Source organism: Actinomadura sp. NPDC000600, assembly GCF_040492135.1.
GTDB lineage: Bacteria > Actinomycetota > Actinomycetes > Streptosporangiales > Streptosporangiaceae > Spirillospora.
The window spans coordinates 1-56,033 of record NZ_JBEUPD010000025.1; the positions used below are offsets into that span (position 1 = coordinate 1).

Consider the following 56,033-nt stretch of genomic DNA (forward strand, 5'->3'; position numbering starts at 1 on the left):
GGCGCGCGCCGGGGCGGCCGTGGCGACCGGCGCCGGCTCGGGCGCTTCCTCCGGGGCGGGCGCGGGCGCCGCCTCGGCGGCGGGAGCCTGCTTCGCCTCGGCAGGAGCCGGCTCCGGCTCGGCGGCGGGTTCCGCCGCGGGCTCGGGGCGGGCGCCGCCGGCCGGGGCGATCACCGCGATCGGGGCGCCGATCGCGGCGGTCTCGCCCTCGGCGACCAGGATCTTCTCCAGCACGCCGGCCTCGTAGGCCTCGTACTCCATGACCGCCTTGTCGGTCTCGATGTCGACGATGACGTCGCCGACCGCGACCTCGTCTCCCGGCTGCTTCTGCCAGGAGCTGATGACGCCCTCCTCCATCGTGTCGGAGAGGCGGGGCATGAGGATCTCGGTCATCGCACGGGCTCCAGAGCGGGTCGCGGGGACGTGGCGTCCGCCCCCGGCGCGGTGCGGCCGGTCGCGCGGAGCGTGGCGCGGACGGCGGTGAGCAGGGACTCGGCGGACGGCAGCGCCGCCGTCTCCAGGGACTTGGCGTAGGGGAGGGGCACCTCGGCCATCGCGACGCGCCGGACGGGGGCGTCGAGCCAGTCGAACGCGCCCTCCTGGATCGTCGCGGCGATCTCGGCGCCGATGCCGTAGGTGAGCCAGTCGTCCTCGGCCACGACGGCGCAGCCGGTCTTGCGGACGGAGTCCACGACCGTCTGCCGGTCGAGCGGGCGCAGGCTGCGCAGGTCGACCACCTCGGCGGAGACGCCCTCGGCGGCGAGGGTCTCGGCGACCTCGGAGGCGACGCGGGCCATCCGGGAGTAGCCGATGATCGTGATGTCGGTGCCCGGACGGGTCACGGCGGCGCGCCCGATCTCGGCGGGCTCGATGTCCTCGACCGCGGCGGGCAGCTCGCCCTTGGTGTTGTAGAGGGCGAGGTTCTCCAGGAACAGCACCGGGTCGTCGTCGCGGATCGCGGCCTTCAGCATCGCCGACGCCTCGGCGGGCGTGCTCGGCGCGACGACCTTCAGTCCGGGGATGAACGAGTAGAACAGCTCGACGTTCTGCGAGTGGGTGGCGCCGAGCTGCTGCCCGCCGCCGCCCGGCGTGCGGATCACCATCGGCACGCTGGCCTGCCCGCCGAACATGCCGTAGATCTTCGCGGCGTGGTTGACGATCTGGTCCAGCGCCAGCAGCGAGAAGTTGATCGTCATGATCTCCACGACCGGGCGCAGGCCGAGCATCGCGGCGCCGATCGCGGCGCCGACGAAGCCCTCCTCGGCGATCGGGGTGTCGCGGACGCGGCGCGGCCCGAACTCCTTCAGCAGCCCCTCGGTGATCTTGTAGGAGCCCTCGAAGAGCCCGATCTCCTCGCCCATCAGGAAGACGTTCTCGTCGCGGAGCATCTCGGCGCGGAGCGTGTCCCGGAGGGCCTGGCGGTAGGTCACGGTTGCCATGGGGTGCCTCTCAGGAGCCGAATACGGGGTCGGCGGGGAGCCGGCGCAGCTCGCCCGGGACGGGGGTGGCGTAGGTGTAGTCGAACAGCGTGGACACCTCGGGCGCCGGGCTCTCGTCGGCGAACGCGGCGGCGGCGTCGACCTCGGCCTTCACCTCGGCGTCGAGCCGGTCGCGCTCGTCGGCGGACAGGACCCCGGCCTCCTCCAGCTCCAGCGCCATCCGGGCGAGGGGGTCGGCGGCCTTCAGGGCCTCCTTCTCCTCCTTGGACCGGTAGCGGGCCGGGTCGACGACCGAGTGGCCCTTCAGCCGGGGGCTGACGGTCTCCAGCAGGTAGGGCTTGCTCTCGGCGCGGGCGCGCTCGACGGCGGCGCGCGCGGCGTCCCGCACCGCGAGCACGTCGGTGCCGTCCACCCGCAGGCTCTCCATCCGGTACGCGGCGCCGCGCCGGTACAGCTCCGGCTCGGCCGCCGAGTTCTCCACGGTGGTGCCCATGCCGAGCCCGTTGTTGATCACGACGAAGACGACCGGGAGGTCCCAGAGGGCGGCGATGTTCAGCGACTCGTGGAACGCGCCGATCGCGGTCGTCCCGTCGCCCATGTGGCACATCACGACCTCGTCGCCGCCCTTGTAGGAGACGGCGAGCGCCGCGCCGGCCGCGAGGGGCACCTGCCCGCCGACGATCCCGTACCCGCCGAGCAGCCGGGCCTCGGCGTCGAACAGGTGCATCGACCCGCCCCAGCCCTTGGACACGCCCGTCGAGCGCCCGTACAGCTCGGCCATGACGCGGTCCGCGCCGATGCCCTTGGCGAGTGCGTAGCCGTGCTCGCGGTAGTTGGTGAACAGGTAGTCGGTGGGGCGCAGCGCGGCCATCAGCCCGACGACCGTCGCCTCCTCGCCGAGGTTCAGGTGGCAGTAGCCGCCGATCTTGGCCTCGGTGTAGGCGCGGGCGGCCCGCTCCTCGAACCGCCTGACCAGCAGCATCTGCCGGTAGTAGCCGACGAGCGTGGCGGCGTCGGCCGCCGGGGGAGCCGCCGGCGTCGCGCCGGTCCTCGGCCGGGGGGCCTTGGCGGCGCGCGCCCGGCGGCTCCGCGCCGGGGCGGCCCTGTCGGCCGACTGAACGGTCTCAGCCATCGGCGACCTTCCTCTGTCCGGGGCAGCGCCGTAGGATCGCCACAACGCTACCGATCATCATTGATCTATGATCGATCATATTCTACCCGCTGGAACCCGCCCCCCTGTCAAGAGGCACTTACCGGCCGTGGCGCTACCATCCAGTTCTGTGAAGACCTCCGACCAGCTGCTGCTCCGCACCGGGCTCGCCGACCAGATCCGCGAGTTCATCGTGGAGGGCATCAGCTCCGGGCGGTGGGAACCGGGCGAGCGCGTCGTCGAGCGCCGCATCGCCGCCGAGCTGGGCGTGAGCCAGGGGCCGGTCCGGGAGGCGCTCCGCCAGCTGGAGGCGCAGCGGCTGATCGAGACGCTGCCGAACCGGGGCGCCCGGGTCCGCGACTTCACCGAGCAGGACCTGGCCGAGATCTTCCCCGTCCGCGCCGGGCTGGAGCGGACGGCCGTGGAGCTGGCCCTGCCCCGGCTGTCCGGCTGCCTGGAGGCGCTGGAGGAGCACAACCGCCGGCTCGGCGAGGCCGCGCGGGAGGGCGACCTGCACGAGCAGATGCGGCTCAGCATCGCCTTCCACCGCGAGATCGTCGAGACGGCCGGGAACCGGCTGCTCGTCTCGGTGTGGGAGAGCCTCGGCATCGAGCTGTGGACGACCCTGTCCCTGCGGCTGCACCACACGGAGATCTACTCCAAGTCGGCCGAGCACGCCGAGCTGATCGAGGCGTTCCGCCGCGCCGACCCGGCCGCGCCGCAGCTCCTGCACGACCACGTCATGAACTACGCCCCGTAACCGCGCCTTCTGCCGGGCCTTCCGACGGGCCGTCTAGTGGGCCTCGGAGCGGGCCTTCTCGCGATAGGCCGCGGTGAGCTGGGCCTCCGCGTCGTCGAGGTAGGAGCGCAGTTCCCGCTCGGCCTCCGCGAGCCCGCCGCGCGCCATCAGGTCGTGGATCCGCCGGTTGCGGGTGAGGTAGGGCTCGTGGAACTCGCGCGGCGAGCCCATCTCGTGGAAGACCAGCCGCATCTCGGCCAGCAGGTGCTGGATCATCTCGTCCACCCGCGGACTGCCCACCAGCGCGGCGATGGCCTGGTGGAAGCGGATGTCGGCGGTGCCGACGTCCGGCCATCGACCGGCGGCGGCGGCGCTCTCGCCGTCCAGGACGGCCGCCTCCACGCGGCCGAGCGTCCCGGCCGGGGCCTCCCGCGCGCACCGCACGCCCTCGCACTCCAGGATCCGCCGCACCCGGTAGAGGTCGGCGAGGCCGTCGGCGGTGACCCGGCGCACGAACACGCCGCGGTTGAACTCGTGGACGAGCAGGCGCTCCATGGCGAGCAGCCGGAACGCCTCGCGCACGGTGTTGCGCGACACCTTCAGGGCCTCGCCCAGCTCCTCCTCGCGCAGCCGCTCCCCGGGGGCGAGCCGCCCGTCGGTGATCTGCTCGCGCAGCAGGTCGGCGATCCGCGCGGCGGTGCTGCTCCGGGACAGTTCGTGCCGGGCGGCCGCGATGTCGGACAGCCACGAGCCCTGCGCCGGCACGGGCATCGACCACCTTCCGGGGGCAGGCGCGGGACGCCGCGCACGAAGATCCGGGGAGGCCAGCCTATCCCCGGCGACCGCAGAATGCATCAACAGGTCTCTTGATGGATTGTTGAACAATCCCTACGCTTGCGGAAAGTCGAACCCCCGGAAGGGCCCCCGCCATGACGGACCCAGCGACCCTCGACACGACCACGGCCCCCACCTCCCGCTCCCGCCGCGCCGCCCTCACCGGCGCCATGTTCCTGATGGCCACCAGCGCCATCGGACCCGGCTTCATCACCCAGACCACCGTGTTCACCGCCAAGCTCGGCGCCGCGTTCGCTTTCGCGATCCTCGTGTCCGTGCTGGTGGACATCGCGATCCAGCTGAACGTGTGGCGCGTCGTCGGCGTCTCCGGCATGCGCGCCCAGGAACTCGGCAACCGCGTCCTGCCCGGCGCCGGGTACGGCCTCGCCGCGCTCGACGTGTTCGGCGGCCTGATCTTCAACATCGGCAACGTCGCCGGTACCGCGCTCGGCCTGAACGCGCTGCTCGGCCTGGACGTCAAGATCGGCGGCGCGGTCTCCGCGCTGGCCGCGATCGCGATCTTCCTGGTCCGGCGGGCCGGCGTCGCCATGGACCGGATCGTCGTCGTGCTCGGCGGCGTGATGATCCTGTTGACCCTTTACGTGGCGGTGGTGTCCGAACCGCCCCTCGGCGACGCGCTCCGGCAGAGCATCGCGCCGGAGACCGTCGACTTCCTGGTCATCACCACGCTGATCGGCGGGACGGTCGGCGGCTACATCACCTACGCGGGCGCGCACCGCATGATCGAGTCCGGGCTGACCGGGCCGGAGCACGTCCGGGAGATCAACCGCAGCGCGGTCACCGGCATCCTCGTCACCGCCCTGATGCGCGTGCTGCTGTTCCTCGCGGTCCTCGGCGTCGTCGCGGGCGGGGTGACCCTCGCCAAGGAGAACGCCCCCGCCTCGGCCTTCGAGCACGCGGCGGGCCAGGCCGGGCTGCGCGTCTTCGGCCTGATCATGTGGTCGGCCGCGATCACCTCGGTCATCGGGGCGTCCTACACCTCGGTGTCGTTCCTGGTGTCGTTCTCCTCCTTCGTCGAGCGGCACCGCAACCGGCTGGTCGTCGCGTTCATCCTCGTCTCCGCCGCCATCTACCTCGCGGTCGGCACCACCCCCGCGAAGCTGCTCGTCCTCGCGGGCGCGCTGAACGGGCTGATCCTGCCGTTCGGGCTCGCCGTGCTGCTCTGGGCGGCCGCCCGCCGCCGCGACCTGCTCGGCGGCCACCGGTACCCGGTCTGGCTCCTCGCCATCGGCGTGGCGGCCTGGGTCCTGTCGCTCTACCTCGGCTGGAACAGCCTGTCCGGGCTCGACGACCTGTGGAAGTGAGGGCGGGGTGCGGATCCTCCCGAGCGGCGACGCGGCGCTGCTGGTCGAACTGCCGGACCTCCCGGCGATGCTCGGCCTGTACACCGCGCTCGCGGCGGCCCCGCCGCCCGGCGTCGCCGACCTCGTCCCGGCGGCCCGCACCCTGACCCTGCTGCTCGACCCCTCCGCCGACCCGGCCGCGGTCGCCGCCGCGGTGCGCGCCACCCGGCCGGGTGCGGCGGACGGCGCCGCCGGGGACGTCGAGATCCCCGTCGTCTACGACGGCGACGACCTCCGCGAGGTCGCCCGCCTCACCGGGCTCGCCCCGGACGAGGTCGTCGCCGCGCACACCGGGACCCCGTGGCGGGTCGCGTTCACCGGGTTCGCGCCCGGATTCGGCTACCTGGAGGGCGGCGACCCGCGACTGGACGTCCCGCGCCGCGCGACGCCCCGCGTCCGCGTCCCGGCGGGCGCGGTCGGCCTCGCCGGGCGGTTCAGCGGCGTCTACCCGGTTGAGTCCCCGGGCGGCTGGCGGCTCATCGGACGCACGGAGGCCGTCCTATGGGACCTCGAACGCGACCCGCCCGCCCTGCTCCGCCCGGGAACCCGGGTCCGCTTCGTCCGGCGGGAACCATGAAGCGGGGGTTGGACGTTCTCCGCACAGGGTTCCTGGCCACGGTCCAGGACCTCGGCCGCTCGGGTCACGCGGCGCTCGGCGTGGGGGTGTCGGGCGCCGCGGACCCGGGCTCGCTCCGGCTCGCCAACCGGCTGCTCGGCAACGCCGAGGGGGAGGCCGCGATCGAGGTCACCTTCGGCGGCCTGCACGTGCGCTGCCGGGGCGGCGTGTTCGCCGCGGTGACCGGCGCGCCCGCCCCGCTGCTGGTGGACGGCCGGGCCGAGGCCCCCTACTCGGTCGTGCACGTGCCGGACGGCGCCGAGCTCCGGATGGGCGCCCCGCCCGCGGGCCTGCGCAGCTACCTGGCCGTGCGCGGCGGCGTCGCCGTCCCGCCCGTCCTCGGGTCGCGCTCCACCGACACGCTCTCCGGCCTCGGCCCCGCCCCGCTCAAGCCCGGCGACCTCCTCCCCGTAGGCCCGCCGCCCGCCGCCCCGCCGCTGCTGGACGCCGCGCCCGTCCGCCCGCCGCACGGCGGCGACATCCAGCTGCGCGCGATGCCCGGCCCCCGCCACGACTGGTTCGCCCCGGGCGCGCTGAAGGCCCTCTTCTCCTCCGCCTACACGGTGACCAGCGAGATCGACCGGGTAGGCATGCGCCTGGACGGCCCCGGACTGGAGCACGCCGGGCGCGGCGAGCTGCCCAGCGAGGGGACGGTCACCGGGGCGCTGCAGGTCCCGCCGTCCGGGCGGCCGGTGCTGTTCCTCGCCGACCACCCGCTCACCGGCGGCTACCCCGTGATCGCGGTGGTCGCCTCCGCCGACATCGGACGCGCCGCCCAGGCCCGGCCCGGCCAGCGTCTCCGGTTCCGGCCGCATCCCGCACCGAACCTCCGGGAGGAGAGATCATGACCGCACCGCTCGACCCGGGCGCGCTCACGCCGGACCAGGCGAGGGCCCTGTTCCGGGCCGGCCTGCGCGTCCCCACGTCCGGCTGGTGCGCGGGCTGGACGCAGGCGAACCTCATCGCCGTGCCGCGCGAGTACGCCTACGACCTGCTCCTGTTCGCGCAGCGCAACCCCAAGCCGTGCCCCGTCCTGGACGTGACCGAGCCCGGCGCGACCTCGGCCGCGCTGTTCGCCGGTGACCTGCGCACCGACCTGCCCGGCTACGTCGTCTACGAGCACGGCGAGCCGGTCGCCGAGGTGACCGACGCGACCCCCTACTGGCGCGACGACCTCGTCTCGTTCCTCATCGGGTGCAGCTTCACGTTCGAGGACGCGCTCCGCGAGGCCGGCGTCCCCGTCCGGCACATCGAGCAGAACCGCAACGTCCCGATGTACCGGACGAACCGGATGTGCCGCCGCGCGGGCGAGTTCGGCGGCCCGCTCGTCGTCTCCATGCGCCCCGTCCCGGCCGCGCAGGTGGCCGACGCCGTGCGGGTGACGGCCCGGTACCCGTCGGTCCACGGCGCGCCCGTGCACGTCGGCGACCCCGTCGAGCTCGGCATCGAGGACCTCTCCGCGCCGGACTTCGGCGACCCGGTGGAGATCCGGGTCGACGAGATACCCGTTTTCTGGGCCTGCGGAGTGACCCCGCAGGCGGCGGTGATGGCCTCCCGGCCGAAGCTCGCCATCGGGCACGCGCCCGGCCACATGGCGATCACGGACGTCCGCGACACCCGGTACCTCGTGCCCTGAGTCCGGTCTAGGCTTCGTCCATGCCCGAGATCATCGCCGCGGGCGAACGCCTCGGCGGGCGCTACCTCATCGAGCGGCCCCTCGGCGCCGGCGGCATGGCGACCGTCTGGCGCGCGGTCGACACCGTCCTCGACCGGGCCGTCGCGGTCAAGGTCCCCAAGGACGGCGGGCCCGAGGAGTTCTCGCGGCGGCTCCGCCAGGAGGCGCAGGCCGCCGCCGCCCTCACCCACCCGGGCATCACCGGCGTGTACGACTACGGCGAGCACCGCGCCGGCCCGGAGGGCGCCTCGCGGCGCGAGAGCCGCCCGATCCCGTACGTGGTCATGGAACTGCTGGACGGCGAGAGCCTGGCCGTGCGCCTGTCGCGCGGCCCGCTGCCGTGGCGCGAGGCGGCCGGGATCTGCGCGCGGGTCGCCGACGCCCTGGCCGCCGCCCACGACGCAGGCATCGTGCACCGCGACATCAAGCCCGGGAACGTGTTCCTCACCCCGGTCGAGGTGAAGGTCCTCGACTTCGGCATCGCGTTCACCGGCACGGCGGGCGGACCGGTGATGGGCACGCCCGCCTACATGGCGCCCGAACTGGTGACCGGCGCGTCCCCGACCCCGGCGGCCGACGTCTACTCGCTGGGCGTCGTCCTGCACGAGTGCCTGACCGGCGCGCCGCCCACACCCGCCTCGGCGTTCCGGAAGGGCACTCCCGGCGAGGTCGCGGCACTCTGCCGCGACTGCCTGTCCCCGGACCCCGGCGCTCGGCCCACCGCCGTCGAAGCGGCCCGCGTGCTGGCGGGCGCCGCCGGCATCCAACTCCACGTGCCCGGCGGCGCCGACGCGTCCGCCGGTGAAGGCCCTCCGCCTGCGGAAGGGCCGGGGAACCCGACCCGCGTCCTGGACGATCCCGCCCCCTCCGGGCACGGGTCCGGACGGCGGCCGCTGCTCATCGCCGGGGTCGCGGCCGGGGCGCTGTGCGCGGTGGCCGCGCTCCTGGCGGCCCTCGCGCCCGACTCGTCCGACTCGTCCGATGCGAAACCGGCGGCGCCGCCCCCGTCGGCGGGCAGGTCGCCGGCCGCCGCGACCGCGTGCTCGGTGGCGTACCGGGTCGACGGGACGTGGCCGCGGGGCTTCCAGGCGACCGTCCGGATCACCAATGCCGGGGACGGCGCGATCGACGGCTGGACGCTGGCCTTCGCCTTTCCGGACGGGCAGACGATCACCCAGCTGTGGAACGGGAGCCGGGTGCAGGACGGGGCGTCGGTGACGGTGACGGCGGCGGAGTGGAACCGGTCGATCCCGCCGCACGGGACGGCCGAGTTCGGGTTCCTCGGGAGCCGGGACGGCGCGAACGGCGCGCCGTCGCGGTTCACCCTGAACGGCGTGGAGTGCCGCGGCTGACCGCTTTTGGGAGCGCTCCCAATCGATCGCCGCAGGTCAGCGGGTTCTGAGGCGAATTGATGTGGCTCGACCTATTGTGTCGCGGCTCACCCAGGGCTTAACATCCCGGCAATCGAAGCGCTTCGACAGGCGCTCGGCCCACCCCGGAGGAAGACCCATGATCAAGGCAGGCAGGAGCGCGGCGCTGATCGCCGCCCTTGCCGCGGCGGCGCTGTCGCTCACGGCGTGCGGCGACGGCGACGGCGGCGGCTCGGGCGGCAAGGAGCTGAAGCTCTGGCACTACGAGGCCCCCGACAGCGCCATGGGCAAGTCGTGGGCCGAGGCCGTCAAGGAGTTCGAGGCCACCCACCCCGGCGTGAAGGTGAAGTTCGAGGAGAAGGGCTTCGAGCAGATCCAGAAGACCGCGCCCATGGTGCTCAACTCCAAGGACGCGCCCGACGTCATGGAGTACAACAAGGGCAACGCGACCGCTGGGCTGCTGTCCAAGCAGGGCCTGCTCACCGATCTCACCCCCGAGGTCACCAAGCGCGGCTGGGACAAGCTGATCAAGCCGAACGTCCAGGTCACCGCCAAGTACGACGCCAAGGGCACCATGGGCGGTGACAAATGGTACGGCGTTCCTGACTATGCGGAGTACGTGCAGGTCTACTACAACAAGGACCTGTTCAAGAAGAACGGCGTCGAGATCCCGACGACGTTCGCCGAGCTGACCGCCGCGATGGACAAGTTCGTCGCGAAGGGCGTCACGCCGCTGACCAACGCGGGCGCCGAGTACATGGCGCACCAGTTCGTCTACCAGCTCGCCCTCGACAAGGCCGACCGCGCCTGGGTGGACGCCTTCCAGCGCTACACCGGCAAGGCGAACTTCAACGACGCCGCCTGGACCTACGGGGCCACCACCTTCGCCGACTGGGTGAAGAAGGGCTACGTCGCCAAGAACTCCGTCAGCCTCAAGGCCGAGGACGCCGGCGTCGCGTTCATGAGCGGCAAGTTCCCGATGATGTTCTCGGGGAGCTGGTGGTTCGGCCGGGTCGCCGCCGAGGCGAAGTTCGACTGGGAGACCGCCGTCTGGCCCGGCGCCAAGATGACGCTCGGCTCGGGCGGGAACCTGTGGGTCGTCCCCAAGGGGTCGAAGAACAAGCAGCTCGCCTACGACTTCATCGACATCACGATGAAGAAGCAGGCGCAGAACACCCTCGGCAACGGGGGCGGCGTCCCGGTCGCGGCGGACCCGTCCGCGATCACCGACGCCAAGGCCAAGAAGCTCATCGCCGACTTCGACCGGCTGTCGGCGTCGGACGGGCTCGCCTACTACCCGGACTGGCCGGTCGCCGGCTTCTACGACGCCTGGGTGGCGCAGACGCAGAAGCTGATGAACGGCACCGCGCCGGGCGAGGTGCTGAGCGGCATCCAGAAGACCTACGACGGCGGCCTGCCGAAGTGACGACGCCGGGCCGCGGCCGGTCGCGGGAGCAGTGGGGGTACCTGCCCTACCTGCTCCCCGGCCTGCTCCTCTTCACCGCCGTCATCGGCGTGCCGTTCCTGATGAACATCGGGACGAGCTTCACCGAGTGGACGGGCGTCGGGACCCCGAAGTGGATCGGGCTCGGCAACTACCGCGAGCTCGTGGAGGACGGGGAGTTCTGGGCCTCGTTCCGGCACAACGTCCTGATCATCGTCGGGATGGCGATCGTCCCGACGATGATCGGGCTGGTGCTGGCCTCGGCCCTGACCGACCTGGTCGACCGGCACTTCGGGCCGCGCACCGCGAGCGTCCTGCGCGCCTGCCTCTACCTGCCGCAGGTGCTGCCGGTCGTCATCGCGGGCGTGGTGTGGAGCTGGCTGCTGGCTCCGGAGAACGGCGCGGTCAACGCGCTGCTGGACGCCGCCGGCCTCGGCTCCCTCGCGCACGACTGGCTCGGCGACCCGGCCACCGCGCTGTGGAGCGTCGTCGGCGTCATGGTGTGGATGCAGATCGGCTTCCCGCTCGTGATCTTCATGTCGGGGCTGCAGCGGGTGGACCCGTCGCTGTACGAGGCGGCCGAAATCGACGGCGCCTCGTGGGGCCGCCGGTTCTGGCACATCACGGTCCCGCAGATCCGGCCGGAGATCTTCGTCGTGCTGCTGTGGACGACGATCGCCGCGCTGAAGGCGTTCCCGCAGATCTTCGTGCTCACCAAGGGCGGCCCGGGCGGGGCGACGAACGTGCCGTCCTACTACTCCTGGGTCAACTTCTTCGAGAAGTCCGACGTCGGCTACGGCTCGGCGATCTCGACGGTGCTGACGCTGCTGATCGTCGCGCTGACCGTCGTCTTCCTGCGCATGCAGGGACGTGAGCTCGGGGAGGAACGATGACCGCGACGCTGACGCGCAAGGCCGGCGCGCCCCCGCGCGGCGGAAGGGGCGCGCCCCGGCGCGCCCGCCGCCGCGGGCCGTCCGCCTACGCGGTGCTGGTGGCGCTGCTCGCGCTGGCCGGCGTGATGCTGATCCCGTTCGTCGTGGTGGTCTTCAACGCGCTGAAGACGCCCGAGGAGTACTCCTCGGCGGGGCCGCTGTCGCCGCCGGACGGCATCTCGCTGGACGGCCTCCAGCAGTTCTGGGAGCGCGTCGGCTTCGGGCACGTCCTGCTGAACAGCGTGGTCATCAGCGGTTCCGTCGCGATCCTCGCCGTGCTGCTGTCGGTGCTCAACGCCTACGCGCTCGGCATCGGGCGGATCAAGGGGCGGATGTGGGTGCTCGTCCTGCTGCTCCTGGCGAACACGCTGCCGCAGGAGGCGCTCGTCTACCCGCTCTACTACATGTCGAAGCAGATCGGCCTGTACGACACCAGGATCAGCGTGATCATCGTGTTCACGGTCATCCAGAGCGCGTTCGGCACCTACCTGCTGTCGTCGGTGATGTCGGCGTTCCCGCGCCCGCTGCTGGAGGCGGCGCGGATCGACGGCGCCGGCCGGTGGCAGGTGCTGTGGCGCGTCGTCGTCCCGGTCGTCCGGCCGACCATGTCGGTGCTGCTCGTCTTCTTCTTCGTGTGGACCTGGAACGAGTTCCTGATCCCCATGGTCTTCCTCATCTCCAACGAGAACCAGACGGTCTCGGTCGCGCTCGGCGTGCTGCAGGGGCAGCGCCTCATGGACGCCACCATGTCCAGCGCCGCGTCGCTCCTCGGCCTCCTCCCGACCGTCGTGTTCTTCCTCATCTTCCAGCGCACCCTTGCGCGCGGACTGACGGCGGGGGCTATCAAGTAATGAAGTTCAGCGACGGCTACTGGATGCTGCGCGAGGGTGTGCGGGCGTCGCATCCGGTGGAGGTCCTCGACGTGGACACCGGGCCCGGGACGTTCACGGTCCACGCGCCGGTGCAGCGGATCCGGCACCGGGGCGACCTGCTCAAGGGCCCTGTGGTGACGGTGACGTGCGAGTCGCCGATGCCGGACGTCATCGGCGTGACCCTCACCCACTTCGCGGGAGAGCGGCGCCGCGGCCCCGACTTCGAGCTGGCCGCCGACCCGGCCGGGGAGGTGTCCGTGGACGGCGAGGCGGCGGTGCTGACCTCGGGCGCCCTGTCGGTCCGGGTCGGGCGCGGCGAGCGGTGGAGCGTCGACTTCCTCGCGGACGGGCGCCGCCTGACCGGCAGCGCGCCCAAGGCGCAGGCGATCATCGACACCGACGGCGGCCGGCACTACGTGCGGGAGCAGCTCGACCTCGGCGTGGACCACTTCGTCTACGGGCTCGGTGAGCGGTTCGGGCCGCTGGTGAAGAACGGCCAGGCCGTGGAGGTGTGGAACGCCGACGGCGGGACGGCCAGCGAGCAGGCGTACAAGAACGTGCCGTTCTACCTGACCAACGCGGGGTACGGCGTCTTCGTCGACCATCCCGGGCGGGTCTCGTTCGAGGTGGCGTCGGAGGCCGTCGCGAGGACGCAGTTCAGCGTCGAGGGCCAGTCGATGCGGTACTTCGTCATCTACGGGCCGTCGCCGAAGGAGATCCTCCGCAAGTACACGGCGCTCACCGGACGGCCCGCGCGGCTGCCCGACTGGTCGTTCGGGCTGTGGCTGTCCACCTCGTTCACGACCTCCTACGACGAGGAGACCGTCACCTCCTTCATCGAGGGGATGGCGTCGCGGGACCTGCCCCTCAGCGTCTTCCATTTCGACTGCTTCTGGATGCGCGAGTTCCAGTGGTGCGACTTCGAATGGGACCCGCGGGTGTTCCCCGACCCGGAGGGCATGCTGCGCCGGCTGCGCGACCGCGGCCTGCGGGTCTGCGTCTGGATCAACCCCTACATCGGGCAGCGCTCGCCGCTGTTCGAGGAGGGGCGCTCGCGCGGCCACCTGCTGACGCGTCCGGACGGGGACGTGTGGCAGTGGGACAAGTGGCAGCCCGGCCTGGCCGTGGTCGACTTCACCAACCCCGAGGCGCGGGAATGGTACGCGGGGAAGCTGGAAGCGCTGCTCGACATGGGCGTGGACTGCTTCAAGACCGACTTCGGCGAGCGCATCCCCACCGACGTCGTCTACCACGACGGCTCCGACCCGGAGCGGGCGCACAACTACTACACCTACCTCTACAACCAGACCGTCTTCGACCTGCTGCGCAAGAAGCGCGGCGAGGGGGAGGCGGTGGTCTTCGCCCGGTCCGCCACGACCGGCGGCCAGCGCTTCCCCGTGCACTGGGGCGGCGACGCCGAGTCGACCTTCGAGGCGATGGGGGAGAGCCTGCGCGGCGGCCTCTCCCTGGGCATGTCGGGGTTCGGCTACTGGAGCCACGACATCGGCGGCTTCGAGGGGACGCCCGATCCGGCGCTGTTCAAGAGGTGGATCGCGTTCGGGCTGCTGTCCTCGCACAGCCGCCTGCACGGCAGCCACTCCTACCGGGTGCCGTGGCTGTTCGACGAGGAGTCCGTGGACGTCCTGCGGCACTTCACCCGCCTGAAGATGCGGCTCATGCCCTACCTGGCCGGCGCCGCGCGCCAGGCGTACGGGGAGGGGCTGCCGATGATGCGCGCGATGGTCGTCGACTTCCCGGACGACCCCGCCTGCACGCATCTGGAGCGCCAGTACATGCTGGGCGACGACCTGCTCGTCGCGCCGGTGTTCTCGTCCGGCGGAGAGGTCGCCTACTACGTGCCGGAAGGCGTGTGGACGCACTACCTCACCGGTGAGCGCGTCGAGGGCGGCCGCTGGGTCCGCGAGCGGCACGGGTTCGCCAGCGTGCCGCTGCTGGTCCGTCCGGGCGCCGTCCTGCCGGAGGGCGCGGTGGACGACCGCCCCGACTACGACCACGCGGACGGCGTCACGTTGCGCGTGTACGAGCCCGCCGAGGGGGCCACGGTCGTCACCCGGGTCGGCGACACCACGTTCACGACGGTGAGAAACGGTGGAAAGGTGCGCGTGACAGGCGACGGAACCTGGAACGTCCTCCTCGTCAACGCACGTGTGGCCGGGGTCGAGGGCGGTGAGCCCGAACACCATCCGCACGGTGTTCTCATCAAGGCCGCCGGTGGCGAACTGGTCGCCACCCTGGAAGAGGAGAGCTGATGGGGTTCCCGGAAGGGTTCCTGTGGGGCACGGCCACCGCCGCCTACCAGATCGAGGGCGCGGCCCAGGAGGACGGCCGCGCGCCGTCCATCTGGGACACGTTCAGCCACACTCCCGGCAAGGTCCTGAACGGCGACACCGGCGACATCGCCACGGACCACTACCACCGGTGGGAGGAGGACATCGCGACGATGGCCGAACTCGGCATCGGCGCGTACCGGTTCTCGATCTCCTGGTCGCGGGTCCTGCCGGACGGGACGCCCAACCCCAAGGGCATGGACTTCTACTCCCGCCTGGTCGACGCGCTGCTGGAGCACGGCATCGCCCCGGTCGCGACCCTCTACCACTGGGACCTGCCGCAGTCCCTGGAGGACGCGGGCGGCTGGCCGGACCGCGACACGCCCCGCCGCTTCGCCGACTACGCCGAGCGCGTCGGGCGCGTCCTCGGCGACCGTGTCCAGACCTGGACGACGCTGAACGAGCCGTGGTGCTCGGCGTTCCTCGGCTACGCGTCCGGCGTGCACGCACCCGGACGCACCGACCCGGTGGCCGCGCTCACCGCCGCGCACCACCTGAACCTCGCGCACGGCCTGGCGGTCCGGGCGCTGCGCGGTGTGGTGTCGCCGCACGCGCGGCACTCGGTCACGCTCAACCTGCACCACCTGCGCGGCGACGCGGAGGCGGTCCGGCGGGCGGACGCCGTCTCCAACCGCGTGTTCCTCGACCCCATGCTGGGCAACGGCTACCCCGCCGACCTGCTGGAGGACACCGCGCCCCTCACCGACTGGGGCTTCCTGCGCGACGGGGACGAGGACATCATCGCCGCGCCGCTCGACGTCCTGGGCGTCAACTACTACGCGCCCACCCTCGTCCGGGACTGGGACGGCACCACCCCGCGCGCGCACGCGGACGGCCACCGCCAGGGCGCGGCCAGCCCGTTCGTCGGCTGCGACGCCGTGGAGTTCGCCGAGCAGCCCGGCCCCCACACCGCGATGGGGTGGCCGATCGACGCGACCGGGATGGAAGAGCTCCTGCTGCGGCTGCACCGCGAGTACCCGGACACCCCGCTGATGGTCACCGAGAACGGCGCCGCGTTCGACGACGTGATGGACGTCGACGGCCGCGTGCGCGACCACCGCCGCATCGCCTACCTGCGCGACCACATCGCCGCCGTCGAGAGGGCGTGCCAGGCGGGAGCCGACGTCCGGGGCTACTTCGCCTGGTCGCTGCTGGACAACTTCGAATGGGCCTACGGCTACTCCAAGCGCTTCGGCCTCGTCCACGTCGACTACGCCACCGGCGACCGCACCTGGAAGGACAGCGCCTCCTGGTACCGCGACGCCATCGCCCGCGGCCCGTCGTGAGCGCCGGACGCGCGGTGAACCACGGACGCGCGGGCGCGGCCGTGGCGGCGCTGGCCCTGGGCGCGTTCGCCTTCGGCACGACCGAGAACCTGCCGATCGGGCTGCTCCCGCTCATGGCGGACGACCTGGACGTCTCCGCCTCCACCGTGGGGCTGCTCGTCACCGGCTACGGGATGGTGGTCGCGGTCGTGTCGGTCCCGCTCGTCCGGCTGACGGTCCGGGTGGGGCGCCGCCCGCTGCTCACCGGCGTCATGGCGGTCTTCCTGGTCATGACGTTCGCGTCGGCGGCCGCCCCCGGCTACGGGTCCCTGTTCGCCGCGCGCCTGGTGACCGCGCTCGCGCAGGCGGTGTTCTGGCCGGTCGCCGTGGTCGCCGCGGCAGGGCTGCTGCCGCCCGAGGCGCGGGGCAGGGCCGCCGCCTACGTGTTCGGGGGCGGGTCCCTGGCCATCGTGCTCGGCGTCCCCGCCGGCGCCTGGCTCGGGCGGGCCGCCGGATGGCGCGCCTCCTTCGCCGCGCTCGGCGTCATCTGCCTGGTGTCCTTCGCCGCGCTCGCCGCCCTGCTGCCCCGGGGCGAGGCGGGCGGCCGCGACCCCGTCCCCGCGTCCGCGCCGGACGCGCGGCGCTTCCGGCTCCTGGTCGTCACGATCATGCTGCTGGTCGGCGGCGTCTTCACCGCCTTCACCTACATCACCGAGTTCCTGACCCGCGTCAGCGGCTTCCCGGACTCGGCCATCAGCCCGCTCCTGCTGGCGAACGGCGCCGCCGACATAGCGGGAGTGGTCGTCGCCGGCATCGTGGTGGACCGTGGCCCGCGCGCCCTGCTCGCCGGGTCCGCCGCGGTGCTGGCGGCCGCCCTGCTCGGCCTCTTCGCCTTCGGCGCGGCGGCGGTGCCCGCGGTCCTCATGCTCGTCCTGCTGGGGATCGGGCTGCCGTGCGCCGCGACCGCCTTCCAGGCCCGGGTGATGGAGTCGGCGCCGGGCGACACCGACGTCGCGTCGGCCTGGACGTCGGCCGCCTTCAACGTCGGCATCGCCGGCGGAGCCCTGTTCGGCGGCGTCCTGCTGCCGGTGACCGGCGTGCGCGGCACGGCCCTCGCGGGCGCCGCGGTCGCCGGGACTGCGCTCGCGGTGATCGGGGCCGACCGGCCCGCGCGCGTCCGCGCTCCGACCGGTTCGGGCGGGGTTACCATCATTCGCACTCTGAACCGCTACGAGGACGACGGGACGGTCCGTGGTCAAGATCACTGACGTGGCGCGGCACGCGGGAGTGTCGCCGAGCACGGTCTCCTACGTGCTGAGCGGGAAGCGCTCGATCTCCGAGGAGACCCGGCGGCGCGTCCGGGAGAGCATCCGCGAGCTCGGCTACCGGCCGCACGCGGGCGCCCGCGCGCTCGCCAGCAGCCGCTCCAACGTGCTGGCGCTGATGATCCCGCTGCGCTCGGGCATCGCCGTGCCCGTCGTCATGCAGTTCGCGGTCTCCGTCGTTACCGCCGCGCGCCGCCACGACCACGACGTCCTGCTGCTCACCCAGGAGGAGGGCGAGGACGGCCTGCGTCGCGTCGCCGACAGCGCCCTGGTCGACGCGCTGATCGTCATGGACGTCCAGATGGAGGACCCGCGGCTGCCGCTGCTGCGCTCCCTGGACCGGCCGAGCGTGCTCATCGGCTTCCCCGCCGACGCGGACGACCTCACCTGCATCGACCTCGACTTCCACGCGGCCGGCGCGGTCTGCGTCGAGCACCTCGCCGGGCTCGGCCACCGCGAGATCGCGCTGATCGGCTCGCCGCCCGAGGTGTACGCGCGGCAGACCGGCTACGCCCAGCGGGTCGCCGACGGGTTCGCCGCCGCGGTCCGCGAGCACGGGCTGACCGGGGACGTGTACCCGTGCGAGTCGACCGCCGACGCGGCCCGCGAACTCGTCGCCCGGCTGCTCGCCGAGCGCCCCGGCCTCACCGGCGTCCTCGTCCACAACGAGCCGGTCGTCGGCCCGGTCGTGCGGGCGCTGCGGGCGGCCGGGCGGCGCGTCCCCGAGGACGTGTCCGTCGTCGCGCTGTGCCCGGACGAGATCGCCGAGCACGCCGAGCCGCCGCTGTCGTCGGTCGCGATCCCCGCCGAGGAGGTCGGCGGCCGCGCCGTGGAACTGCTGATGTCCAAGCTCGACGGCGCGCCCGTGCCCGCCGCGACCCTGCTCCCGCCCACCCTGACCAGGCGCGCCAGCAGCGCGCCCGCGCCCCGCTGACCGAGCGGGCGCCGCCGCACCGACGAAGGAGGAAGGGGCCCTTCCCGGGCCGTTATCGAAGCGCTTCGACACATTCGCTCGGGGGATGTTTCCAGAAGGAGAACCGGTGCACAGAGCCCATCGCAATCCCCGTTCCCCCGGCCGGCGCAGCCGGTCGCTGACCCTCGTCGCGGCCGTCGCGCTGGCGGCCCCCCTCGCGTGGACGGCGCCCGCCGCCGCCCGCGAGGCCTACCCGTTCCGCGACCCGCGGCTGCCCGTCCAGGCCCGGGTGGACGACCTGGTCGGACGGCTCACGCTCGACGAGAAGATCTCCCTGCTGCACCAGTACCAGCCCGCGATCCCGCGGCTCGGGATCAACCGGTTCAAGACGGGCACCGAGGCGCTGCACGGGGTCGCGTGGTCGACCGACGTCCACAACAACGGCGCCGTCGTGACCGCGAAGGGCACCGTGTTCCCGCAGTCGGTCGGGCTCGGCGCGACCTGGGACCCGGCCCTGCTGAAGCGGATCGGCTCGGCCGTCGGCGACGAGGCCCGCGGCTACAACAGCGAGAACCCCGACGTGTGGGGCCTCCAGCTGTGGGCTCCGGTCGTGAACCTGCTCCGAGACCCGCGCTGGGGCCGCAACGAGGAGGGCTACTCCGAGGACCCGCTGCTCACCGGCCTTCTCGCCACCGCGTACGGCCAGGGCATGCAGGGCGACGACCCCGAGCACCTCAAGGCCGCGCCGGTCCTCAAGCACTACATGGCCAACAACAACGAGGTCCGCCGCGACCAGACGTCCTCCAGCCTGCGGCCCCGGGTGCTGAAGGAGTACGACGAGGTCCCGTTCAAGATCCCGCTGACCCGCGACGCGGCGACCGGGATCATGACGTCCTACAACCTCGTCAACGGCCGTCCCGCCACGGTCAGCCCCGACGCCGGCGGGCTCGTCCGCTCCTGGTCGGACCGGACGCTGTTCAACGTCACCGACGCGGGCGCCCCGAACAACCTCGTCGGCTCCCAGAAGTACCACCCCGACCTGCCCACCGGCGACGCGGCGATCCTCAAGGCGGGCGTGGACAGCTTCACCACCGACGACACCAACTCGTCCATCACCGTGAACGCGGTCAAGACGGCGCTGTCGCGCGGGCTGCTCGCCGAGTCCGACATCGACCGGGCGGCGGAGCACATCCTGAGCGTCCGCGTGCGGCTCGGCGAGTTCGACCCGGGCGGCGGCCCCTACGGCAAGATCACCAAGGACGCGGTGGACAGCCCCGCGCACCGCGCCCTGGCCCGCACCGCCGCGGCCGAGCAGATGGTCCTGCTGAAGAACCAGGGCAAGGCCCTGCCGCTCTCGTCGCAGAAGGTCGCGGTCGTGGGACCGCTGTCGGACACGCTCTACACCGACTGGTACTCGGGCGCGCTGCCGTACAGGGTCACGCCGCTGGAGGGCATCAGGAAGCGCGCCGGCGCGGTGGCCTCCAGCGAGGGCGTCGACCGCATCGCCCTCAAGGACGTGAAGACGGGCAAGTACATCGCCGGCGGGACGGGCTCCGGCGCGGTCCTGAAGACCGGGCCCGCCTCGTCCTCCGACGCCACGGCGCAGTTCGACGTGTTCGACTGGGGCCAGGGCGTCGTGACCCTGCGCAGCGCCGCCAACGGCAAGACGGTCGGCCGCTACAACTGGGGCGACACCTTCGCCAACGACCAGGACCAGCCGAACGGCTGGTTCGTCCAGCAGATGTTCAAGCTGGAGAAGCAGGACGGCGGCGACTACCTGCTCCGCTACGCCGGGTACGAGAAGGCCTACGACTGGGCCGACCCGGCGAAGACCTACGTGAAGGCGCAGGACGACGGCACGCTCGTCCTCACCGCGAAGGCCGAGGCGTCCCGCTTCGCCAAGGACGTCGTCAGCAGCGGCGTGGACTCGGCGGTCAAGGCCGTGACCGGCGCCGGCGCCGCGGTCGTCGTGGTCGGCAGCATGCCGTTCATCAACGGCCGCGAGGACCACGACCGCACCACGATGGCGCTCGCCGAGGGGCAGTCGGATCTCATCAGGGCCGTCCGCAAGGCGAACCCGAACACGGTCGTCGTGGTGGAGAACAGCTACCCGACGACGCTCGACTGGGAGCAGGCCAACGTCCCGGCGATCCTGTGGACGAGCCACGCCGGAGCCGAGACGGGGAACGCCCTGGCGTCCGTCCTGTTCGGCGACGAGAGCCCCTCGGGCAAGCTGCCGCAGACCTGGTACCGCTCCGACCGCGACCTGCCCGACATCCTCGACTACGACATCATCAAGTCGGACCGGACGTACCAGTACTTCAAGGGCAAGCCGCTCTACCCGTTCGGCTACGGCCTCTCCTACACGTCATTCCGGTACGGCGAGCCGCGCCTCAGCAGCCGCTCCATCGCACGCGACGGCACGGTGACCGTCACGGTGCCGGTGACCAACACCGGGAAGAAGGCCGGCGACGAGGTCGTCCAGCTCTACACGCACCAGCAGAAGTCCCGGGTGAAGCAGCCGGTGAAGAGCCTCCGCGCCTTCGCCAAGGTCCACGTGGCTCCAGGCAGGACGGTGAACGCGACACTCCGGCTGAACGCGTCGGACCTCGCCGTCTGGGACGTCACGCGCCGCAAGTGGACGGTGGAGAAGTCGAAGCACGACCTGCTCATCGGCTCCTCCTCCACCGACATCCGGCGCCGCGCGGCCCTCGAGGTGCGCGGCGAGGCGATCCCCGCCCGCGACCTCGCCGGGCCGACCCGCGCCGCCGACTTCGACGACCACAACGCGATCCGGCTGGTCGACGAGACGAAGGCGTCCGGTGACGCGGTGGCGGGCGCCGCCGGCTCCTGGCTGCGGTTCGCGGACGCCGACCTCGGCTCGTCCGCCGGCAGGATCACCGCGCGAGTGGCGGGCACGTCCGCGACCACGATCGAGGTCCGCCTGGACCGCCCGGACGGCCCCCGCGCCGGGACCCTCACCGTCCCGTCCACGGGCGGCGACTACACCTACAAGGAGATCACCGCACCCCTGACCGGAGCGCGCGGAAACCACGACGTGTACCTGGTCTTCAAGGGCGAGACCCGCCTGAGCACCTTCTCCCTGACCCGCTGATCCGCTGACCCGCTGACCTCGTCCCGGCGCGAGGGGCGCGATCTCACAGGTTCGCGCCCCTCAGCGCCTGGAGGGCGTCGGAGGTGGGGGAGCCGGGGGCCGCGGTGTAGAAGACGGTCCACTGGTCGCGGGCCGGATCGTGCAGGGCCTCGCACTGGAGGTCGAGCAGGCCCGCGACCGGGTGCCGGATGAGCTTGCGCGTCGAGCGCCGGAGCCGGACGTCGCCCTCGGCCCACAGCGTCCGGAACTCCGGGCTGGCGGCCAGCAGCCGCTCGACCAGGGAGCGCACGCCGGGGTCGCGCGGGTACCGGGCGGCCACCGCGCGCAGGTCGGCCACGGCCTCGCGGGCGAACCGGCGGGCGTCGCCGGGATCGAGGCGGTCCCGGCCCTGCGGCCTTGCGAAGAAGCGCCAGACGACGTTGCGCTCGTCCTCGGGAACGGCGGAGAAGTCCCCGAACAGGGCGGCTGCCATGGGGTTCCAGGCCAGGACGTCGTACTTGGCGTCGCAGACGAGCGCGGGAGTGTCGACGAGCCGCTCCAGCAGGTGCAGGAGGCCCGGCCGCACCTCGCGCACCGGCGCGGCGGGCGGCGCGGGCACTTCGCCGGCCAGGTAGTGGAGGTGGGACCGCTCGTCGTCGGTCAGCCGCAGGGCCCGCCCGAGCGCGGCGAGCATCTGCCGCGACGGCCGCGGCCCCCGGCCCTGTTCGAGCCGGACGTAGTAGTCCACCGACATCCCGGCGAGGTTCGCGACCTCCTGCCGGCGGAGGCCGGGCGTGCGGCGGCGCCCGCGCTCCAGGCCGACCTCGGACGGCTGCACCCGCGCCCGCCACCGACGCAGGAAGGCGGCCAGCTCCGCCCGGTCCCCGTGCTGCATGGCTCCAGTGTGGCCGCCCGGCCGCGCCGCCACCATGGGACCGCCGGTACCAGCCTCGGCAGTGCTCTCCCGCCGGCGCGGCCGGGCGGCCAGAGTCCCGTCCCATGACAACGAAGCTGATCGTCCTCATCACGGGCGCCAACAAGGGCATCGGTCTCGCGACCGCGGGCGCGATGGCGCGGGCCGGGCACACGGTGCTGCTCGGCGCGCGGGACCCGGGCCGCGGGACGGCCGCCGCCGCGGGACTGGCCGAGCAGGGGCTCGACGTCCGGTTCGTCAGGCTGGACGTGACCGACCAGGCGACGATCACGGCCGCCGCCGAGCTGGTCGACGCCGACTACGGGTGCCTCGACGTCCTGGTGAACAATGCGGCCATCCCCCAGGGCGGGGCGCGCCCGCCCTCCGAGATATCGGTCGACGCCCTGCGCGCGGTCTACGAGACCAACGTGTTCGGCGTCGTCGCCGTGACCAACGCCATGCTTCCGCTGCTGCGCAGGTCGCCGTCCGGCTACATCGGGAACGTCTCCAGCGGGCTCGGGACCTTCGCGTTCCTGAGCGATCCGGACGAGAGGTTCGCGCAGTACGCGACGATGCTGGGCTACAACTCGTCCAAGGCGGCGCTCAACGCCGTCACGCTCATCTACGCCACCGCCCTACGGGACTCCGGTATCAGGGTCAACGCGCTGTCGCCCGGCTTCTGCGCCACCGACCTCAACGGCCACACGGGCGTCCTGAGCGCGGACGAGGGCGGAGCCCACATCGCCAGGCAGCTCATGGAGGAGGCGACGGGGGTCTTCCTCAACGAGAACGGCGGCACCTACCCCTGGTGACGGGGCGCGGGCGCGGGACGGCCGTGAATATCACAAACCGCGGGCAATTCACTGCCAATCGGCATTGCACATTCGGGCAGACTTGATTTAAGAATGAACGGGTGGCCAGGTTGGGACGGAGAATGGCCTTGTTTGGTGGAGTTTGTGGCACCTAATGTCTGGATGCGGCGGGGCATTCACCACAATTCGATGCCCTGCCGGCCAATGCCGCAGATCGCGGCGGGCGATCCAGGGAGGAAGACATGCACATGTCGCGTGCCCGTTTCCGGTGGGCGGCCGTCCTGGCCGGAGTGGCGATGCTCGTCCCGGCGGTGCCGGCGCGGGCGGACGGACCGGCCGGCGCCTACCTGCTCACGGTCGTGCCGCAGGACGGCCCCGCCGTCACCCGCACCCTGTGGTGCGACCCCGACGGCGGGACGCTCGGCGCCGCGTCCCATGCCTGCGACCAGCTCGAGGCCGCCGGCGGCGACGTCGGACGCGTCCCCGCGCGGCGGGAGCCGTGCACGCTGGAGTACGCGCCCGTCACGGTGATCGCGAACGGCGTCTGGCACGGCGTTCCGCGGTACTTCACCCGGACGTATCCGAACCGGTGCGCCGCCGCGCGCGCCACCGGCGGAATCCTTTTCGGCTAGTAACCCATGGTCTGCGGGCCGCCGGAATGGGGAGCGGGGTGCTGTCCGGCGGCCCGCGCTGTAAAGGAGGCGTTCATGCTCGCTTTCACCGGGCCGAATGTGCTGGTCACTTACGAGCGTTCCGGGGGATTCGCCGGAATTCACCGGAAAGTGACCGTCGACATGTCGGGAACGGCCCTCGTCAATGACGAGAAGGTCGCGCTCGGCGCGGCGGAGATGAGCGGCCTGCGGAACGCGCTGGGCCGCGTCGTCACCACCTGGTCCTCGTCGGACGGCTGCCAGGTGGCCGACCACTTCACCTACACGCTCACCTACCGCGGGCACCGGGCGACCCGGTGCCTGCTGCCGTCCGACTGGCGCGAGGCCGTCGAGCGGCTGGAGGCGCTGACCCGGCGGTGAGCCCGGGAGTCGCCGCCCTCAGGCGCAGGCGCGCGTGTGCAGTTCGCGCATCGTCGCCTCGAGGGCGGCGACCGGGCCGTCCACCGGGACGCCCGGCGCCACGTCCTGCACCGGGATGGCGCTGACCGGCCCGGCCGGGGCGCCCAGCTCGGCGCGCAGCTCCATGAGCTGCCGGGACGACATGATGTAGACGATGCGGCCGAGGCCGACCCAGCCGTGCGCGGCCGAGCACATCGGGCAGTGCTCGCCGGAGGTGAAGACGGTGGCCGCCGCGCGCTCGTCCGGCGTCATGTTGGCCGCCGCCCAGCGCGCGATCTCGAACTCGGGGTGGCGGGTCTGGTCGCCGTCCGCCGTGCGGTTGCGGTCCTCGAACAGGACCTCGCCGGAGGCCGACACCAGCACCGAGCCGAACGGCTCGTCGGCCGACTCCAGCGCCTCACGCGCCAGTTCCACGCAGCGGTCGAGGAAGACGCGCTCGCCGGCGGTCGGTTCGTAGGCCATCGCTCAGCTCCTTGCCCCGTGGACGACCTGAATGATCATAGGGGCGGGGCGCGGCCCGCCCCTCACGCGGAGTCGCGCAGGACCAGGTGGGGGCGCAGGATGACCACCGGTTCCGCGACGGTCTCGCCGCGGATCCGCGAGATCAGCAGCCGGGACATCTCCCGGCCCATCTCCTCCGGCGACTGGTGGACGCTGCTGAGCGGCGGGTCGGCCAGCGGCGCGGCGGCCGAGTCGTCGAAGCCGATCACCGCCACGTCCTCGGGGATGCGGCGCCCGCTGCGGTGCAGGACGCGCAGCGCGCCGAGCGCCATCGGGTCGTCGGCGGCGAACACCGCGTCCAGGGCCGGCTCGGCGGCCAGCAGCCGCTCCGCCGCGGTGATGCCGCTGGCCTCGCCGAAGTCGCCGTACTCGACGTACTCGGGCAGCCCCGCCTCGGCGAGCGCCTCCCGGTACCCGGCCAGCCGGTCGATGCCGACCCCCATGTCCTGCGGGCCGGCGATGGTCGCGATGCGCCGCCGGCCGCCCGCGATGAGGTGGCCGACGGCCTCGCGGGCGCCGCTGCGGTTGTCGACGTCGACGTAGCTGACCGGGTGCAGGCCCGGCGGGCGGCCGCCGAGGACGGTCGGCACGCCGTTGGCCTCCAGCTTGGCGGGCAGCGGGTCCTCGGCGTGCAGGGAGGTGAGGAGCACCCCGTCCACGTGCTGGGTGGTGAGGTACTCCTCCAGCCGTCCGTACTCGTCGGGGGAGCGGGCGAGGGCGAGCAGGAGCTGCAGGCCGGTGTCGCCGAGGCCGTTGCTGATCCCGCGGATGATCCCGGCGAAGTACGGCTCGCCGAACAGCCGCTGGTCCGACTCGGCGACCACCAGCGCCACGGTGTCGGTGCGGCGGGTGACGAGCGTGCGGGCCGCGCGGTTCGGCACGTACCCGAGCTCGTCGATCGCCTTCAGCACCGCCTCGCGGGCCTGCGGGCTGACCCGCGGCGAGCCGTTGACCACCCGGGACACCGTGCCGCGGCCCACACCGGCCCGCGCCGCGACCTCCTCAAGGGTCGGGCGCGTGCTCCTGCCCGTCATGTGGCCCCCTCCGTCCGTACCGTCGCCCCCGAGTCAGCCCCGCTCGGGCAGCCCGCCCCGCCGGATCACTCCGGCGTACCACCGTGCGCTGTGCTTGGGCACCCGGCGCTGCGTGGCGTAATCGACGTGGACCAGCCCGAAACGCTTGGAGTAGCCCCAAGCCCATTCGAAATTATCCAGCAGCGACCATGTGAAATAGCCCCGCAGCGGGACGCCCTCGGAAATGGCGTCGTGGCACGCCCGGAGGTGGGCGTCGAGATAGGCGATGCGGCCGGCGTCTTGGACCGTGCCATCGCCGTCCGGAACCTCGTCGTAGCCGGCGCCGTTCTCGGTGATGTACAGCGGGACGGCCGGGTACTCGCGGTGCAGCCGGGTCAGCACCTCGTGCAGCCCGCTCTCGTCGATCTCCCAGCCCATCCCGGTGACCGGGCGTCCGGCCGAGACGAACCGGACGTGGGCGCTGCCCGGCCACGGGGAGTTCGTCGCGAACGGCGACGACGCCGTCTGCGCCGCCTCGCCGGGCGTGCCCGCGACGGTGTGCCGCGAGTAGTAGTTGATGCCGAGCTGGTCGATCGGCCGGTTGATGACCGCGAGGTCCGCGTCCGGCGGGGTGAACCCGTAGACCGAGGTGTCGGCGAGGACGTCGTCGGGGTAGCGGCCGAGCAGCAGCGGGTCGAGGAACAGCCGGTTCTGCAGCCCGTCGATGCGGCGCGCCGCGTCCAGGTCGGCGGGGTCCTCGGTGGCGGGGGAGACCGCGTAGAGGTTGACGGCGGCGCCGAAGCGGTTGTCCGGGCGGCGGGCGCGCATCGCGTCCACGGCCAGGCCGTGGCCGAGCATCAGATGGTGCGCGGCCAGCAGGGACGCCGAGGGGTCGATGCGCCCGGGCGCGTGGTCGCCCGACGCGTAGCCGAGGAAAGCCGCGCACCACGGCTCGTTGACCGTCATCCAGTTCGTGACGCGGTCGCCGAGCGCCGCGTGCACGTGGTCGGCGTACTCGGCGAACCGGTGGGCGGTGTCCCGCTCGGGCCAGCCGCCCTTGTCCTCCAGCGGCTGCGGGAGGTCCCAGTGGTAGAGCGTCGGCCACGGCTCGATGCCCGCCTCCAGCAGCGCGTCGACCAGCCGCCGGTAGAAGTCGAGGCCCTCGGGGTTGAAGTCCCCGGCCCCGGTGGGCTGCACGCGCGGCCAGGAGATCGAGAACCGGTACGCGGTGAGGCCGAGGTCGGCCATGAGCGCCACGTCCTCGGGGAACCGGTGGTAGTGGTCCACCGCGACGTCGCCGGTGTCGCCGCCCAGGGTCTTGCCCGGCGTGCGGGAGAAGGTGTCCCAGATGGACGGTCCGCGCCCGCCCTCGCCCGCGGCGCCCTCGATCTGGTAGGCCGCGGTGGCGGCCCCCCAGCGGAACCCGGTCGGGAAAGGTGCGGCGGGAGCCGCGCTGGTGTCGTCCTTGAGGGAGGTCACGCCTTCACAGCACCTTCCATGATCCCGCCGATGATCTGGCGGCCGAAAATGATGAACACGACGAGCAGCGGCAGGATCGCCACGCTGGTGCCGGCGAACATGAGCGTGTAGTCCTTGAAGTAGGCGTTCGCCAGGTTGTTGATGGACAGCTGCACCGTCGGGTTGTCCGGGCTCAGCACCGCGAGCGGCCACATGAACTCGTTCCAGGTCTGCATGAACGTGAACAGCCCGAGGACGCCCGCGGCGGGGCGCAGCGCGGGGAGCACGACCCGCCAGTAGATGCCGAACGTGGTGCACCCGTCGACGCGGGCCGCCTCGATCAGCTCGTCCGGCACGGCCTGGTCGGCGTACTGCCGCATCATGAACACCCCGAACCCGGTGACCAGGAACGGGACGATGACCGCCTGCAGGTGGTTCTGCCAGCCCAGCTTCACCATGATCATGTAAAGCGGGATGATGCCCATCTGCACCGGGATCATCATCGTCGCGATGATGGTGAGCAGCAGTCCGTTCTTGCCGCGGAAGCGCAGTTTGGCGAACGCGAACCCGGCCAGCGAGGCGAAGAAGACCGTGGAGACCGTCACCGCGGCGGAGGCGATCGCCGAGTTCAGCAGGCCCTTGGCGAAGTAGGCCTCGGGGTTGTCGAACAGCCGGCCGACGTTGTCGCCGCCGTGGGCGCCGGGCAGCAGCGGCGGCGGGACGTCGGCGACCACGCTGTTCGTGCGGGTCGCCACGATGATCATCCAGTAGATCGGGAAGATCGACAGCGCCAGTGCCACGATCAGCGTGAGGTAGGTCAGCGGGCTGGCGTTCCACAGGCCGCGGTAGCGGCCGGGGTGGGCGGCGGCGCGCCTGCCGCCCTGGGGCCGGCCGTCGGGGCCGGCGAGGAGCGTGGTCACTTGGAGCCTCCCGTGCGCCGCACGGCCAGGAAGTTGATCAGGGAGAACACGATGATCATCACGAACAGCGCCCAGGCGACGGTCGCGCCGTAGCCGTACCGGTCATGGCCGAAAGCGTTGTCGTACATGTACATCGTGATCGTCTGGAACTGGTGGCCCGCGCCGCCGTCCATCTTGTTGGGGGTGCCGACGCTGAACAGGACGGGCTCGGTGAACAGCTGCAGCCCGCCGATCGTCGAGATGATCACCGTGAAGATGATCGTGGGGCGCAGCATCGGGACCGTGATCTGCCAGAACTGCCGGATCCGGGACGCGCCGTCGATCGCGGCGGCCTCGTAGAGGTCCTTCGGGATCGCCTGCATGGCGGCGAGGTAGATGAGCGCGTTGTAGCCGGTCCAGCGCCAGTCCACCATCATCGCGATGGCGGCCCAGGACCAGCCGCGGCTGCTCTGCCAGCTGATCGGGTCGATGCCGATCAGCCCGATCGCCCAGTTGACCATGCCCCAGTCCCGGTCGAACATCTGGGTGAACACGATCGCGACGGCGGCGGTCGAGGTGACCAGCGGGGCGACCATCCCGATCCGGAACAGCGTCGGCAGCCGCATCCGCCGGTTCAGGGTGTTGGCGATGAGCAGCGCGAGCAGCAGCTGCGGGACGGTCGACAGGACGAAGATCCCGAGGGTGTTGACCGTGGCGTGCCAGAAGTCGGCGTCGCCCAGCAGGTAGTCGTAGTTGTCGAGCCCGACGAACTTGCGCGTCCCGGACGCCAGCTCCCAGTCGTGCAGGGAGACCCAGAGCGTGTAGACGAGCGGGAAGGCGCCGAAGACCAGGAAGACGAGGTAGAACGGCGAGATGAAGGCGTAGGGTGCGCCCTTCACGTCGAGCCGGGTGAGCCGCGCGCGCCAGGCGCTGCGCGGCCCGGGCGGCGCCGCCGCGGGCGAGGCGGACGGCGGGCCGTTCCGGTTGGGGCGCAGATCGGTGGTCACGTCGTGCGCCTCCTTTCCGAGGACGGGACGAAGCGGGAAGTGGGAACGGCGGCGGCGCCGGCGGGGAGGTGTCGGCCGGCGCCGCCGCCGTGGTCGGGGGACCGCCGGCTAGCGGGCGGCCTTCTTCGCCTCGTCGACGGACTTCGTCCAGGCCTCATCGGGCTTCTGCCGGCCCTGGCCCACGGAGACCAGGACGTTCTCCACCGCGGCCCGCACGTCCTCGTGCTTCGGCCCGAGGTAGACCGGCTTCACCCCGGCCACCAGCTGGCCGAAGATCTGCCCGACGGGGGCGTCGTTGAAGTAGGCGCTCTTGGCGCCCGCGACCGCCGGGTCCTGCGCGGCCTGCGGCGAGGACGGGAAGACGTTCGAGGCCTTGTACGCGCCGACCTGGCCCTCGGGGGAGGTCAGGAACTTGGCGAGTTCGGCGGCCGCCTTGGCGTGCTTGGTCTGCTTGGGCACCGCGAGCCACGAGCCGCCCCAGTAGCCGGCGCCGCCGGGCGTGGTCGCCACGTCCCACTTGCCCTTGCCCGAGTCGCCGGCGAACTCCTCGATGCCGCCGAGCATCCAGGACGGGCACGGCAGGGTCGCGAAAGTGTCCCGCTTGAGGGCGGTCTGCCACGGCGGGGTGAAGATCGACATGTCGGAGGTGAGCTTGCTCTGCTCGAACTTCAGCGCCGTGTCGAACGCCTGCTTGACCGCCGGGTTGCTGTCGAAGACGAGGTTGTTGCTCTTGTCGAAGAAGCTGTAGCCCGGTCCGGCGCCGGCGTTCTGCAGGACGGTGGCGCGGAACACGGCGGTGGGGCCGTCGAGCCACTTGGTGCCGGGCACCTTCTGCTGGAACTTCTGGCCCGTGGACAGGAACGCGTCCCACGTCGGCCAGAGCTTGCCGACCTCGGCGCGGTCGGTGGGCAGGTCCGCCTTCTTGAACAGGTCCTTGCGGTAGCACATGGCGAGGGGGCCGACGTCGGTGCCGAGGCCGACGAGCTGCTTGCCGTCCGGGCTGAGGCCCATCTGCCACTTCCACGGCAGGAAGTTCTTCTCCAGGTCCTTGCCGCCGTAGTCGAACAGGTTGAGGAACTTGGCCTTCTGCTGCATGTACAGCGGCAGGATGCCCTCCTCCAGCATGACGACGTCGCCGGCGCCGCTGCCGGTCGCCATCCACTGCTGGATGCGCGGCTTGTACTCGTCCAGCGTGGAGACCTTGCGCTGCTTGATCTTCACGTTCGGGTGGGACTGCTCGTACTGCTTGTAGAGCGCGTCGTAACCCGGCTCGCCGAAGACGTCGACGGTGAGCTCGACGGGCCCGCTGTCGGAGCCTCCCTTGTCGTCGTCGCCGTCGCCGCACGCGACGGCGAGGCCGCCGACGAGTACCGCCGCCATCGCCGTACTCAGTCCGCGCCGCATGATGGCCCTCATGGCGGACCCCTCTCAGGTTGTCGTGGTGCATCGGTGTGGGAGCGCTCCCACGGATGAAAGACCGTGACGCGGCTCACTGTCAATGTGTCGAAACACAACCGTTACAAGAAGCTGTCTCCCGCGGCACCCTGGTCAGGCCTGGTCCGACACCCCGTCAGGGCCCGGTCAGCCCTCCTTGACGGGGGACAGCCGGGCCGCCGCCGGGGCCGGCGCCGTGGACCGCCGGACGACCAGTTCCGGCCGGTAGAGCAGCTCGGTGCGGGGCGCGCGGGCGCCGCGGATCTCGTCCAGGACGGTGCTCACCGCGGCCATCGACATCTCCCGCACCGACTGCCGGACCGTGGTCAGCGGGGGGTCGAGGTAGGCGGTGAGGAGCGAGTCGTCCATGCCGGTCACCGACACGTCCTCGGGGACCTGGAGGCCGCGCGCCCGGGCGGCCCGGATCGCCCCGAGCGCCATGATGTCGTTGCCGCCGCAGATCGCCGTGCAGCCCGCGTCGAGCAGCTTCGCGGCGGCCGCCTGCCCGCCCTCGACCGTGTACATGGTGTTGACGATCAGCTCGTCCACCTCGTCCGCGGTGAGCCCGGTGTGCGCGGCCATCCCGCGCCGGAACCCCTCGGTCTTGCGCCGCGTCGGCACGTAGACGTCCTGTCCGATCGCGAGGCCGATCCGGCGGTGGCCCATTGCGGCCAGATGCGCGACGACGGCCTCCATCGACGCCACGTCGTCGTTGGAGATGAACGGCGCGTCGATGTCGGGCCGGTAGCCGTTGACCAGGACGATCGGGAGGGCCTGTTCGATCAGCCGCGCGTACCGGGCGCGGTCGGAGTTGGCGTTGGCGTGCAGGCCGTTGACGAAGATGATCCCGGCGACGCCGCGCTCAAGCAGCATTTCGATGTAGTCGTCCTCGGCGACGCCGCCCGGCGCCTGCGAGCACAGCACCGCCATGTACCCGTGCCGGGCCAGGGCGCTCTCGATCACCTCCGCGAACGCCGGGAAGATCGGGTTGGTCAGCTCGGGAATGATCAGCCCGATCAGCCCGGCCCGCTGCTGGCGCAGCCGGGCCGGGCGCTCGTAGCCGAGCACGTCCAGGGCGGTCAGCACCGCCTGGCGCGTGGTCGGGGACACGCCCGGCTTGCCGTTGAGCACGCGGCTCACCGTCGCCTCGCTCACCCCGGCATGTGCCGCGATGTCCGCCAGGCGCGTCGTCATGGGTTTCAAGTTATCCCTCCTCGGCGTCCCACCACAGCGCGGTGTCCGGGGGCAGGTCGACGTCTCCGCCGCTCACGGAGCCGTCCGTGTGGACCGGTCCGCTCGCGAGGAGCGGGGTGCCCCGCACACTGACGCGGGCTGTGGTGTCGCCCATGTTGATCGCGCATGCGAGCCGCCCGTTCCCGCCCCCGGCCTCACGCACGAAGACCAGTGTGCCGGGTGGGCTCGCGATCCAGTACAAATCGCCGTCACCGAGCGCCGGGTGTTCGCGGCGGATGCGCAGCGCCTCGCGGTAGAGCGCCAGTATGGAGCCGGGATCGCCGTCCTGCGCCGCGACGGTCAGGTCCCGCCATTCGGTGGGGATCGGGAGCCACGGCGCGGCGCCCGCGCCGAACCCGAACGGCGGCTCCTCGCCCTCCCAGGGCAGCGGGACGCGGCAGCCGTCGCGGCCGGCGCCCTCGCCGCGCAGCCGCTGCGGGTCCTGCTGGAATTCCTCCGGCAGGTCCAGCACCTCCGGCAGGCCCAGTTCCTCGCCCTGGTAGACGTAGGACGAGCCGGGCAGCGCGAGCGTCAGCAGCGCGGCCGCGCGGGCGCGCCGCAGGCCGGTCTCGCCGTCGCCGTACCGGGTGACGTGCCGTTTCACGTCGTGGTTGGACAGCACCCAGGTCGCGGGCGCGCCGACCGCCCCGGCGGTGCGCAGCGACTCGTCGATTACCGCCCGCATCCCGTCGGCCTCCCACGGCGCGGTCAGGTAGTGGAAGTTGAACGCCTGGTGCAGTTCGTCGGGGCGCGTGTAGTCGGCGAGCCGCTGCGGCGTGGGCGCCCACGCCTCGGCGACGGCGATCCGCTCCCCGTCGTAGGAGTCGAGCAGGCGGCGCCACTCGCGGTGGATGGCGTGGACGGGGTCCTGGTCGAAGTACGGCAGGACGGCCGTGCCGAGCATCTCCACCTGGTTCGGGTGGCCCACGTCGGGCAGGCCCGGCGCCTTGGCCATGCCGTGCGCGACGTCCACCCGGAAGCCGTCCACCCCGAGGTCGAGCCAGAACCGCAGGATGTCGGCGAACTCGGCGTGGACCTCGGGGTTCTCCCAGTCCAGGTCGGGCTGCTCGGGGGCGAACAGGTGCAGGTACCACTGGCCGTCGGGGACCCGCGTCCAGGCGGGGCCGCCGAACACCGACTCCCAGTCGTTCGGGGGTTCGGCGCCGCCGGGGCCCCGCCCGTCGCGGAAGACGTAGCGGGCGCGCTCGGCCGAGCCGGGGGCCGCGGCGAGCGCCGCCTGGAACCAGGCGTGCCGGTCGGAGGTGTGGTTCGGCACCACGTCCACGATGATCCGCAGCCCGTGCGCGTGCGCGTCCGCGATCAGGTCGCGGGCGTCGGCGAGCGTGCCGAACAGCGGGTCGACGTCGCGGTAGTCCGCCACGTCGTAGCCGAAGTCGGCCATCGGGGAGACGTAGAAAGGGGTCAGCCACAGCGCGTCGACGCCGAGGCCGGCCAGGTACGGCAGCCGGGACCGGACGCCCGGCAGGTCGCCGACGCCGTCCCCGTCGGAGTCGGCGAAGCTGCGCACGTACACCTGGTAGATGACGGCGTCGCGCCACCAGCGGGTGCCTCCGCCGCGGTCGCCGGAGGCGGGGACGAGCAGGGTGTCCTGGGTCATGAACATCCTTCTGGTCGGGGAGCTGTCGGGAGCTACTTGACGCCGCCGGCGGTGAGCCCGGCGACGATCCGGCGCTGGAAGACCAGCACCACGGCGATGAGCGGGACGGTCACGATCACCCCGGCCGCCATCTGGGTGCCGAACGGCTGGTCGAACCCGGAGACGCCGGTGAACTTGGAGATCGCGACCGTGGCGGTCTGCATCTCCTTCTTGTTGACCATGGACAGTGCGATGAGGAACTCGTTCCACGCGGCGATGAAGGTGAGGATCGCCGTGGTGAACACCCCGGGCGCCGCCAGCGGGACGATGATCTTGCGGAACGCCTGGCCGCGGGTGCAGCCGTCCACCATCGCCGCCTGCTCCAGCTCGAACGGCAGCTGCCGGAAGAAGGCCGTGAGCAGCCACACCGACAGCGGCAGCGCGAACCCGAGGCTGGGCAGCACCATCGCCTGGTAGGTGTTGATCCACTTGATGTCGGTGAAGAGCTTCAGCAGCGGGACCAGCTGCGAGATTCCCGGGAACATCGTGGTCGCGACGATCAGCCCGAGCACCGCGTTCTTGAACCGGAAGTCCAGCCGGGCCAGCGCGTACGCGGTGAACGTGCCGATCAGCAGGGTGAGGACGGTGGTGGTGCCCGCCACGATGACGCTGTTCAGCAGGGCGCGGCCGAAGCCGTTGTCGCCGGAGAACACCGCGGAGAAGTTCTCCGACGACCACCGCGCCGGGACGACCGAGTTGTCGAACTGGTCCTGGGGGCGGCGGAACGCCGAGACCACCATCCAGTAGAACGGCGCCAGGCAGTACGCCGCCACGGCGGCGAACCCGAGGTAGGACAGCGTGCGCTTCATCGGCGAGCCGGTCATGCCGCCGCCCTCCTTCCGCCGCGCCCGGACCGCACGGCGCGTGCGCGCCCGGTCTTCCGGTGGCCGGTCTTCTGGCGGGCCTCGCCGATGATGTCGGCGCCGAGCAGCTTCACGAACAGGTACGCGATCAGCGCGATGTACAGGAACAGGACGGTCGCGTACGCCGCCGCCGACCCGTACCGCAGGTTGGAGGCCTCGAACCAGGCGATCATCGTCAGCGTCTCCACGGACTTCTGGTTCACGCCGATCAGCACGGCGGGCAGGTCGAACATCCGCAGCACGTCCAGCATCCGGAACAGCACGGCGACCAGCAGCGCGGGCTTGACCAGCGGCAGGGTGATGCGGAAGAACTGCTGGACCGGGCCGGCGCCGTCCACCCTGGCCGCCTCGTAGACGTCCCGGGGGATCATCTGGAGGCCGGCGAGGACGAGCAGCCCGATGAACGGGGAGGTCTTCCACACCTCGGCGATGACGACGGCCATCTTGGCGGGGAAGCCGTCGGCGGTCCACAGGATCTCCTGGCGCAGCACCGCGTTCGCGGCGCCGTCGGCCTGGAAGATCCAGCGCCACAGCAGGCCGGAGATCGCGGTCGGGATCGCCCACGGGACGAGGATGCTCGCGCGCACCAGCGCCCGCCCGCGGAACGCCTGCTGCATGATCAGCGCCATCGCGACGCCGATCACCGTCTCCAGCACGACCGTGGTGAGGGTGAAGAACGTGGTGTTGGAGAAGGCGTTCCAGAACGCGTCGGCGCGGTCGCCCTGGAAGATCGCGGTGTAGTTGTCGAGCCCGACGAACCGGTCGCCCTCGACCACGAAGCCGTCGGCGTCCAGCCCCTCGCCCCGCGCGTACAGCGACTCGCGGAACCCGGCGAGGACCGGGTAGCCGATGACGAGCGCGAGCACGAGCAGGGTGGGCGACAGCAGCAGCGCCGCGAGCCGCCGCGTCCCCTGGACGTCGCCCTTCCCGCGGCCGCGGGGCGCGCCCGCCGCGGCGGTGCCGGCGGCGGGCGCGCTCTCGGTGGTGGTCATCCCGCTCACTGCGCGGTCAGCGGCTGGAGCTTGGACTGCAGGTCGGTCAGGGCCTGGTCGACGGGCTTCTTCCCGGTCACCGCGTCGTACATCTCGCCCTGGATCGCGGCGGTCACGTCGCCGTACTTGACCGCGACCGGGCGCGGCTTGGCGTTCGCGATGGCCTGCTTGAGTACGGGCAGGTACGGGAACTTCTTGACCATCTCCGGGTCGTCGTACAGCGCCGCGACCGTGGGCGCCTGCGAGGTGGCGAGGAGGTTGGCGCGCTGCGCCTGCTCACCGGTCAGGTAGCGGATGAAGTCGAGCGAGGTCGCCTTGTTCTTGGCGAACGCGGAGATCGCGAGGTTGTGGCCGCCGAGGTTGGCGACGCCGGGGCCGTTCGGGCCGGGCAGCGGCGCGACCGCGAACTTGCCCGCCACCTTGGACGAGCCGTCCTTGGAGTTCGCCAGCCCGTACTGGTACGGCCACTGCCGCTGGAAGACCAGCTTCCCGGACTGGAAGTAGCGGCGGCCGCCCTCGGTGTCGAGGGTGACGGCCTCCTTCGGCATGTGGTCCTTCTTGGCGCCGACGAGGAACTCGACGCCCTGCTTGGCCTGCGGGGTGCTCAGCGAGGGCTTGCCGTCGGGGCCGATGATCGAGCCGCCGGCGCTCTCGATCGCCTCGACCGCGCTGATCGTCATGCTCTCGGTCTTGTTGACCTCGGTGAAGAAGCAGTCGGCGTCCTTCGCCTCGGGCAGCTTCTTGACCTTGGCGCAGTCGTCCCACATCTCGGTGTAGGTCTTCGGCGGGTCGGTGATGCCGGCCTTCTCCAGCAGGTCCTTGCGGAAGTAGAGCATCCCGGCGTCGGAGGTGGAGGGCACGGCGTACAGCTTGTCGCGGTACTGCCCCGTGGCGATGGTCGCGGGCAGCATCTTGGACAGGTCGACCTGGTCCTTGGGCAGCTGGGCCAGCCAGCGGTTGGCGGCGAACTCGGCCGTCCACACGACGTCGAGGTTCAGCACCGAGTAGGCGTCGGACTTGGTAGTGGCGTTCTGGATCATCTGCTGCCGCTGGTCGTTCGGCTCGTCCGGCAGCTCGATGATGCGGACCTGCTCCTTCGGGTGCTCGGCGTTCCAGCCGTCGATCTGCTTCTGCAGGTAGCCCGAGCGGTCCTTGCCGGTCACGAAGGTGATCGGACCGCGGCCCTGCAGGCTCGCCGCGCCCACGCCGCCCTTCGAGCCGCCGTCGTCATCGCCGCCGCAGGCGGAGAGCGAGAGCGCGAGGGCGGCGCAGACGACGGTGCCGCCGATCAGGGGGGTGCGCCGCATGGTGTCCTCCTTCGCGGGACGTCCCTCACCGGGCCGCCGTCCCGCAGGTCAAGAGATGGGGGTGGCTGGACCGGGACGTTAGCAACGTGTTTCAGTCCCGTAAAGCTCTTGCAGAAACTTTCTGCAAGTCCGTGGCCGATCTGTAACCGGCTTGCACAAGCGGGACAATCCGGTCGACATGCGGAGGCTCCTGCGCCAGGCTGCCCGCGTGACGACAACCGACCCCTCCGGCGCGCTCGACCTCGTTCGCGACCACACGATCCTGTCGGTCGTGACCGGGTCGCGCGCCTACGGGCTGGCCACCGCGGACAGCGACGTCGACCGGCGCGGCGTCTACGCGGCCCCGGCGCCCCTGTACTGGCGTTTCACCAAGCCGCCCACGCATCTGGACGGCCCGCTGCCCGAGCAGTTCTCCTGGGAGCTGGAGCGCTTCTGCGAGCTGGCGCTGGACGCGAACCCGACCGTCCTGGAGTGCCTGTGGTCGCCGCTGGTCGAGCGCGCCACGCCGGTCGGGGAGGAGCTGCTGGCCGTGCGGTCGGCGTTCCTGTCGCGGCACGCGCACCGCACGTTCCTCCGCTACGCCGAGGCCCAGTTCCGCAAGCTGGAAGGCGACTTGCGCAACGGCGGCGCGCCGCGCTGGAAGCACGTCATGCACATGCTGCGGCTGCTGGAGAGCGGCGCGCACCTGGTCCGGCACGGCGAGCCCCGGGTCGAGGTCGGCGACCTGCGCGACCGGCTCCTCGCCGTCCGCCGCGGCGAGGTCGGCTGGGACGAGATCGGCGCGTGGCGCGCCTCCGTCGCCGGCTCGATGGACGCGGCCCTGGACCGCAGCCCGCTGCCGCCCGAACCCGACCGCGCCGCGGTCGAGGACCTGCTGTTCTCCGTCCGACGCAGGAGCGTGACCTGGTGAACCTCCCCGAAGGCATGGTCGACCGCTTCGCCGCCGACCACCCCTACCCCCGCGCGTTCCTCACCGTCAGCGGCGCGCACCTGTACGGCTTCCCGTCCCGGGACTCCGACGTCGACCTGCGCGGCGTCCACCTGCTGCCGCCCGAGGAGATAGTCGGCCTGGAGACGGGGGAGGAGACGGTCACGCTGATGTGGGACCACGCCGGGGTGGAGGCCGACGCGGTCACCCACGACCTGGCGAAGTTCTGCACGCTGCTCCTCCGCCGCAACGGCTACGTCCTGGAGCAGGTCATGTCGCCGCTCGTCGTGGCCACCTCGCCCGTGCACGACGAATTGAAAGCCCTCGTCCCCGGTCTGGTCACGTCCAACCACGCCCACCACTACCTGGGTTTCGCGCGCTCCCAATGGACGCTGTTCGAACGGTCACGGGAGCTCAAACCGCTTCTCTACACGTTCCGGGTGCTGCTGACCGGCGTCCACCTGATGCGGACCGGCGAGGTCGAGGCCGACCTGACGCGCCTCGCCGGCGAAGGGCCGTCCTACCTGCCCGACCTGATCGAGGCGAAGCGCGCGGCCGAGCACGGCGCCCTGCCCGCGGACGCGCCCGGCATCGACCGCCTGCGGGAGGACGTCGCCGCGCTCACCGTCCGGCTGGAGGGCGAACGCGACCGCAGCGCCCTCCCCGACGCGCCCGCGAACCGCCGCGCCCTCCACGAGTTGGTGGTCCGGACCCGCCTGGGCTGAACCCTGGGGCGCCTCCCCTGCGTGCCATCGGTTGTACGGACCGTTTTGGGACACAACCACCTCGTACGTTCGCCACGTATTAGGGGTGGTTGTGTAGCCAGGGAAGGGGAGCGATGGACGCGGGCATCGACCAGAAGGACATCGCGGAGGCGGACCTCAGGACCCGGCGGGGCGTCTTCCGCGCCGTCGCGTTCCGGGACCCGGTCGACGGGCACGAGCACATGGCGCTGGTGCGGGGGGAGGTGCGGGACCGCGAGGACGTGCTCGTCCGGATGCACTCCGAGTGCATGACGGGCGACATCTTCGCCGCGACGCGCTGCGAGTGCGGGGACCAGCTCGGCGCCGCCCTGGACGCCATCGCCCGGGAGGGCGCCGGCGTGCTGGTCTACCTGCGCGGCCACGAGGGGCGCGGGATCGGGCTGGTGGCCAAGGTCCGGACCCACATCCTGCAGGACGACCAGGGCCTCGACACCGTCGACTCCGCCACCGCCATCGGGCTGCCGGTGGACGTGCGCGACTACGGCGCGGCCGCCCGGATCCTGCGGCACCTCGGCGTCCGGTCGGTGCGGCTGATGTCGAACAACCCGGTCAAGGTCAGCGCGCTGGAGTCCTACGGCATCGCCGTCGCGGCGCGCGTGCCGCTGCTGGTCCCGGTCAGCGACGACAACGTCCGCTACCTCACCGCCAAGCGCGACCGGCTCGGCCACGACCTCCCGCAGCTCGACGGCTCCGCGGGGCCGCTCGGCGAGGCGCTCGGCGAGGCGACGGTGAGCGAGGTCCGCCGATGACGCGGCCGATGACGCTCACGCGCCCGGCCCTGGTGAGGCTCCCGGCGCCGCGCCGGCCGCGGCTGACCCGGGGTCCGGAGCTGGCCGCCGCCGTCGTCGCGCAGCTCGGACTGCTGGCGCTGCTCCGCCCCGGCCACGCGGGCCTGGCCGTGGGCATCGGGTACGCGCTGGCCTCGTGGGCGGTGCTGACCGCCGCGTTCCGCCGGCGGCCGGCGCTGGGTCCGGCCGACCATGTGACGCTGGCGCGCGTCGTTCTCACCGGGGGTGTCGCGGCGCTGGTGGCGGGGCATCTCACGGGTGACGCCCGCGCCTGGCCGCTCGTCGCGGTCGCGTCGGCGGCCCTCGTCCTGGACGGCGTGGACGGGCAGGTCGCCCGGCGCACCGGGACGGTGTCCCGCCTCGGGGCGCGGTTCGACATGGAGACCGACGCCGTCCTGGTGCTGGTGCTGAGCGTCGAGGTCGCGTCGTCGGCGGGGGCCTGGGTGCTGGCGATCGGGGGGATGCGGTACGCGTTCGGCGCGGCGGCCTGGGCGGCGCCGTGGCTGCGCGCGGACCTGCCGCCGAGCGTCGCGCGCAAGGCCGTCGCCGTCGTGCAGGGCGTGGCGCTGGTCGTCGCGGCGTCGGGTGCCGTCCCGCATCCGGGCGCGCTCGCGGCGGCGGCGCTGGCGCTGCTGGTGTGGTCGTTCGGACGGGACGTGGTGTGGCTGGCGAAGCGGCGGCACGCGGCCAGTGGCGAGGCGCTGGAGGCTATGGAGGCGCAGGAGACTCTGGAGGCTTCGGCGACGATGGAGACGCAGGAGGCGGCTGGGACGCGGGGGAGGAGCACGGATGGAGCGCGACGCGCGCGCCTTCTGGATCCGGTCGCCCGGTGAGGGGGAGATCCGCGATGTCGTCCTGCCGGAGCCGGGACCGGGGGAGGTGGTCGTCCGGACGCTGTTCTCGGGGGTGAGCCGCGGCACCGAGGCGATCGTGTTCCGCGGCGGCGTCCCGCCGAACCAGCACGCGATCATGCGGGCGCCGTTCCAGGACGGGACGTTCCCCGGGCCGGTCAAGTACGGGTACCTCAACGTCGGCGTGGTCGAGCACGGCCCCGCCGAGCTGGCCGGGCGCACGGTGTTCTGCCTCTACCCGCACCAGACCCGCTACATCGTCCCGGCGAGCGCGGTCACCGCCGTCCCGGACGGGGTGCCGCCGGAGCGGGCGATCCTCGCCGGGACGGTCGAGACCGCCGTGAACGCGCTGTGGGACGCGGCTCCGCTCGTCGGCGACCGCATCGCCGTCGTCGGCGCCGGGATGGTCGGCTGCTCGGTCGCCGGCGTCCTCGCGGGGTTCCCGGGATGCCGCGTCCAGCTGGTCGACACCGACCCGTCCCGCGCGGACGTCGCGCGGGCGCTCGGCGTCGGGTTCGCCCATCCCGACCAGGCCGAGGGCGGCTGCGACCTGGTCGTCCACGCGAGCGCGACCGAGGCCGGGCTCGCCCGGTCGCTGGAGCTGCTCGCGCCCGAAGGGGAGGTCGTCGAGCTGAGCTGGTACGGCGACCGGCCGGTCCGCGTCCCGCTGGGGGAGTTCTTCCACTCGCGGCGGCTGACGATCCGGGGCAGCCAGGTCGGCGCCGTCCCGCCGTCCCGCCGGGCGAGCCGCGGCTTCGCCGACCGGATCGCGCTGGCGCTGCGGCTGCTCGCCGACCCCGCCTTCGGCGAGCTGATCACCGGGGAGAGCCCGTTCGGCGAGCTGCCGCGGCTGATGCCGCGCCTCGCCGGCGGCGAGCTGCCCGCCCTGTGCCACCGGATCGCCTACTGAGCCGGATCACCCAGAGCCGGATCACCCAGAGCCGGATCGCCCGGCGCCGGATCGTTCGACCGGATCGACCACCGAGCCGGATCTTCTACCGAGGAGGACGTTCGTTGTTCGCCATCACCGTCCGCGACCACGTCATGATCGCGCACAGCTTCAGCGGCGAGGTCTTCGGGCCCGCGCAGCGGCTGCACGGCGCCACCTACGTGGTCGACGCGACGTTCCGCCGGGCCGACCTCGACCCGGACGGCATCGTCGTCGACATCGGGCTCGCCACCAGCGAGCTGGGCGAGGTCCTGGGCGGGCTGAACTACCGCAACCTGGACGAGGAGCCGGAGTTCGCCGGGGTCAACACCTCGACGGAGTTCCTCGCCAAGGTCATCGCCGACCGGCTCGCGGACCGGGTGCGCGCCGGGGCGCTCGGCGCGAACGCCGCCGGCCTGTCGGGCCTCACGGTGACGCTGCACGAGTCGCACGTCGCCTGGGCCAGCTACGAGCGTGAGCTGTGACGTCCCGCGAGGTGTGCGCGGTCCTCCCGGGCGACGTCGACGACGCGAGCGTCCCGAGCGGGGGGAACCGCTACGACCGGCGGCTCTGCGAGGAGCTCGCGGCGTCGGGACGTCCCGTCCGGGAAGTGGCGGTGCACGGGTCGTGGCCGCGCCCCGGCGAGGCGGCCCGGGCCGAGCTGGGCCGCGCGCTGGCCGCGCTGCCGGACGGCTCCGTCGTCCTGATGGACGGCCTGGTGGCGTGCGGCGTCCCGGAGGTCGTCGTTCCGGAGGCCGGGCGGCTGCGGCTCGCCGTCCTCGTCCACCTCCCGCTGGCGGACGAACCCGGACAGGCCGACCTGAACGCGGGCGAACGCAAGGTCCTGGAGGCGGCCGGGGCCGTCATCGCGACCAGCCCGTGGGCCAGGGACCACCTGATCGCCCACCACGGCCTGGAGCCGTCCCGCGTCCACGCCGTCGCCCCGGGCACCGACCCCGCGCCCCTCGCGTCCGGCACCGACGGGGCGGCGCGCCTGCTGTGCGTGGCGTCGGTGACCCCGCGCAAGGGGCACGACGTCCTCGTCGAGGCGCTCGCCACCGTCGCGCACCTGTCCTGGCACTGCGAGTGCGTAGGGCCGCTGGGGCGCGACGCCGGCCATGTCGCGCGGCTCCGCCGGGCGATCGCCGGGCACCGCCTCGACGGGCGCGTCGAGCTGGCGGGGCCGCTGACCGGCAAGCGGCTGGAGGACGCCTACGCCGGCGCCGACCTGCTCGTCCTGGCGTCCCGCGCGGAGACGTACGGGATGGTCGTGACCGAGGCGCTGGCACGCGGCGTCCCGGTGATCGCGACCTCGGTGGACGGGGTGCCCGACACGCTGGGCTGGGATCCGTCCGGTGCCGTCCCCGGCATCCTCGTCCCGCCCGACGACCCGGCCGCGCTCGGCGCGGCCCTGAGGCGCTGGCTCGTAGAACCGGAGCTGCGCGAGCGGCTGCGCGCCTCCGCCCGGCTGCGTCGCGGCGCGCTGCCCGGCTGGGACGACACCGCCCGCCGCATGGCCGCCGTCCTGTCGCGGCTTCGAAGAGACCAGTCCTTTCCAGGGCGCGTGGGGGCGTCCCCGCAAGGAGGCGCGAATGACCGGGATTGACGCCGATGCCGGAGGCCGGCTGGAGGACGGCCAGGCAAGGGAGGACGCCGTGACGGGATTCGATCCCACCTGGCTGGAGCTGCGCGAGGACGCGGACGCCGCGGCGCGCGCCACGGAGCTGCTCGATCCGCTCCGGGCCGCGCTCCCGCCGGACGGGCCACTGGTCATCTGGGACCTCGGCTGCGGCACCGGCTCGCAGGGGCGCTGGCTGTCGGGGCGGCTGCGCGGCCCGCAGCACTGGATCCTGCACGACGCCGACCCGCGCCTGCTCGAACGGGCCCGCGCGAGCTCCTACACCACCGCCGACGGGACGCCCGCGACGGTCGAGACGCGCGCGGGCGGCATCGGCGATCTCCGCGCGTCGGACCTGGTGGGCGCGTCGCTCGTCACCGCGTCCGCGCTGCTGGACGTGCTCACCGCCGCCGAGGTCGAGGCGATCGCCGCCGCGGCCGCCTGCCCGGTGCTGCTCACCCTGTCGGTCGTCGGCCGCGTCCGGCTCTCCCCGTCCGAGCCGCTCGACGCCGAGTTCGCCGCCGCCTTCGACGCCCACCAGCGGCGCGGCGGGCACCTCGGCCCGGACGCCGTCGCCGCCGCGACCCGGGCGTTCGGCCGGCGCGGCGCGTCCGTCCAGGCGCGTCCGAGCCCGTGGCGGCTCGGCCCCGGCCAGGCCGCGCTGACCGCCGAGTGGCTGCGCGGCTGGGTCGCCGCCGCCGTCGAGCAGGACCCGAACCTGGCCCCCTTCACCGAGGACTACCTCGGCCGCCGCCTGGCCCAGTGCGCCGCCGGGCGCCTCACCGCCGAGGTCCACCACGTCGACCTCCTCGTCCTCCCCGGGAGCGCATCGTGACGAAGATCTGGCCCTGGCTGCGCCTGCTCGTCGGGCTGGGCATCCTCACCGCGCTCCTGTGGTGGCACAGCACGGACGCGTTCGTGGACGCGCTCCACGCCGTCGACGCAGGGGCCGTGGCCACCGCGCTCGCCCTGGGCCTGCTGACCACGGTGCTCAGCGCGGCCCGCTGGCGGCTGGTCGCGCGGCGGCTCGGGCTCCACCTGCCCTTGGGCGGGGCCGTCACGGACTACTACCGGGCCCAGTTCCTCAACGCGGTCCTTCCGGCGGGCGTGCTCGGGGACGTCCACCGCGCGGTGAGCCACGGGCACCGGTCGGGCGACGTGGCGCGCGGGGTGCGGGCCGTGTTCCTCGAACGCGTCGCCGGCCAGGCCGTCGCGGTCGCCGCGGGCGTCGCCGCACTGCTCGCCCATCCCGCGCTGGTGTCGGCGATGGCGCCCGCGCTCGTCCCGGCGGGCGGCGTCCTCGTGGTGGTGCTGGTCCTCGCCCGGTGGCGGCGGCGCGCGCTGGCGCCGGCCCTCACCGACGTGCGCGCGGCCCTGCGCGCCTGGCCCGCGATCGCCGGCCTGTCGGCCGCGGCCCTGGCCGGGCACCTGGCCCTGTTCGTCGTCGCCGCCCGCCTCGTCGGCGCGACGGCCCCGCTGCGCACCCTCCTGCCGCTGCTCCTGCTGGCGCTCCTGGTGATGGTGCTGCCGGTGAACGTCGGCGGCTGGGGGCCGCGCGAGGCCGTGCTCGCCCTGGCGTTCGGCGCGGCCGGGCTCGGCTCAGCGCAGGGCCTGACCGTCTCCGTCGTGTACGGCGTGCTGACCTTCATCGCGTCGCTGCCCGGCGCGGCCGCGCTGCTGCTGAAGCACCGCGAGGACCTCCCCGAACGCCGCGACGAAGCTCCGCAGCGTGTCCCGGCCCTTGTCGGCGCTGGCCAGTGACGGCCGCCCCACGACGCCGGACTTCGTATAGGCCGCCATCCCCGTCGTCAGGAGGTGCCGCCGGTCGTCGGCCAGGTGGTCGGCGCTCTGGTAGCCGTCCCGCACCAGCTCCGGATGGGCGTGCAGCAGGATGGAGGTCTCCAGCTCCCCGGCGTGCATGTCGCTGAGGGCGGGCGTCTCGGCGCCCGCCGCCTTCTCCGCCGCCTCCCAGTGCTCGAGCGTTGGGAACAGCGCCAAGTCGCCGTGCGCCTCCTGGACGACGTTGCCGAGCACGTAGTTGCCCCCGTGCGCGTTGACCAGCACGAGCTTGGGCACCCCGGCCCGCCGCAGCGACTCGGCGACGTCCCTGACCACCGCGTACAGGGCCGCCGCCGAGATGCTCACCGTCCCGGGCCAGTCGGCGTGCTCATGCGAGCACGAGATCGTCACCGGCGGGAGCAGCCGCACCGGGTGCGCCTTCGCGATCTCCGCCGCGATCGTGCACGCGATCACCGTGTCCGTCGCGAGCGGCAGGAACGGGCCGTGCTGCTCGTGGCTCCCGATCGGCAGGACCGCCACCGGGACGTCCGGGACCTCGGAGCTCGTGTGCGTCGGCAACATGGCCCACAGCTTGCCTTATCCGCCCCGCCAGTGAAACCAGCGCCATGGCGCCTGCCAGCAGCAGCGCGGCGACGATCCCGTCCGTCCAGTAGTGGTTGGCCGTCACGACCACCACGAGGACCGTCAGCGGCGCGTGCAGCGCCACCACCCACCGCCACCGGCTCCGCGACACCCGCAGCACCGCCACGGCCACCAGGATCGCCCAGCCGATGTGCAGGGACGGCATGGCCGCGTACTGGTTGGCGATCCCGTCGGCCGCCGCCGGGTAGGCCGACGGCCCCACGGCCAGCATCGTGTCGACGGCCCCGATCCCCGCCAGCCGGGGCGGCGCAAGCGGGAACAGCGTGTGCACCACGAGGCCGGCCGCCGTCAGCGCCACCAGTTCGTTGCGGACCCGCGCGTAGGACGGCCTGTGCCGCACATAGAGCCAGACCAGCAGCAGCGTCGTCCCCGGGAAATGGACGCTCACGTAATAGACATTGGCGAGGAACGCCGCATGGTCCCACCCGAGCGCCCAATGCTGGAATCCGACCTCGCTCGGCAGCCATTCCCGCTCGAACCGCCACAGCAGGTGCGCGTTCGACATCGCCTGGCCCGGACCCTGCTCGATCAGCGTCCGCCCCCACTTGTAGAAGGCGAACAGGACCGCCAGCAGCCCCACCTCGGTGAGCAGCGGCCGTACCCGGCTCCCTGCCGTCCCGCTCACAGCCGCACCGCTCACCATCGTGCCCTCCCAGCCCCGGTCGTCCCGCCCAATGACAACCCTTGCGTCTGACATTCACGGAGACACTGGGTTCAGCTACCCGATCATGGGAGGTAAAACCCATCCCAGGTAGTGGGGTTAACTCCACCCTCTGACGTGGATTCCGGGTTTATGAAAGGTCACTTGCAGGTGAACTCCTTGGTGGAGCCGGTGCTCAGCAGGCAGTCCAGCGGCCACGCCTGCCCGGAGACCCCGTGGAAGGTGAGGTTCCACTGGCCGGCCGTGTCGCGCAGGAGCGCGTAGCCGTGGACGCCCCGGGAGACCGAGTGCTGGACGGTCTCGCCGTCGACGGTCTTGCCCACCACCTTGGTGTCGTCCGGTGGAGTGTCGAGCGTCGCCCCCGACGAGCCCACGGTCACCTGCGGAGGACGCGGGCTGTTGAGGAAGTCGAGCATCTGGTAGCTGTGCACGTGCCCGGACAGCACGAGGTCGATGTTGGCGGCCAGGGACCCCATGGCCGTCTGCTTGACCGCTTCCGCGAGGGTCGGATTCTTCCAGGTCACTGCCTGGGACGAGGCCCGCGTGACCGTCCACAGCGGCTTGTGGGTGATGAGGAAGTAGTCGTGCGTCGGATGGTTGGCGGCGAGGGCGTTCACCTCGTCGAACCATTTCGCGTACTGGGCGGCCTGCGTCTTGTTCGGCTGGCTGCTCTCGCTCGCAGAACTGGAGTCGAACAGGATGAAATGCAGCGTTCCCGCATTGATCTGCATCGGCTCGACCTGGGTCTGCGGCACCGTGAAGCATTCGTTGTTCTTGCGGGGCACCGTCGCGAAATAGCGGAACCACTCGGCGCCCCGTCCCACCTTCGGCGGAGTGCAGACCTCGTGGTTGCCCCGCGCGAAGATGAAGGGCGCCTCGGCGAGCAGGGCCTGGGACGGCCGGAGGAAGTCCTTGACGAGGCAGGCCCAGTCGGCCGCCTGCCCCTGGGTGTCGCAACCCGGGGTGGCGTCGTTCGCCCCTTCCGGTGCCTCCCGGTACACGTAGTCGCCGACGTGGACGACGAGGTCCGGCCGGGACTGTGCGGCCGCGTGCGCGGAGAGCGGCTCCAGCGGCCAGTCCTTCTGGCAGTCCTGGTTCTGCGGAGCGCCGACCGTCGGCGAGGTGACCTCGCACCCGGCGTCCCCGATGACCGCGACCCTGCGGGGGCGCCCGTTCACGGGCCACTCGGGCAGCGGGAGCTGGAGGTTCCCCGGATACACGGTGGCCGCGTTGGTCGTGGTCGGCTCGATCAGCGCGTTCCTCGCCCCGTCGGGGACCGGCGCCAGGCAGAAGGTCGTCGGGAACTGCTGGAGCCCGCCACCGGTGACGTAGGGATCGCTGACCTTCCGCAGGACCGCCGTCTGCACCTGGCCCCCGAGCGAGTACTGCAGGGTCGGACAGTGCCCGGCGGGCTTCTCGGTGGTGGCGAACCGGACCTCGGTCGTGTGGCTCGTCCCGTTCACCAACTGCGTCCACGCCCACGCCTCGCCGTTCTTCCCCGCACCGGGCGGCGCGGGTTGCGCGACCGGACTCGGCGCCGACTGCGCGAGCCCGGACAACACAGCGACAAGCAGCCCCAATGCGGCCACGACCGCCCCAACTATTCGCGACATAAATCCAGGTATCCCATCAGATCAAGAAAAATGGACTAATCAGACGCCCTGGAATCGGTCGCCCGACGCCGCTCGATCTGCCCTGGCCGTCCCCTGCCATGTCAGGGGCCGCGTGCGGTGTTGTTCAAGAAATATCCGGCTGATTCCAAGTCCGCTGATCAGGGGCGGGGGATGGCGACGGCGTTGTACGAGACGCCGGGAGTCGGTCCCGTGGCGAAGAACTGGATGTTGAGGAGGTACAACCGGGAGCCGAAGGCGGCCACGGTCGTCGGCAGGGCGAGCCGGGCGTCCTTCACGCGCCGCACGACGCGGCCGTCGGTTCCCGCCGCGTTCAGCTTCAGAACGGCCACGGTGTCGAGCCGGTTCTGCACCGCGTACAACGTCCGGCCTTGCAGCAGCAGGCCGTCGCCCTCCGGCAGCGACTCGCCGTGCAGGTCCACCCGGCGGGTCTCGCCGGTCGCCGGGTCGACGCGGAACAGCCCGCCGGTGTTCGACTGCACGACGATCAGACCCCGGCCGTCCGGCGTCGGGGTGATGCCGTTGGCGTTGAACCCGGCGCTGCCGGGGCTGTCGGGACCGTCCTGGTAGACGAGGTCGCCGGTGAGCGGCACCCGGACCGCGGCGGAGGGCAGCCGTCCGCCGGGCAGCGGCAGCTTGTAGAGCACAGGGTTGGTGGAGTCGGTGAACCACGCGGCGCCCTGCGTGAGGATGACGTCGTTGACGAACGAGGGGCCGGCGGCCAGCCGGTAGGAGGCCAGAACCCGCCCCGTACGGGCATCGAGGACACGGGCGTCGCCACCCGGGCCGCCGGCCACGAACAGCCGTCCGCGCGCGTCGCTCTTCAGCCCGAGGGCCGGCGTGCCGGGCCCCCGGCTGACGACCGCGCCGGCTCCGGTGCGCAGGTCCGCGCGGTAGACCGAGCCGTCGGCCATGGAACCGACGTAGGCGACCGGGCCGGGCCCGATCGCGATGCCTTCGGGCTGGAACCCGTTCGGCAACCGGATCGTGGTCGGGTACACCGCCGTGTCGCGGTCGACGGCCGCCTGCGCCGGCGCGCTCATCGCGGCGGCAAGCCCGAACACCAGCACGGCAGAGAAGGTCCGACGTCGCATGGAGCATCCTTTCAACGTTGAAATGTTCAACGTTGAGAGGTGCCCGTTGGAGCGTGACGCCGTAGACCGCGTCGTGGAGCAGTGGACCCGAGCCCGCCCCGACCTCGACCCGTCTCCCATGAGGGTCCTCGGCCGCCTCTCCCGGCTGACCCGGATCGCCGAACGCGAGCTCAAGGCCCTCTTCGCCGAGTTCGGGCTTGAACGGGGCGAGTTCGACGTCCTGGCCACCCTCCGCCGCGCCGACTCGCCCGACGGCATCACCGCGGGCACCCTGGCCCGCTCCTCGATGGTGACCTCGGGCGCCGTCACCAACCGGCTGGACCGCCTCGTCGCCAAGGGCTACGTCACGCGCGACCTGGACCCGGCCAACCGCCGCACCGTCCTAGTCGCCCTCACCCCCGCCGGCCGCGACCTGATCGACCGCGCCGTGGCCGCCCACCTGGAAAACGAACGCCGCCTCCTGGCCGCCCTAGACCAGCACGAACAAGACGCCCTGGCCACAACCCTCCGCACCCTCCTCCTAAGCCTCGGCGACCACGCAGAGTCCCCCCAAACCCCAGGCGACCAGCCCTAGCTGACCTCTAGCCGAAGCGCCCTCGGTGGCCTTCCGCGCGCTCAGATGTAGCCTGGGAGTGACGATATGAACGTGTGCTGCTGCTGGCGGCACTCGTGGGTCCGTGGTCCGTCGTCCCCGTCACTCCGCGCGTGCTGCGCTTGTGGAGGGAGAAGGCCATGGAACCGATACCGGCGGTCCAGCGTGTGGACCGCTACGTTCATGAAAGGCGTATGACGGACCAGACGCTCGTCAGCTGGGCCATCTACATGTTCCTGCTTTCGTGGATCACTCTTGGCATATACACCATCGTGGTGTTCTACCGTCGAGTGAACCGCACTGACCTGTTCCGGGAGCGCCGTCGTCACTACTACGACGCGGTCATCGAGGCTACGAGGCAGTACGTGGACCAGGTCGGCCAGGACACCGAAAGCATGGAGCAGCTCGATGATATTCGGCGCTATGTGAACGAGCGCTTCGAGGACGAGCATCGGATGATCAACGCCGGGCTGTCCGTCTTGCTGACCTTCCTCACACTGGGCATCTACTGGTTCGTCGCCGCGTACCGCATGATGCGCTTCTGGTGGGAGATCCAGCTGACGGAAGAGGACTTCGACGACAAGCTGAGCGATTGCTGGTTGCGGCTCGGAATCGTTCAGTACCGAGTCACATTCGAGCCCATCCCGCGGCTCCGGCGCGGCTTCGGGCTCCACCTCTTGCTGACGTTCGTCACCCTCGGAATCTATGGGTTCGTCTGGGACTACCAACTCCACACCGACCCCGAGAAGCTGTACCCGGAGGTCCACTCGACCGAGGACATGGTCCTCTTCGCTCTGCGCCATGCCGAGACGGCGCCCCACGGAGGACGCGCTGCGGCCTGACCCCTCCGCGGATGCGGCGCCTCGAAAGACGCCGCCCGCTACACGGGAGCGGATTGAGCAGGCCCGTGAGACGTGAGTGAGTCTCTCCAGAGTTGGGAACTGCACCCAGATGCGACCGGGCCGTGGGCCAGGTGAAGGCGACCGGCACGCCGCGGCCTCGGGATCAGCGGGAACGGTTCCGGCGATGCCTTCGCCGAGGTGACCGGCGGTGGGCGACGAAGCGGTGCACGAGAGGGCCCAGCACCGCAACGCCCGCCGCCGAGCCGGCGAGGAGGAGCCAGGGACGCCGTGAGCGTGAGCGCTCGGGCGGCGGAGCGGGCGCCAGGCCGTACTCCTCGTCGAGGATCTCGTGGAAGCGGCGCGCTCGCTTGCTCCCGGCTGTGTTCAAGCGGACCTGGCGCGCCTCTTCCCAGAAGGCCCGCCCAGGACGGCCGGAGAACATCTCATGCGAAATGGCGCGCAGCCGCGTCTCGGGAAGGGCCTTCGTCTCAAAGGACATCTGCCACTCCGAGATGATCATGTTGACGTACATGAGCTGCCGCCTGGCCTTGCGGTCCGCGTCCGCCGGGACAGGCCCCCATGCCTCATCGAGGGCCGGGTCGTCCATGGCCATCTTGAGCAGCTCCGCGATCGCGATGCGCCGGGCCTCCTCGCGGGCGATCTTCGTGTCGTGCGCCTGGAAGATGAGGGTGGCCGCGATGCCGATCAGCGCGAGGGCGGCTAGGAGCGCGGATGCGGCGCCGTAGGTCTGGCCGATGAAGCTCAACCGCTCCCACCGGGCGGTCGGCCCGCCGAACGCGCGCAAGGCCCACGGCGAAGCCCCGATAAGGACAATGACGACAAGCGTGATCAGGCAGAGGGAGAACGTTCTCAGTCCCAGGCGAGCGGACGGCATCTACGAACGATAGATCAGACCGCCGGAGCGGGCAGCGGGGCCACTTCCCGTTCAAAGAAGCGAAGCAAGGGCTCGCCTTTGCGGTGCAATCGGCTGATCTCGGATGCGGCGGTGCGGATCACGTCCGGCGTCTTGATGCGGCGGGCGCCGCACGGCGTCCAATCCGGCCGGTATCGGACTTCATAGAGGACGCGCGTGCCGACGACGACCACTTCGGGTAGTTGGCCCTGGATCTCCAGGTCGGAGAGCTCTTCGGCGGGGACGACGCTCAGTTCGAAGCCTTCCTCCGCCAGCATCCGGAGCGCATGGAGCTCCCATTGGACGTACGGGCTCAGAGGGCGCTCGACCACGCGGACACGCTTGATCTCCAGGCCTTGGCGCCGGTTGCCGTCGGCCTCCGTGCGGATGGCCTTGCGGTCTTCCTCCAGCAGTTCGAGGGAGCGCCGCCAGTCTCCGGAACTGAACGCCTGCCAACTGGGGTCGTCCAACTCGCGGAAGACCTGGGACCGTTCGAGTTTCCAGATGGTGCCGCGCAGGTCGTCGATCTGGCGGGCGAAGTCCCGGTGGTAGGCCACGCGGTCCAGCACTTCCCCCCGGAAGCGGGCGAGCTGGTCAAGCATCTCGGATGTCCGGCTTGGCGGCCGAGAGCAGCCGACCGGAGATGACCACAAGGCGCTCGTCGGAACCGATGCTCACTCCCGGCGGCAGACGGTCGCGGTAGGCACCCGTGGCATCCCGGCCGATGACGGCGATGTCGCCGTTGTCCAACTCCCAGATCTCGGGACAGTCCTGCGTCGTGCGGCTGTCACCCACCTCGGCCGCCGTCTTCCCTAACCTTCGCTGGAACCCCGCGTCGTGATCGGCTTCCCAGGGCCTGCTCATGCTGCCACTCGCTTTCGCTAGCCGGTGATAGAGCAAATGCTCTCACCGCGACCCAGACGTGCCAAGTGGTGTCCGAATCGCCAATTTAGCGTCGCATGATGCACATTGGATGCGATTCAATTCCCGCGGTCGCCGTCAAGCCGGGTGGTGATGCTGGGACGGACCGAGCGGGACGGAGGCGGTGGCGGGCATGAGGGCCCAGACGATCTTGCCCTGGCCGGTGGCGGACGGGCGGACGCCGGTGTCCTTGGCGTAGGCGGCGATGATCGCGAGTCCTCGGCCGCTCAGGGCGTCCAGGCCGGCTTCGCAGTGGCGGGGAAGTTCCGGCGACGGGTCCCAGCACTCCAGAAGCGGTGCGCCCTCGTGGACGGCGATCCGGATCCTGAGCGCGTGCCCCGCGGCTGCCTCGACCGCATTCGTGACGATTTCGCTCATGACGACCGCCGAGTCATCGATCAGAGAGCCCTCGTAGCCCCAATTGATCAGCACATATCGGGCGAGTTCCCGGGCCAGCCTGACCGAAGCTTTCTCTCCCTGGATGGTCATCCTGATTTCGCCCGGATGAGGAATATTTAGGGCCGGTGTTTGATCGCTCATCTCAGCCGCCTTGTCTTCGCTGGATTTGAGTACATGGTCGGCGGCGAAGGATTAGCGTGGGATGGATTGGAATCCAGGAAATACACCGGAGGTCGGCGTGAGTGTTCGTGAGAGCATTGACCCGGATTCGTCGCTGTGGGCCTGGCTGGCCTTCGACCTGTGGTTCTACCGGACCCGGAGGGGTCTTTCGCTGGCGCAAACCGCCCAAATTGCGCGGGTGGCGCGCGGCACTGTCTCCAACTGGGAGGCGGGGCGGCTCCGTCCGAGTGATCCATACATGGCCATCTTGGACCAGACATGGGATACCGGAGGGCATTTTCAGCGGCTACTGCACTATGCGCGCAGCGGGCATGATCCTGACTGGTTTGCGCAGTATATTCAGTACGAATCCGCCGCGAAGGTCCTTAAGATCTATCATGGCAAATCGATCCCGGTTCCTGTGCAGACGCCCGAGTATGCGAAGGCGCTGCTGTTGTCAGGCGGGCAAGCTCGGCAGAGCGACCGGGAAGTGGAGGCGCGTCGAAAGCGTCAGGAGATCCTGACGAAACGCGACCCGCCCTACATTTGGATCATCCTTGATGAGGACGTGCTGGAGCGTCCCGTGGGAACCCGGTCGACCATGGAAGAGCAGCTCGGCTATCTGTTGCAGGTGGACGAGCTGCCGCATGTGTCGGTGCGGTGCATTCTGAGAGCGGCAGGCGCTCACCCTGGGTTGGATGGTGCGTTCCAGATCCTCGACTTGGGGGGACGGCAGATCTCTTACGCTGGAGCGCAGCTCGCGGGTCGCCTCATCGAGGCCGGTGACGAGGTTGCTACTCTCGCGATACACTTTGACCAACTTGGGGCATTAGCCCTGTCTCGCGATGATTCGCGCAGGTTGATCGAGAAGGTGCGGGAGAGTTACCTGTGATCGAATGGCGCAAAAGCTCCCGAAGCGGTGGAGTGAACGACAACGCGTGTGTTGAGCTGGCCAAGCTGGACGATCGGATCGCCGTACGGGATTCCAAGGACCGATTCGGTGCCCGCCTACACCTTGCTCCTTCGGAGTTCTCTGTGGTGGTCGCCCGGATTCGGCGCGGCGAACTGGATCTTTAGGGGACCTCTGCTCAGGTCAGCCAGTGGCCTACCAACTCTGCGTAGGTCCGGCTGCGGGTCAGGAGGGTCTCGTGGGTGCCCAGGGTGGGGACGGGGCCGTCCATCAGTAGGACCTGGTGGGCTCGTTCGGCGGAGGTTATGCGGTGGGCTATGACGATCAGGGTGCCGCCGCGGGCTGCCAGGGCCTGTTCGGCGCGGGCCTCGGTCGCCGGGTCCAGGTGGCTGGTGGCCTCGTCCAGGACGATGACCGCGGCCGGGGACAGGTAGGCGCGGGCCAGGGTGACGAGTTGGCGTTCGCCCTGGGAGAGGCCGCCCCCGCCGGGTGGGATCTCGGCCTCGTAGCCGCCCAAGCGCTGGACGGTTTCCACGAGGCCCACGGCGGCTACGGCTTCGTCTAGGGCTGGGGTGGAGGCCTCTGGGCTCAGGTAGGTCAGGTTTTCGCGGAGGGTGCCGGCGAAGACGTAGCTCTCCTGCGGGATCAGCGTGATCGAGGCGCGCAGGTGGGCCGGGTCCAGGCGGGGGAGGGGGACCTTGCCCAAGGTGACCTTGCCTTTCCGGGGTTCCAGGAGGCCGGTGAGCAGGTTCGCCAGGGTGGACTTGCCGGTGCCGCTGGGGCCTACCACGGCCAGGTGGGTGCCCTCGGGGACGTGCAGGGACAGGTCCTCGACCACCGGGGCGGCGTGCGGGGAGTATGCGAAGGTCACGTGGTCGGCTTCGATGCCGGACGATTCGGCCGTCGCGGTGCCGGAGGGCGGGGCCTTGGGGACGGCGCAGACCTCGGCCAGGCGGCCCAGGACCACCGCGAGGCTGAGCAGGAGGGTGCCGCCCGCGTCGACCAGGACGGTGATGCCCGGCTGGAGTCCCGTCACGAGGTAGCCCGCGCCGCCTGCGATCTGCCCGGCGGTGAGTCCGTGGTGCGCGGTCAGGTAGGGCGACAGGACGAGCAGGGAGAGCAGGGGCAGGTGCACGCCGAGCGCGAGGACGGGGAGCCTGACCCAGCGGGTGCGGGCGTAGGCGCGCAGGGCTTCGGCCTGTGCGTCCACGACCTCGCCCACTGCGGCGGCGGCGCGGTCCTCGGCGGCGCACGCGGTGACGTCGCGAACGCCGTGGACGACGGTCGCGGCGGCCTCGCCGATCCGTTCGGCCTGGCGGATGACCGCCCGGTACCGGCGGATCTGCATGCTCACGAACGCCGCGTACACCGCCAGGGCCAGCGCGACCGACACGCAGATGACGAGGGCCAGCGGCGGGGACAGCAGGGCCAGGCCCACGAGCGCGGCGGCGCCGGCGGACAGGAGTTGGCGGACGTTGCGCAGCGCGGTCCCCACCAGCGCCCGCACGGCCTCGGCCTGCTCGGTGACCTGGGAGACGCTCGCGCCGGCGGCGTCCGGGGCCCGGTCGGCCATCCGGCGGAGGGCGGCCGCGACGACCTCGATGACCAGGGAGTCGCGCAGCGGCTCGACGGTCGCGGCGAGCCACGGGTAAACCCGGCCGGTCGCGAACGCGCCGACCGCGTACAGGGCCGCGAGGACGGCCAGCCAGCCGAGGCCGGTCAGGGTGCGGCCCGCGAGGAACCCCTGGTCGACGGCGCGGGCGAGGAGCAGCCCGGACGCGAACATCGGCAGCGACTCCACGGCCGACCAGGCGGTGAGGCGTCGTACCGCGGGCCACTGGCCGCGCAGGTGGCGGTGCAGGAGGCGCGCGGCGGGCGGGGCCGTCATGGGGCCGCCCCGGTGGAGAAGACGGCGCGGTAGTCCGGGTCGGCCCACAGCTCCGTGTGCGGGGCGAGCGCCCGGACGCGTCCGGCGTCCAGCCAGGCGACGAGGTCGGCGCGGGCGGCGGTCGCGGGGCGGCGCGCCACCACGAGGCTGGTCCGCCCGGCGAGGATCTGCCGGAGCGCCTGGGTCACCTTCATCTCCGTCGCGGTGTCGAGGCTGCTGGTGGCGTCGTCGAGGAGGACGATCCGGGCGTCGGCGAGCGCGGCGCGGGCCAGGCCGAGCCGCTGCAGTTCGCCTCCGGACAGGGGCACGCGGTCGAGGGGCGTGTCGTATCCGTTGGGGAGGACCCGGATGAAGGCGTCGGCGACGGCGTCGCGGGCGGCGCGGTGCACCTCGGCGCGGGTCGCGGCGGGGCGGGCGTAGGCGATCGTCTCGCGCACGGTCGCGCCGAGCAGGGCGGGGCGTTCGAAGGCGTAGGCGACGGCGCGCCGCAGCTCCGCGAGCGGGACGGCGGTGACGGGGACGCCGTCGAGTTCGACGACCCCCTCGTCGGGGTCGAGGAGCCGCCCGACGGTCGACATCAGCACGCTCTTGCCCGTCCCGGACGTGCCGACCACCGCGAGCGTCGTCCCGGGCGGCACGTCGAGGTCGAGTCCGTCGAGGACGGCGCGGCCGCCGAGCCGGACGGTGACGCCGCGCAGCCGCAGCCGGCCCGGCCCGTCCGGCAGCCGCACCGGCCGTTCGGGGGGCCGCACCGCCGGGACGGCCGTCAGGATCTCGTTGATCCGCCCCGCGCCGACCTGGCAGTTGAGCAGTGCGACGACCGTGTCGAACACCGACGCCGCCGCGACGGCAAGGGCCGCGTAGGACAGGGCGCCCACGAGCTGACCGGTGGTGATGTCGCCGGTGGCCAGGCGGACGCCCGCGACGCCGACCACCAGGACCTGGGTGAGCGGGGCCAGCAGCGCGAGCCGTCGGCTGACCGTGCCCTGCACGGCCCACGTCTCCCGGCCCGCCCGCCCGAGGCCGGGAAGCGGTGCGAGGATGCGGCGGGCCTCGGCGGCGGCGGTGCCGCTCGCCCGGATCGTCCGGATCCCCTGCCGGGCGTCGAGCAGCCGCGTCGCGATCGCCGCCTGGCAGGCCTGGTAGCGGGCGAACGGCTCGGTGG

General features: G+C 72.0%; 55 protein-coding genes and 1 pseudogene (1 of these 56 running past the window's edge). 30 read left to right on the plus strand and 26 right to left on the minus strand.

Annotated features, from left to right (window positions below):
- The 3 genes from ABWI07_RS29830 to pdhA form a co-directional block, all read right to left on the minus strand.
- Window positions 1-393, minus strand: a 393-nt coding sequence (locus tag ABWI07_RS29830) for a biotin/lipoyl-containing protein (protein WP_353820551.1), incomplete at its 3' end; no start/stop codon positions are given.
- Window positions 390-1,439, minus strand: coding sequence for an alpha-ketoacid dehydrogenase subunit beta (locus ABWI07_RS29835; protein ID WP_149262355.1), 1,050 nt, complete (start codon window positions 1,437-1,439; stop codon window positions 390-392). The genes ABWI07_RS29835 and ABWI07_RS29830, both read right to left, overlap by 4 nt.
- 10 nt (window positions 1,440-1,449) lie before the next feature.
- Complete coding sequence (pdhA, locus tag ABWI07_RS29840) at window positions 1,450-2,571, minus strand: pyruvate dehydrogenase (acetyl-transferring) E1 component subunit alpha (RefSeq protein ID WP_149262356.1); 1,122 nt, start codon at window positions 2,569-2,571, stop codon at window positions 1,450-1,452.
- Window positions 2,572-2,719: 148 nt separating this feature from the next.
- On the opposite strand from pdhA, the gene ABWI07_RS29845 reads away from it, so the two are divergent.
- Entirely contained in the window at window positions 2,720-3,349 is a 630-nt protein-coding gene (locus ABWI07_RS29845; RefSeq protein ID WP_235037155.1) for a GntR family transcriptional regulator, read from the plus strand.
- A 33-nt stretch (window positions 3,350-3,382) separates the two neighbouring features.
- Here the strand turns inward: ABWI07_RS29845 and ABWI07_RS29850 are convergent, their stop codons facing one another.
- Window positions 3,383-4,099 carry a GntR family transcriptional regulator gene (locus tag ABWI07_RS29850; RefSeq protein ID WP_353820552.1) on the minus strand — a complete coding sequence of 239 codons (717 nt, stop codon included), beginning with the start codon at window positions 4,097-4,099 and terminating at the stop codon, window positions 3,383-3,385.
- Window positions 4,100-4,257: 158 nt separating this feature from the next.
- Here ABWI07_RS29850 and ABWI07_RS29855 point away from each other — a divergent pair, with 158 nt between their 5' ends.
- The 13 genes from ABWI07_RS29855 (at window position 4,258) to ABWI07_RS29915 (ending at window position 21,401) form a co-directional block, all read left to right on the plus strand.
- A complete protein-coding gene (locus ABWI07_RS29855) occupies window positions 4,258-5,487 on the plus strand; it encodes an NRAMP family divalent metal transporter (RefSeq protein WP_502912871.1) in 1,230 nt (409 codons plus the stop codon).
- 7 nt (window positions 5,488-5,494) lie between these two features.
- Window positions 5,495-6,103 carry a 5-oxoprolinase subunit B family protein gene (locus tag ABWI07_RS29860; protein WP_353820553.1) on the plus strand — a complete coding sequence of 203 codons (609 nt, stop codon included), beginning with the start codon at window positions 5,495-5,497 and terminating at the stop codon, window positions 6,101-6,103.
- Complete coding sequence (locus tag ABWI07_RS29865) at window positions 6,100-6,990, plus strand: 5-oxoprolinase subunit C family protein (RefSeq protein ID WP_353820554.1); 891 nt, start codon at window positions 6,100-6,102, stop codon at window positions 6,988-6,990. The genes ABWI07_RS29860 and ABWI07_RS29865 overlap by 4 nt, the downstream gene beginning before the upstream one ends.
- Complete coding sequence (locus tag ABWI07_RS29870; protein WP_353820555.1) at window positions 6,987-7,778, plus strand: putative hydro-lyase; 792 nt, start codon at window positions 6,987-6,989, stop codon at window positions 7,776-7,778. The genes ABWI07_RS29865 and ABWI07_RS29870 overlap by 4 nt, the downstream gene beginning before the upstream one ends.
- 20 nt (window positions 7,779-7,798) lie before the next feature.
- Complete coding sequence (locus ABWI07_RS29875) at window positions 7,799-9,169, plus strand: protein kinase domain-containing protein (protein ID WP_353820556.1); 1,371 nt, start codon at window positions 7,799-7,801, stop codon at window positions 9,167-9,169.
- A gap of 157 nt (window positions 9,170-9,326) precedes the next feature.
- Window positions 9,327-10,613: an ABC transporter substrate-binding protein gene (locus tag ABWI07_RS29880; RefSeq protein ID WP_353820557.1), complete on the plus strand. Its 1,287-nt coding sequence runs from the start codon at window positions 9,327-9,329 to the stop codon at window positions 10,611-10,613.
- On the plus strand, window positions 10,610-11,524 hold the full coding sequence (locus ABWI07_RS29885) for a carbohydrate ABC transporter permease (RefSeq protein ID WP_149262365.1): 915 nt from the start codon (window positions 10,610-10,612) through the stop codon (window positions 11,522-11,524). Before ABWI07_RS29880 ends, ABWI07_RS29885 begins: the two co-directional genes overlap by 4 nt.
- Window positions 11,521-12,414, plus strand: a complete 894-nt coding sequence (locus ABWI07_RS29890; RefSeq protein ID WP_149262366.1) for a carbohydrate ABC transporter permease — start codon at window positions 11,521-11,523, stop codon at window positions 12,412-12,414. Before ABWI07_RS29885 ends, ABWI07_RS29890 begins: the two co-directional genes overlap by 4 nt.
- A complete protein-coding gene (gene yicI / locus ABWI07_RS29895; protein ID WP_149262367.1) occupies window positions 12,414-14,705 on the plus strand; it encodes an alpha-xylosidase in 2,292 nt (763 codons plus the stop codon). The genes ABWI07_RS29890 and yicI overlap by 1 nt, the downstream gene beginning before the upstream one ends.
- Window positions 14,705-16,069: a GH1 family beta-glucosidase gene (locus tag ABWI07_RS29900; RefSeq protein WP_149262368.1), complete on the plus strand. Its 1,365-nt coding sequence runs from the start codon at window positions 14,705-14,707 to the stop codon at window positions 16,067-16,069. The genes yicI and ABWI07_RS29900 overlap by 1 nt, the downstream gene beginning before the upstream one ends.
- A gap of 14 nt (window positions 16,070-16,083) precedes the next feature.
- A complete protein-coding gene (locus ABWI07_RS29905; RefSeq protein WP_353820558.1) occupies window positions 16,084-17,316 on the plus strand; it encodes an MFS transporter in 1,233 nt (410 codons plus the stop codon).
- A complete protein-coding gene (locus tag ABWI07_RS29910) occupies window positions 17,300-18,307 on the plus strand; it encodes a LacI family DNA-binding transcriptional regulator (protein ID WP_149262370.1) in 1,008 nt (335 codons plus the stop codon). Before ABWI07_RS29905 ends, ABWI07_RS29910 begins: the two co-directional genes overlap by 17 nt.
- 106 nt (window positions 18,308-18,413) lie before the next feature.
- Complete coding sequence (locus ABWI07_RS29915; protein ID WP_353820559.1) at window positions 18,414-21,401, plus strand: glycoside hydrolase family 3 protein; 2,988 nt, start codon at window positions 18,414-18,416, stop codon at window positions 21,399-21,401.
- A gap of 43 nt (window positions 21,402-21,444) precedes the next feature.
- Here the strand turns inward: ABWI07_RS29915 and ABWI07_RS29920 are convergent, their stop codons facing one another.
- Entirely contained in the window at window positions 21,445-22,275 is an 831-nt protein-coding gene (locus ABWI07_RS29920) for a helix-turn-helix transcriptional regulator (RefSeq protein WP_149262372.1), read from the minus strand.
- 104 nt (window positions 22,276-22,379) lie between these two features.
- On the opposite strand from ABWI07_RS29920, the gene ABWI07_RS29925 reads away from it, so the two are divergent.
- The 3 genes from ABWI07_RS29925 to ABWI07_RS29935 all read left to right on the plus strand — a co-directional run bounded on the left by ABWI07_RS29925 (window position 22,380) and on the right by ABWI07_RS29935 (window position 24,136).
- Window positions 22,380-23,105 carry an SDR family NAD(P)-dependent oxidoreductase gene (locus tag ABWI07_RS29925; RefSeq protein WP_353820560.1) on the plus strand — a complete coding sequence of 242 codons (726 nt, stop codon included), beginning with the start codon at window positions 22,380-22,382 and terminating at the stop codon, window positions 23,103-23,105.
- A 242-nt stretch (window positions 23,106-23,347) separates the two neighbouring features.
- Window positions 23,348-23,737 (plus strand): SSI family serine proteinase inhibitor, encoded by a 390-nt coding sequence (locus tag ABWI07_RS29930; RefSeq protein ID WP_149262374.1) that lies wholly within the window; start codon window positions 23,348-23,350, stop codon window positions 23,735-23,737.
- Between the two features lie 75 nt (window positions 23,738-23,812).
- Complete coding sequence (locus tag ABWI07_RS29935; RefSeq protein WP_353820561.1) at window positions 23,813-24,136, plus strand: hypothetical protein; 324 nt, start codon at window positions 23,813-23,815, stop codon at window positions 24,134-24,136.
- 18 nt (window positions 24,137-24,154) lie between these two features.
- Here ABWI07_RS29935 and ABWI07_RS29940 read toward each other — a convergent pair whose 3' ends face one another.
- The 11 genes from ABWI07_RS29940 to ABWI07_RS29990 all read right to left on the minus strand — a co-directional run bounded on the left by ABWI07_RS29940 (window position 24,155) and on the right by ABWI07_RS29990 (window position 36,539).
- Window positions 24,155-24,637, minus strand: coding sequence for a nucleoside deaminase (locus ABWI07_RS29940; RefSeq protein ID WP_353820562.1), 483 nt, complete (start codon window positions 24,635-24,637; stop codon window positions 24,155-24,157).
- A 62-nt stretch (window positions 24,638-24,699) separates the two neighbouring features.
- The gene (locus tag ABWI07_RS29945; RefSeq protein WP_149262376.1) at window positions 24,700-25,710 is read right to left on the minus strand and encodes a LacI family DNA-binding transcriptional regulator; all 1,011 of its coding nucleotides are present in this window, start codon (window positions 25,708-25,710) and stop codon (window positions 24,700-24,702) included.
- A 33-nt stretch (window positions 25,711-25,743) separates the two neighbouring features.
- Window positions 25,744-27,168, minus strand: a complete 1,425-nt coding sequence (locus tag ABWI07_RS29950) for a GH1 family beta-glucosidase (RefSeq protein ID WP_353820563.1) — start codon at window positions 27,166-27,168, stop codon at window positions 25,744-25,746.
- Window positions 27,165-28,067, minus strand: coding sequence for a carbohydrate ABC transporter permease (locus ABWI07_RS29955; RefSeq protein WP_149262378.1), 903 nt, complete (start codon window positions 28,065-28,067; stop codon window positions 27,165-27,167). Before ABWI07_RS29955 ends, ABWI07_RS29950 begins: the two co-directional genes overlap by 4 nt.
- Window positions 28,064-29,053, minus strand: a complete 990-nt coding sequence (locus tag ABWI07_RS29960) for a carbohydrate ABC transporter permease (protein WP_235037157.1) — start codon at window positions 29,051-29,053, stop codon at window positions 28,064-28,066. Before ABWI07_RS29960 ends, ABWI07_RS29955 begins: the two co-directional genes overlap by 4 nt.
- Window positions 29,054-29,161: 108 nt before the next feature.
- The gene (locus ABWI07_RS29965; RefSeq protein ID WP_353820564.1) at window positions 29,162-30,457 is read right to left on the minus strand and encodes an ABC transporter substrate-binding protein; all 1,296 of its coding nucleotides are present in this window, start codon (window positions 30,455-30,457) and stop codon (window positions 29,162-29,164) included.
- Window positions 30,458-30,634: 177 nt separating this feature from the next.
- A complete protein-coding gene (locus ABWI07_RS29970; RefSeq protein ID WP_149262379.1) occupies window positions 30,635-31,681 on the minus strand; it encodes a LacI family DNA-binding transcriptional regulator in 1,047 nt (348 codons plus the stop codon).
- 10 nt (window positions 31,682-31,691) lie between these two features.
- Window positions 31,692-33,338 carry a glycoside hydrolase family 13 protein gene (locus tag ABWI07_RS29975; protein ID WP_353820565.1) on the minus strand — a complete coding sequence of 549 codons (1,647 nt, stop codon included), beginning with the start codon at window positions 33,336-33,338 and terminating at the stop codon, window positions 31,692-31,694.
- 32 nt (window positions 33,339-33,370) lie between these two features.
- On the minus strand, window positions 33,371-34,201 hold the full coding sequence (locus ABWI07_RS29980; protein ID WP_149262381.1) for a carbohydrate ABC transporter permease: 831 nt from the start codon (window positions 34,199-34,201) through the stop codon (window positions 33,371-33,373).
- Window positions 34,198-35,232, minus strand: coding sequence for a carbohydrate ABC transporter permease (locus ABWI07_RS29985; protein WP_353820566.1), 1,035 nt, complete (start codon window positions 35,230-35,232; stop codon window positions 34,198-34,200). The genes ABWI07_RS29980 and ABWI07_RS29985 overlap by 4 nt, the downstream gene beginning before the upstream one ends.
- Before the next feature lie 5 nt (window positions 35,233-35,237).
- Window positions 35,238-36,539, minus strand: a complete 1,302-nt coding sequence (locus ABWI07_RS29990; RefSeq protein ID WP_353820567.1) for an ABC transporter substrate-binding protein — start codon at window positions 36,537-36,539, stop codon at window positions 35,238-35,240.
- A 208-nt stretch (window positions 36,540-36,747) separates the two neighbouring features.
- On the opposite strand from ABWI07_RS29990, the gene ABWI07_RS29995 reads away from it, so the two are divergent.
- The 9 genes from ABWI07_RS29995 (at window position 36,748) to ABWI07_RS30035 (ending at window position 44,177) form a co-directional block, all read left to right on the plus strand.
- On the plus strand, window positions 36,748-37,449 hold the full coding sequence (locus ABWI07_RS29995) for a nucleotidyltransferase domain-containing protein (protein WP_235037159.1): 702 nt from the start codon (window positions 36,748-36,750) through the stop codon (window positions 37,447-37,449).
- Window positions 37,446-38,192: a nucleotidyltransferase domain-containing protein gene (locus ABWI07_RS30000; protein ID WP_353820568.1), complete on the plus strand. Its 747-nt coding sequence runs from the start codon at window positions 37,446-37,448 to the stop codon at window positions 38,190-38,192. The genes ABWI07_RS29995 and ABWI07_RS30000 overlap by 4 nt, the downstream gene beginning before the upstream one ends.
- A gap of 113 nt (window positions 38,193-38,305) precedes the next feature.
- A complete protein-coding gene (gene ribA / locus ABWI07_RS30005) occupies window positions 38,306-38,980 on the plus strand; it encodes a GTP cyclohydrolase II (protein ID WP_149262385.1) in 675 nt (224 codons plus the stop codon).
- A complete protein-coding gene (locus ABWI07_RS30010) occupies window positions 38,977-39,852 on the plus strand; it encodes a CDP-alcohol phosphatidyltransferase family protein (RefSeq protein WP_353820569.1) in 876 nt (291 codons plus the stop codon). Before ribA ends, ABWI07_RS30010 begins: the two co-directional genes overlap by 4 nt.
- A complete protein-coding gene (locus tag ABWI07_RS30015; protein ID WP_353820570.1) occupies window positions 39,809-40,780 on the plus strand; it encodes a zinc-dependent alcohol dehydrogenase in 972 nt (323 codons plus the stop codon). Before ABWI07_RS30010 ends, ABWI07_RS30015 begins: the two co-directional genes overlap by 44 nt.
- Before the next feature lie 104 nt (window positions 40,781-40,884).
- Window positions 40,885-41,283 carry a 6-pyruvoyl trahydropterin synthase family protein gene (locus ABWI07_RS30020; RefSeq protein ID WP_149262388.1) on the plus strand — a complete coding sequence of 133 codons (399 nt, stop codon included), beginning with the start codon at window positions 40,885-40,887 and terminating at the stop codon, window positions 41,281-41,283.
- The gene (locus ABWI07_RS30025; protein WP_149262389.1) at window positions 41,280-42,404 is read left to right on the plus strand and encodes a glycosyltransferase family 4 protein; all 1,125 of its coding nucleotides are present in this window, start codon (window positions 41,280-41,282) and stop codon (window positions 42,402-42,404) included. Before ABWI07_RS30020 ends, ABWI07_RS30025 begins: the two co-directional genes overlap by 4 nt.
- A complete protein-coding gene (locus ABWI07_RS30030) occupies window positions 42,391-43,251 on the plus strand; it encodes an SAM-dependent methyltransferase (RefSeq protein WP_353820571.1) in 861 nt (286 codons plus the stop codon). Before ABWI07_RS30025 ends, ABWI07_RS30030 begins: the two co-directional genes overlap by 14 nt.
- Window positions 43,248-44,177 carry a lysylphosphatidylglycerol synthase transmembrane domain-containing protein gene (locus tag ABWI07_RS30035; protein WP_149262390.1) on the plus strand — a complete coding sequence of 310 codons (930 nt, stop codon included), beginning with the start codon at window positions 43,248-43,250 and terminating at the stop codon, window positions 44,175-44,177. Before ABWI07_RS30030 ends, ABWI07_RS30035 begins: the two co-directional genes overlap by 4 nt.
- On the opposite strand, the pseudogene ABWI07_RS30040 reads toward ABWI07_RS30035, so the two are convergent.
- The 4 genes and pseudogenes from ABWI07_RS30040 to ABWI07_RS30055 form a co-directional block, all read right to left on the minus strand.
- A pseudogene (locus ABWI07_RS30040) lies at window positions 44,172-44,690 on the minus strand (creatininase family protein); the annotation flags it as partial. The gene ABWI07_RS30035 and the pseudogene ABWI07_RS30040 sit on opposite strands and share 6 nt — an antisense overlap.
- Window positions 44,584-45,501, minus strand: coding sequence for a phosphatase PAP2 family protein (locus ABWI07_RS30045; RefSeq protein ID WP_502912872.1), 918 nt, complete (start codon window positions 45,499-45,501; stop codon window positions 44,584-44,586). The pseudogene ABWI07_RS30040 and the gene ABWI07_RS30045, both read right to left, overlap by 107 nt.
- Window positions 45,502-45,659: 158 nt before the next feature.
- Window positions 45,660-47,078, minus strand: a complete 1,419-nt coding sequence (locus ABWI07_RS30050; protein WP_353820573.1) for a metallophosphoesterase family protein — start codon at window positions 47,076-47,078, stop codon at window positions 45,660-45,662.
- Window positions 47,079-47,290: 212 nt separating this feature from the next.
- The gene (locus ABWI07_RS30055; protein ID WP_353820574.1) at window positions 47,291-48,244 is read right to left on the minus strand and encodes an NHL repeat-containing protein; all 954 of its coding nucleotides are present in this window, start codon (window positions 48,242-48,244) and stop codon (window positions 47,291-47,293) included.
- Between the two features lie 46 nt (window positions 48,245-48,290).
- Between ABWI07_RS30055 and ABWI07_RS30060 the strand changes: the two genes are divergently transcribed.
- Both ABWI07_RS30060 and ABWI07_RS30065 read left to right on the plus strand, forming a co-directional pair.
- Complete coding sequence (locus ABWI07_RS30060) at window positions 48,291-48,818, plus strand: MarR family winged helix-turn-helix transcriptional regulator (RefSeq protein ID WP_353820575.1); 528 nt, start codon at window positions 48,291-48,293, stop codon at window positions 48,816-48,818.
- Window positions 48,819-48,892: 74 nt separating this feature from the next.
- Complete coding sequence (locus ABWI07_RS30065) at window positions 48,893-49,678, plus strand: DUF4234 domain-containing protein (protein WP_353820576.1); 786 nt, start codon at window positions 48,893-48,895, stop codon at window positions 49,676-49,678.
- Between the two features lie 163 nt (window positions 49,679-49,841).
- Here the strand turns inward: ABWI07_RS30065 and ABWI07_RS30070 are convergent, their stop codons facing one another.
- From ABWI07_RS30070 to ABWI07_RS30085, 4 genes are all read right to left on the minus strand, one after another.
- Window positions 49,842-50,573, minus strand: a complete 732-nt coding sequence (locus ABWI07_RS30070) for a DUF6082 family protein (RefSeq protein WP_353820577.1) — start codon at window positions 50,571-50,573, stop codon at window positions 49,842-49,844.
- A gap of 14 nt (window positions 50,574-50,587) precedes the next feature.
- On the minus strand, window positions 50,588-51,193 hold the full coding sequence (locus ABWI07_RS30075; RefSeq protein WP_353820578.1) for a DUF6879 family protein: 606 nt from the start codon (window positions 51,191-51,193) through the stop codon (window positions 50,588-50,590).
- A complete protein-coding gene (locus ABWI07_RS30080) occupies window positions 51,186-51,455 on the minus strand; it encodes a hypothetical protein (protein ID WP_149262399.1) in 270 nt (89 codons plus the stop codon). Before ABWI07_RS30080 ends, ABWI07_RS30075 begins: the two co-directional genes overlap by 8 nt.
- A 135-nt stretch (window positions 51,456-51,590) precedes the next feature.
- Window positions 51,591-52,052: an ATP-binding protein gene (locus ABWI07_RS30085; RefSeq protein ID WP_353820579.1), complete on the minus strand. Its 462-nt coding sequence runs from the start codon at window positions 52,050-52,052 to the stop codon at window positions 51,591-51,593.
- A gap of 61 nt (window positions 52,053-52,113) precedes the next feature.
- Between ABWI07_RS30085 and ABWI07_RS30090 the strand changes: the two genes are divergently transcribed.
- Together ABWI07_RS30090 and ABWI07_RS30095 are read left to right on the plus strand one after the other, a co-directional pair.
- Window positions 52,114-52,962, plus strand: coding sequence for a Scr1 family TA system antitoxin-like transcriptional regulator (locus tag ABWI07_RS30090; protein ID WP_353820580.1), 849 nt, complete (start codon window positions 52,114-52,116; stop codon window positions 52,960-52,962).
- Window positions 52,959-53,147 (plus strand): DUF397 domain-containing protein, encoded by a 189-nt coding sequence (locus ABWI07_RS30095; RefSeq protein WP_353820582.1) that lies wholly within the window; start codon window positions 52,959-52,961, stop codon window positions 53,145-53,147. The genes ABWI07_RS30090 and ABWI07_RS30095 overlap by 4 nt, the downstream gene beginning before the upstream one ends.
- Window positions 53,148-53,158: 11 nt before the next feature.
- Here the strand turns inward: ABWI07_RS30095 and ABWI07_RS30100 are convergent, their stop codons facing one another.
- The gene (locus ABWI07_RS30100; RefSeq protein ID WP_353820584.1) at window positions 53,159-54,868 is read right to left on the minus strand and encodes an ATP-binding cassette domain-containing protein; all 1,710 of its coding nucleotides are present in this window, start codon (window positions 54,866-54,868) and stop codon (window positions 53,159-53,161) included.
- Window positions 54,865-56,033, minus strand: partial view of an ABC transporter ATP-binding protein gene (locus ABWI07_RS30105; protein ID WP_353820585.1) — the 3' portion only. The gene runs 568 nt beyond the window's last position; 1,169 of the gene's 1,737 nt are visible here — the last part of the coding sequence; its start codon lies beyond the right edge, outside the window; it ends in the stop codon at window positions 54,865-54,867. The genes ABWI07_RS30100 and ABWI07_RS30105 overlap by 4 nt, the downstream gene beginning before the upstream one ends.

Coding starts and splice junctions, on each gene's coding strand:
- ABWI07_RS30080 (WP_149262399.1), bottom strand. CDS start 51,455: ATGAGCAGGCCCTGGGAAGCCGATCACGACGCGGGGTTCCAGCGAAGG.
- ABWI07_RS29965 (WP_353820564.1), bottom strand. CDS start 30,457: ATGCGGCGCGGACTGAGTACGGCGATGGCGGCGGTACTCGTCGGCGGC.
- ABWI07_RS30100 (WP_353820584.1), bottom strand. CDS start 54,868: ATGACGGCCCCGCCCGCCGCGCGCCTCCTGCACCGCCACCTGCGCGGC.
- ABWI07_RS30010 (WP_353820569.1), top strand. CDS start 38,977: ATGACGCGGCCGATGACGCTCACGCGCCCGGCCCTGGTGAGGCTCCCG.
- ABWI07_RS29855 (WP_502912871.1), top strand. CDS start 4,258: ATGACGGACCCAGCGACCCTCGACACGACCACGGCCCCCACCTCCCGC.
- ABWI07_RS29990 (WP_353820567.1), bottom strand. CDS start 36,539: ATGCGGCGCACCCCCCTGATCGGCGGCACCGTCGTCTGCGCCGCCCTC.
- ABWI07_RS30090 (WP_353820580.1), top strand. CDS start 52,114: ATGGATTGGAATCCAGGAAATACACCGGAGGTCGGCGTGAGTGTTCGT.
- ABWI07_RS30075 (WP_353820578.1), bottom strand. CDS start 51,193: ATGCTTGACCAGCTCGCCCGCTTCCGGGGGGAAGTGCTGGACCGCGTG.
- ABWI07_RS30085 (WP_353820579.1), bottom strand. CDS start 52,052: ATGAGCGATCAAACACCGGCCCTAAATATTCCTCATCCGGGCGAAATC.
- ABWI07_RS30070 (WP_353820577.1), bottom strand. CDS start 50,573: ATGCCGTCCGCTCGCCTGGGACTGAGAACGTTCTCCCTCTGCCTGATC.
- yicI (WP_149262367.1), top strand. CDS start 12,414: ATGAAGTTCAGCGACGGCTACTGGATGCTGCGCGAGGGTGTGCGGGCG.
- ABWI07_RS29865 (WP_353820554.1), top strand. CDS start 6,100: ATGAAGCGGGGGTTGGACGTTCTCCGCACAGGGTTCCTGGCCACGGTC.
- ABWI07_RS30015 (WP_353820570.1), top strand. CDS start 39,809: ATGGAGCGCGACGCGCGCGCCTTCTGGATCCGGTCGCCCGGTGAGGGG.
- ABWI07_RS29970 (WP_149262379.1), bottom strand. CDS start 31,681: ATGACGACGCGCCTGGCGGACATCGCGGCACATGCCGGGGTGAGCGAG.
- ABWI07_RS29945 (WP_149262376.1), bottom strand. CDS start 25,710: ATGACGGGCAGGAGCACGCGCCCGACCCTTGAGGAGGTCGCGGCGCGG.
- ABWI07_RS29835 (WP_149262355.1), bottom strand. CDS start 1,439: ATGGCAACCGTGACCTACCGCCAGGCCCTCCGGGACACGCTCCGCGCC.
- ABWI07_RS29925 (WP_353820560.1), top strand. CDS start 22,380: ATGACAACGAAGCTGATCGTCCTCATCACGGGCGCCAACAAGGGCATC.
- ribA (WP_149262385.1), top strand. CDS start 38,306: ATGGACGCGGGCATCGACCAGAAGGACATCGCGGAGGCGGACCTCAGG.
- ABWI07_RS29850 (WP_353820552.1), bottom strand. CDS start 4,099: ATGCCCGTGCCGGCGCAGGGCTCGTGGCTGTCCGACATCGCGGCCGCC.
- ABWI07_RS29880 (WP_353820557.1), top strand. CDS start 9,327: ATGATCAAGGCAGGCAGGAGCGCGGCGCTGATCGCCGCCCTTGCCGCG.
- ABWI07_RS29975 (WP_353820565.1), bottom strand. CDS start 33,338: ATGACCCAGGACACCCTGCTCGTCCCCGCCTCCGGCGACCGCGGCGGA.
- ABWI07_RS29870 (WP_353820555.1), top strand. CDS start 6,987: ATGACCGCACCGCTCGACCCGGGCGCGCTCACGCCGGACCAGGCGAGG.
- ABWI07_RS29980 (WP_149262381.1), bottom strand. CDS start 34,201: ATGACCGGCTCGCCGATGAAGCGCACGCTGTCCTACCTCGGGTTCGCC.
- ABWI07_RS29890 (WP_149262366.1), top strand. CDS start 11,521: ATGACCGCGACGCTGACGCGCAAGGCCGGCGCGCCCCCGCGCGGCGGA.
- ABWI07_RS30055 (WP_353820574.1), bottom strand. CDS start 48,244: ATGCGACGTCGGACCTTCTCTGCCGTGCTGGTGTTCGGGCTTGCCGCC.
- ABWI07_RS29935 (WP_353820561.1), top strand. CDS start 23,813: ATGCTCGCTTTCACCGGGCCGAATGTGCTGGTCACTTACGAGCGTTCC.
- ABWI07_RS29875 (WP_353820556.1), top strand. CDS start 7,799: ATGCCCGAGATCATCGCCGCGGGCGAACGCCTCGGCGGGCGCTACCTC.
- pdhA (WP_149262356.1), bottom strand. CDS start 2,571: ATGGCTGAGACCGTTCAGTCGGCCGACAGGGCCGCCCCGGCGCGGAGC.
- ABWI07_RS29985 (WP_353820566.1), bottom strand. CDS start 35,232: ATGACCACCACCGAGAGCGCGCCCGCCGCCGGCACCGCCGCGGCGGGC.
- ABWI07_RS29900 (WP_149262368.1), top strand. CDS start 14,705: ATGGGGTTCCCGGAAGGGTTCCTGTGGGGCACGGCCACCGCCGCCTAC.
- ABWI07_RS29940 (WP_353820562.1), bottom strand. CDS start 24,637: ATGGCCTACGAACCGACCGCCGGCGAGCGCGTCTTCCTCGACCGCTGC.
- ABWI07_RS29920 (WP_149262372.1), bottom strand. CDS start 22,275: ATGCAGCACGGGGACCGGGCGGAGCTGGCCGCCTTCCTGCGTCGGTGG.
- ABWI07_RS29930 (WP_149262374.1), top strand. CDS start 23,348: ATGCACATGTCGCGTGCCCGTTTCCGGTGGGCGGCCGTCCTGGCCGGA.
- ABWI07_RS30030 (WP_353820571.1), top strand. CDS start 42,391: ATGACCGGGATTGACGCCGATGCCGGAGGCCGGCTGGAGGACGGCCAG.
- ABWI07_RS30045 (WP_502912872.1), bottom strand. CDS start 45,501: ATGGTGAGCGGTGCGGCTGTGAGCGGGACGGCAGGGAGCCGGGTACGG.